At 65.5% G+C, this 56,070-nt stretch carries 56 protein-coding genes (2 of these 56 only partly in view); 12 read left to right on the plus strand and 44 right to left on the minus strand.

Annotated features, from left to right (window positions below; genetic code table 11):
* On the plus strand, positions 1-795 hold the 3' portion of the coding sequence (locus tag KW836_RS25770; RefSeq protein ID WP_175124697.1) for a DegQ family serine endoprotease. It extends 651 nt beyond the left edge of the window; 795 of the gene's 1,446 nt are visible here — the last part of the coding sequence; its start codon lies off the left edge, out of view; the stop codon is at positions 793-795.
* A gap of 11 nt (positions 796-806) precedes the next feature.
* Here the strand turns inward: KW836_RS25770 and maiA are convergent, their stop codons facing one another.
* From maiA to KW836_RS25785, 3 genes are read right to left on the minus strand one after another with little or no spacing between them, the layout of a single operon-like run.
* Positions 807-1,451, minus strand: coding sequence for a maleylacetoacetate isomerase (gene maiA, locus KW836_RS25775; protein WP_218345127.1), 645 nt, complete (start codon positions 1,449-1,451; stop codon positions 807-809).
* 49 nt (positions 1,452-1,500) lie between these two features.
* A complete protein-coding gene (ispH, locus tag KW836_RS25780) occupies positions 1,501-2,478 on the minus strand; it encodes a 4-hydroxy-3-methylbut-2-enyl diphosphate reductase (RefSeq protein ID WP_175124699.1) in 978 nt (325 codons plus the stop codon).
* Positions 2,478-2,954 (minus strand): peptidylprolyl isomerase, encoded by a 477-nt coding sequence (locus KW836_RS25785; RefSeq protein ID WP_175184333.1) that lies wholly within the window; start codon positions 2,952-2,954, stop codon positions 2,478-2,480. The genes ispH and KW836_RS25785 overlap by 1 nt, the downstream gene beginning before the upstream one ends.
* A gap of 50 nt (positions 2,955-3,004) precedes the next feature.
* Here KW836_RS25785 and radC point away from each other — a divergent pair, with 50 nt between their 5' ends.
* The 6 genes from radC to KW836_RS25815 all read left to right on the plus strand — a co-directional run bounded on the left by radC (position 3,005) and on the right by KW836_RS25815 (position 9,134).
* Positions 3,005-3,682: a DNA repair protein RadC gene (gene radC / locus KW836_RS25790; RefSeq protein WP_175124701.1), complete on the plus strand. Its 678-nt coding sequence runs from the start codon at positions 3,005-3,007 to the stop codon at positions 3,680-3,682.
* A gap of 92 nt (positions 3,683-3,774) precedes the next feature.
* Complete coding sequence (gene kynB, locus KW836_RS25795) at positions 3,775-4,401, plus strand: arylformamidase (protein ID WP_175184432.1); 627 nt, start codon at positions 3,775-3,777, stop codon at positions 4,399-4,401.
* A 144-nt stretch (positions 4,402-4,545) separates the two neighbouring features.
* Complete coding sequence (kynA, locus tag KW836_RS25800) at positions 4,546-5,394, plus strand: tryptophan 2,3-dioxygenase (protein WP_056567541.1); 849 nt, start codon at positions 4,546-4,548, stop codon at positions 5,392-5,394.
* Positions 5,395-5,615: 221 nt separating this feature from the next.
* On the plus strand, positions 5,616-5,882 hold the full coding sequence (locus KW836_RS25805; protein ID WP_008164119.1) for a type B 50S ribosomal protein L31: 267 nt from the start codon (positions 5,616-5,618) through the stop codon (positions 5,880-5,882).
* A gap of 124 nt (positions 5,883-6,006) precedes the next feature.
* On the plus strand, positions 6,007-7,737 hold the full coding sequence (locus tag KW836_RS25810) for a glycosyltransferase family 39 protein (protein WP_175184332.1): 1,731 nt from the start codon (positions 6,007-6,009) through the stop codon (positions 7,735-7,737).
* A complete protein-coding gene (locus KW836_RS25815) occupies positions 7,734-9,134 on the plus strand; it encodes an MATE family efflux transporter (protein WP_218345128.1) in 1,401 nt (466 codons plus the stop codon). Before KW836_RS25810 ends, KW836_RS25815 begins: the two co-directional genes overlap by 4 nt.
* 59 nt (positions 9,135-9,193) lie before the next feature.
* Here KW836_RS25815 and paaK read toward each other — a convergent pair whose 3' ends face one another.
* The 9 genes from paaK to paaA form a co-directional block, all read right to left on the minus strand.
* Complete coding sequence (paaK, locus tag KW836_RS25820) at positions 9,194-10,507, minus strand: phenylacetate--CoA ligase PaaK (RefSeq protein WP_175124704.1); 1,314 nt, start codon at positions 10,505-10,507, stop codon at positions 9,194-9,196.
* Between the two features lie 36 nt (positions 10,508-10,543).
* Positions 10,544-11,014 carry a hydroxyphenylacetyl-CoA thioesterase PaaI gene (gene paaI, locus KW836_RS25825; RefSeq protein ID WP_056569414.1) on the minus strand — a complete coding sequence of 157 codons (471 nt, stop codon included), beginning with the start codon at positions 11,012-11,014 and terminating at the stop codon, positions 10,544-10,546.
* Complete coding sequence (paaG, locus tag KW836_RS25830; protein WP_175124705.1) at positions 11,014-11,802, minus strand: 2-(1,2-epoxy-1,2-dihydrophenyl)acetyl-CoA isomerase PaaG; 789 nt, start codon at positions 11,800-11,802, stop codon at positions 11,014-11,016. The genes paaI and paaG overlap by 1 nt, the downstream gene beginning before the upstream one ends.
* A gap of 15 nt (positions 11,803-11,817) precedes the next feature.
* Complete coding sequence (gene paaN / locus KW836_RS25835) at positions 11,818-13,482, minus strand: phenylacetic acid degradation protein PaaN (protein ID WP_218345129.1); 1,665 nt, start codon at positions 13,480-13,482, stop codon at positions 11,818-11,820.
* Between the two features lie 47 nt (positions 13,483-13,529).
* The gene (gene paaE, locus KW836_RS25840; RefSeq protein WP_175124707.1) at positions 13,530-14,618 is read right to left on the minus strand and encodes a 1,2-phenylacetyl-CoA epoxidase subunit PaaE; all 1,089 of its coding nucleotides are present in this window, start codon (positions 14,616-14,618) and stop codon (positions 13,530-13,532) included.
* Between the two features lie 14 nt (positions 14,619-14,632).
* The gene (gene paaD / locus KW836_RS25845; protein ID WP_218345130.1) at positions 14,633-15,139 is read right to left on the minus strand and encodes a 1,2-phenylacetyl-CoA epoxidase subunit PaaD; all 507 of its coding nucleotides are present in this window, start codon (positions 15,137-15,139) and stop codon (positions 14,633-14,635) included.
* Positions 15,136-15,900, minus strand: coding sequence for a 1,2-phenylacetyl-CoA epoxidase subunit PaaC (paaC, locus tag KW836_RS25850; RefSeq protein ID WP_218345131.1), 765 nt, complete (start codon positions 15,898-15,900; stop codon positions 15,136-15,138). The genes paaD and paaC overlap by 4 nt, the downstream gene beginning before the upstream one ends.
* A gap of 16 nt (positions 15,901-15,916) precedes the next feature.
* Positions 15,917-16,201 (minus strand): 1,2-phenylacetyl-CoA epoxidase subunit PaaB, encoded by a 285-nt coding sequence (gene paaB, locus KW836_RS25855; RefSeq protein WP_006388300.1) that lies wholly within the window; start codon positions 16,199-16,201, stop codon positions 15,917-15,919.
* Positions 16,202-16,388: 187 nt separating this feature from the next.
* Positions 16,389-17,378, minus strand: coding sequence for a 1,2-phenylacetyl-CoA epoxidase subunit PaaA (gene paaA, locus KW836_RS25860; RefSeq protein WP_218345132.1), 990 nt, complete (start codon positions 17,376-17,378; stop codon positions 16,389-16,391).
* Between the two features lie 172 nt (positions 17,379-17,550).
* On the opposite strand from paaA, the gene paaX reads away from it, so the two are divergent.
* Complete coding sequence (paaX, locus tag KW836_RS25865) at positions 17,551-18,480, plus strand: phenylacetic acid degradation operon negative regulatory protein PaaX (RefSeq protein ID WP_218345133.1); 930 nt, start codon at positions 17,551-17,553, stop codon at positions 18,478-18,480.
* Positions 18,481-18,499: 19 nt separating this feature from the next.
* Here the strand turns inward: paaX and KW836_RS25870 are convergent, their stop codons facing one another.
* Both KW836_RS25870 and orn read right to left on the minus strand, forming a co-directional pair.
* Entirely contained in the window at positions 18,500-19,114 is a 615-nt protein-coding gene (locus tag KW836_RS25870) for an NAD(P)H-hydrate epimerase (protein WP_218345134.1), read from the minus strand.
* A 52-nt stretch (positions 19,115-19,166) separates the two neighbouring features.
* A complete protein-coding gene (gene orn / locus KW836_RS25875; RefSeq protein ID WP_105237948.1) occupies positions 19,167-19,712 on the minus strand; it encodes an oligoribonuclease in 546 nt (181 codons plus the stop codon).
* 61 nt (positions 19,713-19,773) lie between these two features.
* On the opposite strand from orn, the gene KW836_RS25880 reads away from it, so the two are divergent.
* Together KW836_RS25880 and rsgA are read left to right on the plus strand one after the other, a co-directional pair.
* Positions 19,774-21,024, plus strand: coding sequence for a M48 family metallopeptidase (locus KW836_RS25880; protein ID WP_218345135.1), 1,251 nt, complete (start codon positions 19,774-19,776; stop codon positions 21,022-21,024).
* Positions 21,021-21,923, plus strand: coding sequence for a ribosome small subunit-dependent GTPase A (rsgA, locus tag KW836_RS25885; RefSeq protein ID WP_218345136.1), 903 nt, complete (start codon positions 21,021-21,023; stop codon positions 21,921-21,923). The genes KW836_RS25880 and rsgA overlap by 4 nt, the downstream gene beginning before the upstream one ends.
* A gap of 96 nt (positions 21,924-22,019) precedes the next feature.
* Here the strand turns inward: rsgA and KW836_RS25890 are convergent, their stop codons facing one another.
* Together KW836_RS25890 and rplS are read right to left on the minus strand one after the other, a co-directional pair.
* A complete protein-coding gene (locus KW836_RS25890; RefSeq protein WP_175137478.1) occupies positions 22,020-22,751 on the minus strand; it encodes a CoA pyrophosphatase in 732 nt (243 codons plus the stop codon).
* A 123-nt stretch (positions 22,752-22,874) separates the two neighbouring features.
* Positions 22,875-23,255 carry a 50S ribosomal protein L19 gene (gene rplS, locus KW836_RS25895; RefSeq protein WP_175124715.1) on the minus strand — a complete coding sequence of 127 codons (381 nt, stop codon included), beginning with the start codon at positions 23,253-23,255 and terminating at the stop codon, positions 22,875-22,877.
* A 361-nt stretch (positions 23,256-23,616) separates the two neighbouring features.
* On the opposite strand from rplS, the gene KW836_RS25900 reads away from it, so the two are divergent.
* Positions 23,617-24,489, plus strand: a complete 873-nt coding sequence (locus KW836_RS25900) for a DMT family transporter (protein WP_218345137.1) — start codon at positions 23,617-23,619, stop codon at positions 24,487-24,489.
* A gap of 33 nt (positions 24,490-24,522) precedes the next feature.
* Here the strand turns inward: KW836_RS25900 and KW836_RS25905 are convergent, their stop codons facing one another.
* From KW836_RS25905 to KW836_RS25975, 16 genes are all read right to left on the minus strand, one after another.
* A complete protein-coding gene (locus KW836_RS25905) occupies positions 24,523-25,029 on the minus strand; it encodes a hypothetical protein (protein ID WP_218345138.1) in 507 nt (168 codons plus the stop codon).
* Between the two features lie 76 nt (positions 25,030-25,105).
* Positions 25,106-26,644 carry a PA0069 family radical SAM protein gene (locus KW836_RS25910; RefSeq protein ID WP_304505135.1) on the minus strand — a complete coding sequence of 513 codons (1,539 nt, stop codon included), beginning with the start codon at positions 26,642-26,644 and terminating at the stop codon, positions 25,106-25,108.
* Between the two features lie 212 nt (positions 26,645-26,856).
* Positions 26,857-28,155 (minus strand): sulfate adenylyltransferase subunit 1, encoded by a 1,299-nt coding sequence (locus tag KW836_RS25915; protein ID WP_218345139.1) that lies wholly within the window; start codon positions 28,153-28,155, stop codon positions 26,857-26,859.
* Positions 28,156-28,197: 42 nt separating this feature from the next.
* Entirely contained in the window at positions 28,198-29,106 is a 909-nt protein-coding gene (cysD, locus tag KW836_RS28020; protein WP_175137476.1) for a sulfate adenylyltransferase subunit CysD, read from the minus strand.
* Between the two features lie 39 nt (positions 29,107-29,145).
* Positions 29,146-29,889, minus strand: a complete 744-nt coding sequence (locus KW836_RS28025) for a phosphoadenylyl-sulfate reductase (protein WP_175137475.1) — start codon at positions 29,887-29,889, stop codon at positions 29,146-29,148.
* Positions 29,886-30,950, minus strand: a complete 1,065-nt coding sequence (locus KW836_RS25925; RefSeq protein ID WP_175124718.1) for a sulfate/molybdate ABC transporter ATP-binding protein — start codon at positions 30,948-30,950, stop codon at positions 29,886-29,888. The genes KW836_RS28025 and KW836_RS25925 overlap by 4 nt, the downstream gene beginning before the upstream one ends.
* A 27-nt stretch (positions 30,951-30,977) precedes the next feature.
* Positions 30,978-31,877, minus strand: a complete 900-nt coding sequence (cysW, locus tag KW836_RS25930; RefSeq protein ID WP_218345140.1) for a sulfate ABC transporter permease subunit CysW — start codon at positions 31,875-31,877, stop codon at positions 30,978-30,980.
* Positions 31,874-32,764, minus strand: a complete 891-nt coding sequence (gene cysT / locus KW836_RS25935) for a sulfate ABC transporter permease subunit CysT (RefSeq protein ID WP_218345141.1) — start codon at positions 32,762-32,764, stop codon at positions 31,874-31,876. The genes cysW and cysT overlap by 4 nt, the downstream gene beginning before the upstream one ends.
* A gap of 24 nt (positions 32,765-32,788) precedes the next feature.
* Complete coding sequence (locus KW836_RS25940) at positions 32,789-33,817, minus strand: sulfate ABC transporter substrate-binding protein (protein ID WP_175184322.1); 1,029 nt, start codon at positions 33,815-33,817, stop codon at positions 32,789-32,791.
* 213 nt (positions 33,818-34,030) lie between these two features.
* Positions 34,031-34,672, minus strand: coding sequence for a peroxiredoxin (locus KW836_RS25945; RefSeq protein ID WP_175124722.1), 642 nt, complete (start codon positions 34,670-34,672; stop codon positions 34,031-34,033).
* A gap of 220 nt (positions 34,673-34,892) precedes the next feature.
* On the minus strand, positions 34,893-36,593 hold the full coding sequence (aspT, locus tag KW836_RS25950) for an aspartate-alanine antiporter (RefSeq protein ID WP_175124723.1): 1,701 nt from the start codon (positions 36,591-36,593) through the stop codon (positions 34,893-34,895).
* A gap of 130 nt (positions 36,594-36,723) precedes the next feature.
* Positions 36,724-38,544 (minus strand): bifunctional aspartate transaminase/aspartate 4-decarboxylase, encoded by a 1,821-nt coding sequence (locus tag KW836_RS25955; RefSeq protein ID WP_218345142.1) that lies wholly within the window; start codon positions 38,542-38,544, stop codon positions 36,724-36,726.
* 108 nt (positions 38,545-38,652) lie between these two features.
* A complete protein-coding gene (gene aspT, locus KW836_RS25960) occupies positions 38,653-40,344 on the minus strand; it encodes an aspartate-alanine antiporter (protein WP_218345143.1) in 1,692 nt (563 codons plus the stop codon).
* A gap of 181 nt (positions 40,345-40,525) precedes the next feature.
* A complete protein-coding gene (locus KW836_RS25965; protein WP_056567625.1) occupies positions 40,526-41,455 on the minus strand; it encodes an electron transfer flavoprotein subunit alpha/FixB family protein in 930 nt (309 codons plus the stop codon).
* Between the two features lie 2 nt (positions 41,456-41,457).
* On the minus strand, positions 41,458-42,207 hold the full coding sequence (locus KW836_RS25970; RefSeq protein WP_056322273.1) for an electron transfer flavoprotein subunit beta/FixA family protein: 750 nt from the start codon (positions 42,205-42,207) through the stop codon (positions 41,458-41,460).
* Between the two features lie 72 nt (positions 42,208-42,279).
* Complete coding sequence (locus tag KW836_RS25975) at positions 42,280-43,203, minus strand: histone deacetylase family protein (protein ID WP_175124735.1); 924 nt, start codon at positions 43,201-43,203, stop codon at positions 42,280-42,282.
* Between the two features lie 10 nt (positions 43,204-43,213).
* Here KW836_RS25975 and mltB point away from each other — a divergent pair, with 10 nt between their 5' ends.
* Positions 43,214-44,374 (plus strand): lytic murein transglycosylase B, encoded by a 1,161-nt coding sequence (mltB, locus tag KW836_RS25980; protein ID WP_218345144.1) that lies wholly within the window; start codon positions 43,214-43,216, stop codon positions 44,372-44,374.
* 107 nt (positions 44,375-44,481) lie between these two features.
* On the opposite strand, the gene cysM is transcribed toward mltB, so the two are convergent.
* The 12 genes from cysM to hisC form a co-directional block, all read right to left on the minus strand.
* Positions 44,482-45,390, minus strand: coding sequence for a cysteine synthase CysM (gene cysM, locus KW836_RS25985; protein ID WP_056569425.1), 909 nt, complete (start codon positions 45,388-45,390; stop codon positions 44,482-44,484).
* A gap of 76 nt (positions 45,391-45,466) precedes the next feature.
* Positions 45,467-45,976 carry a helix-hairpin-helix domain-containing protein gene (locus KW836_RS25990; protein WP_218345145.1) on the minus strand — a complete coding sequence of 170 codons (510 nt, stop codon included), beginning with the start codon at positions 45,974-45,976 and terminating at the stop codon, positions 45,467-45,469.
* Positions 45,977-46,199: 223 nt separating this feature from the next.
* On the minus strand, positions 46,200-47,189 hold the full coding sequence (gene rfaD, locus KW836_RS25995) for an ADP-glyceromanno-heptose 6-epimerase (protein ID WP_056567633.1): 990 nt from the start codon (positions 47,187-47,189) through the stop codon (positions 46,200-46,202).
* Positions 47,186-48,127 carry a D-glycero-beta-D-manno-heptose-7-phosphate kinase gene (gene rfaE1, locus KW836_RS26000; protein ID WP_175122830.1) on the minus strand — a complete coding sequence of 314 codons (942 nt, stop codon included), beginning with the start codon at positions 48,125-48,127 and terminating at the stop codon, positions 47,186-47,188. Before rfaE1 ends, rfaD begins: the two co-directional genes overlap by 4 nt.
* Positions 48,124-49,338, minus strand: coding sequence for a lipopolysaccharide assembly protein LapB (gene lapB / locus KW836_RS26005; protein WP_175122831.1), 1,215 nt, complete (start codon positions 49,336-49,338; stop codon positions 48,124-48,126). Before lapB ends, rfaE1 begins: the two co-directional genes overlap by 4 nt.
* Before the next feature lie 45 nt (positions 49,339-49,383).
* Positions 49,384-49,698, minus strand: coding sequence for a lipopolysaccharide assembly LapA domain-containing protein (locus KW836_RS26010; protein WP_062838607.1), 315 nt, complete (start codon positions 49,696-49,698; stop codon positions 49,384-49,386).
* A gap of 209 nt (positions 49,699-49,907) precedes the next feature.
* On the minus strand, positions 49,908-50,270 hold the full coding sequence (locus KW836_RS26015) for an integration host factor subunit beta (protein WP_056322254.1): 363 nt from the start codon (positions 50,268-50,270) through the stop codon (positions 49,908-49,910).
* Between the two features lie 3 nt (positions 50,271-50,273).
* The gene (gene rpsA, locus KW836_RS26020; protein WP_175122832.1) at positions 50,274-51,986 is read right to left on the minus strand and encodes a 30S ribosomal protein S1; all 1,713 of its coding nucleotides are present in this window, start codon (positions 51,984-51,986) and stop codon (positions 50,274-50,276) included.
* Between the two features lie 233 nt (positions 51,987-52,219).
* Entirely contained in the window at positions 52,220-52,900 is a 681-nt protein-coding gene (gene cmk, locus KW836_RS26025) for a (d)CMP kinase (protein WP_370633081.1), read from the minus strand.
* Positions 52,901-52,921: 21 nt separating this feature from the next.
* Positions 52,922-54,244 carry a 3-phosphoshikimate 1-carboxyvinyltransferase gene (gene aroA / locus KW836_RS26030; protein ID WP_218345146.1) on the minus strand — a complete coding sequence of 441 codons (1,323 nt, stop codon included), beginning with the start codon at positions 54,242-54,244 and terminating at the stop codon, positions 52,922-52,924.
* Positions 54,245-54,248: 4 nt separating this feature from the next.
* The gene (locus KW836_RS26035) at positions 54,249-55,151 is read right to left on the minus strand and encodes a prephenate dehydrogenase/arogenate dehydrogenase family protein (RefSeq protein ID WP_218345147.1); all 903 of its coding nucleotides are present in this window, start codon (positions 55,149-55,151) and stop codon (positions 54,249-54,251) included.
* Positions 55,148-56,070, minus strand: partial view of a histidinol-phosphate transaminase gene (gene hisC, locus KW836_RS26040; protein WP_175137462.1) — the 3' portion only. Its footprint extends 199 nt past the window's final position; only the last 923 of its 1,122 coding nucleotides appear in the window; the start codon falls outside the window, past its right edge; the stop codon is at positions 55,148-55,150. Before hisC ends, KW836_RS26035 begins: the two co-directional genes overlap by 4 nt.

Below are 56,070 nucleotides of genomic sequence, written 5' to 3' on the forward strand. Positions count from 1 at the left end.
GTGCCGTTCATCCAGACCGACGTGGCCGTGAACCCCGGCAACTCGGGCGGCCCGCTGTTCAACGACCGCGGCGAAGTTGTGGGCATCAACTCGCAGATCTATAGCCGCACCGGCGGCTTCCAGGGGCTGTCGTTCTCGATTCCCATCGACCTGGCCTACAAGATCAAGGACCAGATCCTTGAGCACGGCAAGGTGCAGCATGCGCGCCTGGGCGTGACGGTGCAGGAAGTGAATCAGGATCTGGCCGACTCGTTCAAGCTGGATTCGCCGTCGGGCGCACTGGTGTCGAGCGTCGAAAAGGGCAGCGCCGCCGAAAAGGCCGGCCTGCAGCCGGGCGACGTTGTGCGCAAGATCGACGGCAAGACCATCGTGTCTTCCGGCGACCTGGCTTCGACGATCACCATGGCCGCCCCCGGCGAGAAGATCAAGCTGGACGTATGGCGCAACGGCGGGCAGAAGGAGATGGTCGCAACGTTGGGTGGCGTGCCCAAGGACAAGACCCAGGCGTCGGCCGACGGCCAGGAAGTGCAGCGCGGCCAGCTTGGCCTGGCGTTGCGCCCCCTGAGCCCGCAGGAGCAGCAGGAGTCGGGTGCGGAAGGCCTGCTCATCGAGCGTTCTGCAGGCCCCGCCGCCAAGGCTGGCATTCAGCCCGGCGACGTGCTGCTGTCCCTCAATGGGGTGCCGGTGCACAACGTCGGCCAGGTGAAGGCCGAGTTGTCGAAGGCGGGCAAGACCGTAGCCTTGCTGGTGCAGCGCGGCGAAGACAAGATCTTCGTGCCGGTGCAGATCGGCTGATCAGCCGGGCATCACTCCGCGTCGGGCTGCTTGCCCGGCGCGGCCGCCTCAAATGCCGGCAATGCCCGGCACGCCGCGTCGATGCGCAGGACATTGGGCATGGCCGACAGGTCACACTCGAAGCGCTGCGCATTCGCCACTTGCGGCACCAGGCACAGGTCCGCGATGGTCGGCGTGTCGCCGTGGCAGAACTGACCCGTGGCGCGGGAAGCAGCCAGTTGGGCTTCCAACGCTTCAAGACCCTGATGCACCCAGTGCTTGTACCAGGCCGTCTTGGCCGCTTCATCCACGCCCAGCGTGTGCTTCAGATACTTCAGCACGCGCAGGTTGTTCAGCGGATGCGTATCGCAGGCGATGCCCAGCGCCAGATCGCGCACACGCGCACGGCCGATGGCGTCGGCAGGAAGCAGCGGCGTTTCCGGGTGCGTTTCTTCCAGGTATTCGATGATCGCCAACGATTGGCCGATGACCGCATCGCCATCGACCAGCGTGGGAACCAGCGCGGTCGGGTTCACCTTGCGGTAGCCGGCCGACAGTTGCTGGCCGCCATCCTTCAGAAGATGAACCGGCACGGTCTCGTACGGCAGGCCCTTCAGGTTCAGGGCAATGCGTACGCGATACGCGGCCGAGCTGCGGAAGTAGCTGTAAAGCTGCATGGTGTCTCCTCGGTATTCTTGTGGCGCCGCCCGCGTGGGCGGCGCTTGTTCATTCCAGCGATTCGGTCTGGGCCGCCTTGCGCGACAAGCCCTTGGGCAGCGGAAACGCGACGTTTTCTTCCAGCCCCGGCATCTTGCGCACCGAGACGGCGCCAAGTTCCTTGACGCGCGCGATCACCTGCTGCACCAGCACTTCCGGCGCCGAGGCGCCCGCGGTCACGCCGATGCGCTTGCGGCCGACGAGCCAGGCGGGGTCGATGGATTCCGCGCCGTCGATAAGATAGGACGCGACGCCCTTGCGCTCGGCCACTTCGCGCAGGCGATTGGAGTTCGAGCTGTTGGGGCTGCCCACGACCAGCACCAGATCGCATTCCGGCGCCAGGATCTTGACCGCATCCTGCCGGTTCTGCGTGGCGTAGCAGATGTCGCTTTTCTTGGGCTCGGCGATGCTGGGAAAGCGCGCCTTCAGCGCTTGCGACACCGCGGCCGCGTCATCGACCGACAGCGTGGTCTGCGTGACGTAGGCCAGGTTTTCGGGATCGGTGACTTCGAGGCTGGCGACGTCTTCGACGGTTTCGACGAGGTACATGCCGCCCTGCGCCTGGCCCAGGGTGCCTTCGACCTCGGGATGCCCCTTGTGGCCGATCATGATGATCTCGCGGCCGGCGGCGCGCATGCGCGCGACTTCGATGTGAACCTTGGTGACCAGCGGGCAGGTGGCGTCAAAGACCTGCAGCCCGCGCGCTTCCGCTTCAGCGCGCACGGCCTTGGAGACGCCATGCGCCGAAAACACCACGATGGCGCCCGCGGGCGCATCGTCGAGCTCGTCGATGAAGATGGCGCCCTTGGCGCGCAGGTCTTCCACGACGTAGCGGTTGTGAACGATCTCGTGACGCACGTAGATGGGCGCGCCGTGCAGTTCGATGGCCCGTTCGACGATATCGATGGCGCGATCCACGCCTGCACAGAAGCCGCGCGGCTGCGCCAGCAGGACTTCGGCGTCGGAGGCGGTGACAGCCTGGCTCATCAAAGCACTCCCAGCAGCGCCACGTCCACTTTCAGGCTGATGCCTGCCAGCGGGTGGTTGAAATCGAATAGCGCGGATTCGTCGTTGATTTCCTTGAGGACGCCCGAATAGCGGCCGCCATTGGGCGCGGTGAATTCAACCAGGTCGCCGGGCTCGAACGTGGCGTCCTCGCCGGCGTGCTGCGCCAGCATGGCGCGCGTCACGCGCTGGATCAGTTCGGGATTGCGGTCGCCGTAGGCGTCTGCCGGCTCGATGGTGACGCTGAACTTGTCGCCCTCGGCGCGGCCGACCAACGCGGCCTCCAGGCCAGGCGCCCACTGCCCGCCGCCCATTTGCAACGTGCCGGGACGGCCGTCGAAGGTGTCGGTGAACACGGAACCCGCCCCCGGGCCCGAGGCCAGGGTGATGCGGTAATGCAGCGTCAGGTAGGAATCCGGACGGACCAAAACGTTCACTTCATTAGAGGCGATGCTCACGATCTGCCACCGTATGGGTATTTGAGTAAACCCTGATTTTAGAGCCTCTTATGAAATTGTCCGTCCGGCTGCCAAAACAAGACCGTCCCCGAGAGCGTCTGCTCCGTCACGGGGCCGCATCGATCCAGGATGCCGAGCTGCTGGCCGTCGCGCTGCGCACGGGGATTCCAGGGCTGAATGTAGTGGATCTGTGCCGTCAATTGCTGGACCGGTTCGGCGGGCTGCGCGGGTTGCTGAGCACCTCGCCCCAGGACCTGATGTCCATCGCCGGATTGGGGGCGTCCAAAGCCTGCACCCTGGCGGCGCTGCTGGAACTGGCCCGCCGCGCCATGGAAGAAGACCTGGTTCGGGACACCGCCATGAACCACCCCACCCGAGTGAAACAATATTGCAAGGCGGCGCTCGGCCATCTGCAAGTGGAGCACTGCATCGCCCTGTACCTGGACGCCCAGCTGCGCCTGATCGCCACGGGCGAACTGGCGCGGGGCACGCTCTCGCAGGCGGCGGTCTACCCGCGGGAGGTCGTGCGCGAGGCCTTGCGCCACCACGCGGCGGCCCTCATCGTGGCGCACAACCACCCGTCTGGCGTGGCGTCGCCCAGCGCGGCAGACCACGGCTTCACGCGGCACCTGAAGGAAGCCCTGGCGCTCGTGGACATCAAACTGATCGACCACCTGATCGTCGCGGGAGGCTCGGCGGTGTCGCTGGCTGAACTGGGCTGCCTCTGACCGCAACAAGCGCCGGAATTCCGTTAGACTACCGCCCGATATTGTTTTAGGCTTAACCTAATTCCGGCCCTCGCGACCTTTCCTTGCCCGCCATGAAACGCCTGTGGGACATTTCCCCGCCCGTCTCGACGGCATCTCCCGTCTTTCCGGGCGACACGCCGTACCGCCAGCAATGGAAGTGGACGGTTACGCCCGGCTGTCCGGTCAACGTCAGCGAAATCACGATGTCGCCGCACATCGGCGCGCATGCCGACGCCCCGCTGCACTACCAGAACGGGGCCGCAGCCATCGGCGCGGTTTCGCTTGAACCCTTCCTGGGCCCTTGCCGCGTGATCCATGCGATCGACTGCGGCGACCTCATCACGATCGACCATCTAGCCCATGCGGCGCACAACCTGCCGCCCCGCGTGCTGGTGCGCACCGCCAAGCACGCCGCGCAGGACTGGTGGACGGATGACTTCTCCGCCTACGCGCCCCAGACCATCGAATGGCTGGCCGAACGCGGCGTCATGCTGATCGGTCTGGACACCGCCAGCATCGACCCCGCTTCCAGCAAGACCCTGGACAGCCACCATACGATCTTGCGGCACGACATGCGGGTACTGGAGAACCTGGTGCTCGACGACGTGCCGGAAGGCGATTACGAGTTGATCGCCTTGCCGTTGGCGCTGATCCAGGCCGATGCCAGCCCGGTCCGCGCGGTCCTGCGCGAACTGTAGGCTGATTTGCCGGCCCGGGCGCGGCTGCCCGACAGCAGCCGCCCCGCTTGGAGAATCGACCATGCAATTCCTATTCGCGCCCCACTGGCGCGCCCTGCCCGCATCCGCCCGCCGCGCCGCGCCGCCCTGCCACGGAGGCCGCGCATGAGCCAGAACGAACGCCCCGAAGACATCGTCCACCAGGAAAAGGCGCAACTCGATTTCGCGCGCGACATGACCTACGGCGATTACCTGCATCTTGATGAACTGCTTGGCGCCCAGCACCCGATGTCGCCCGAGCACAACGAGATGCTGTTCATCATCCAGCACCAGACCAGCGAGCTCTGGATGAAGCTGATGCTGCACGAGCTGCGGGCCGCGATCGCCAGCGTCGCAGAGGACCGCCTGCAGCCGGCCTTCAAGATGCTGGCGCGCGTCAGCAAGATCATGGAGCAGCTCGTCCACGCCTGGGACGTGCTGGCAACCATGACGCCGCCTGAATACTCTGCGCTGCGTCCCTATCTGGCGCGCTCCAGCGGATTCCAGAGCTACCAGTACCGCCAGGTCGAATTCCTGCTGGGCAACAAGAATGCGGCCATGCTCAAGCCGCATTCGCACCGCGCCGACCTGCTGGCCCAGGTGCAGAGCGCTTACGAGGCCCCGTCGCTGTATGACGAGGCGCTGCGCCTGCTGGCGCGCAACGGCCTGGATATTCCGGCCGATCACCTGGAACGCGACTGGACCCAGCCGTATCAGGCGTCGGCGGCGGTCGAAGCCGCCTGGCTGACGGTCTACCGCGACACGGACCGCTATTGGGCGCTCTACCAGCTTGGTGAAAAGCTGACCGATCTGGAAGACGCCTTCCGGTTGTGGCGATTCCGCCACGTTACGACGGTCGAACGCGTCATCGGCTTCAAGCGGGGCACGGGCGGCACGTCTGGCGTGGATTACCTGCGGCGCATGCTGGAAGTGGTGCTGTTTCCGGAAATCTGGAAACTGCGCACGGATCTCTGACATTTGCGTCGCGCTGAAACCCGGGCTGCATGACAGCCCGGGCGCCCATTTGCGGCTGGCCGCAGGCAGCATCGCGTGCTAGAATGCGGGGTTACTTTTTGGATACGTGGCTAGCGCCTGTCGCGCCAAGATTTGGTAGCGAACCGCGGCAGCGGAACCAGGCAGCTGTAGCTGGCGACCCTAACTCTTGAAAAAGACTCGACCGAGTCTAGGAAAGCACCATGAAAGAAGGCATTCACCCCGAATACCGCGAAGTCGTCTTCGCCGACCTGCAAACGGGCAACAAGTTCATCACCCGTTCGACCGTCCAAACGCGCGAAACCGTTGAACTCGACGGCAAGACGTACCCGCTCTTCAAGTGCGACGTGACCTCCGAATCGCACCCGTTCTACACTGGCGCCCAGACCCGCATCGTCGAAACCGGCCGCGTGGAAAAGTTCCGCGCCCGCTTCGCCCGCACGGCTGGCACGGTCAAGTCCGCTTCCTGATCCTGTTGCTCCTACGGGAGTCACAGCAAAAAGGCAGCCTTCGGGCTGCTTTTTTTTCCCCCCTCGACGCCAGAAGGCCGGTCAGGGGGTGGCGCATCCCGACCACTCGGTTACATTAACGCCCGTGTCCCCACTTTCCATTTCCACGCCGGCCCGGCTTACGTCGGTAGCCACCGCAAAACTGCCCCGCCTTATCCTGCTGGGCCTGTCCCTGGCCTACATCGTGGCCGGGCTGTTCATGCGCGACCCGTGGAAAACCGACGACGCCGTTGGACTGGCGACGATGATCACCGCGATCCGCGAAGGCGGCCTGACCTGGCTGCTGCCGCAGGTGGGGCACCTGGCCCACGCCGAGGAAGGTCCGCTGATCACCTGGGTGGGCGCCATCAGCATCTGGCTGTTCGGGCCGTTCATCGGGGACATCACTGCCGGCCGCCTGCCCAATCTGCTGTGGTTCGGCATCACGGCCTCGAGCGTCTGGTACGGCACGTATCTGCTCGGCCGCCGGGCCGAAGCCCAGCCGCTGGCGCTGCCCTTTGGCGGGGAACCCGAACCGCGCGACTACGGCCGCATGCTGGCCGACGCCGCCCTCCTTTTGCTGCTTGCCACGGTCGGCATCCTGCAGCGCACCCACGAAACCACCGTCATCCCCGCCATCATGGCATGCCAGGCGCTTGCGTTCTATTCGCTGGCGCGCACGGTGGATCGTCCCGTCACCGGCTCGACCACGCTGGGCATTGCGCTGGCTGCCAGCTTCCTGACGCGCGGTTGGGTGGGCGCCCTGCCCATCATGGTCGGCGTGGCGCTGGCCTTCTATCCGCGCAGCCAGCTCTGGAAGTGCAAGCGCTGGATGCTGTGGGCCGCGGTGCTGGCAACCGGTCTGATCCTTGCCTGGTGGATTCCCGCCAGCCAGGGCAGCGAGTACTGGATCCGCAACTGGAAGACCTGGAATCTGTCGTCCTTCGCCATCCCTGGCCTGCACGACGCCGCCCGCACGCTACGCGACCTGCCGTGGTACCTGTGGCCGACCTGGCCGCTGGCGCTGCTGGCGATCTGGCGGTGGCGCGCCTGGATCTACGCGCCGCACATCTGGGTGCCGCTGATGCTGCTGGTGTGTTCGGCGGTGATCCTGTTCTTCGTGGATGAGGCCAGCGATTCCGAATTCGTGCTGCTGGCCGTGCCGTGCGCGGTGCTGGGCGCGTTCTCGCTGCCCACGCTGCGCCGCGGCGTGGTGAACACGCTGGACTGGTTTGCCGTCATGTGTTTTTCGCTGACGGTGGCCACCGCCTGGCTCGGCTGGGTGGCCCTGCACTTCCAGTGGCCGGCGCAGATTTCTCGCAACATCGCCCGCCAGACCACCGGTTATGAACCCGTGATCTCGTGGGTCGCCTTTGCGCTGGCGCTGCTCTTCACCCTGGGGTGGATCGTCCTGGTCGTCTGGCGGCTGCGCGTGCGTCCCCAGGCGCTGTGGCGCGGCACCGTGCTGTCGGCCGGCGGCCTGACCGTAACGTGGATCCTGCTCGTGCTGTTGTGGCAACCTGCCGTGGACTACGCACGCAGCTATCGCACGGTGTCCGGCCAACTGGCCCAGGCCATCGCGCAGCACAAGCGCCCGGGCGAGTGCATCCGGGGGCTCAGCCTGGGCAGCGGCCAGCGTGCCTCGTTCCTGATCTTCAACAACCTGTCGTTCCCGTTCGACACGCGCTGCACGCTGGTCCTGCAACAGACCACCAACCAGAGCCTGCGCGACGGCACGGCCGCGTACAGCGAAGGCGCCGAAGTCCTCTGGCAAGGCGGCCGCCGCGCCGACCGTTCCGAAGTCTTCCGCCTGCTGCGAACCGGCGTCAAGCCATGACCGCCGCGATCGGGGCGCCGATGACCTTCGGCGCCACCCTGCGCGGCATCGCCAGGCAGGCCTGGCCCGTCCTCATCAGCCAGTGGGCCAGCATCTCTTTCGGGGTGCTGGACACCGCCATGACGGGACACTCCAGCCCCGACGATCTGGCGGCAATGGCGCTTTCCGCTTCCATCTACATCACCGTCTTCGTCGGCCTGATGGGTGTCGTGCACGCCCTGATCCCGATCCTGGCGCAGCAGTTCGGCGCCGGCAACAACGCGGAAGTCGGAAAGAGCTGGGGCCAGGGCGTGTGGCTGGCGCTCGGCCTGTCGGTCGTGGGCGCCGCGCTGATGCTGTTTCCGGACATGTGGCTCTTCATGTCGGGGGACGTCGCCCCGGGCGTGCGCGACCGCATCGCGTCGTACCTGCAGGCACTGGTGCTGGCCCTGCCCGCCGCGCTGGTGTTCCGCACCATCTACGCGCTGGGCACAGCGGTGTCGCGGCCCAAGCTCGTCATGGCCATCAACCTGTCCATCATCGGCTTCAAGGCGCTGTTCAACTGGCTCTTCATCTACGGCAAGCTGGGCCTGCCGGCGATGGGCGCGGCCGGCGCGGGGCTGGCGACAGCCGTGGTGTCGTGGATGAGCCTGGGCCTGGGTCTGTGGGTGATCACGCACGATCGGTATTACCGCCGCTTCCAGCTTCGCATCGGCAAGCCGGACTGGAAGGCGCTCAAGGAACTGCTGCGCCTGGGCATCCCGATGGGCGGCTCGTACCTGGTCGAGGTCTCAGCGTTCACGTTCATGGCGCTGCTGGTGGCGCGCGAGGGCACCTTCGTGACCGGCGGGCATCAGATCATGTCGAACCTGGCCGCGCTCTGCTACATGATGCCGATGGCGCTGGGCGTGGCGACCGCCGCGCTGACGGCGCAGGCCATCGGCGCGGGCAATTATGCGCACGCCCATCGCACCGGCATGGCCGGTCTGGCGCTGGGTCTGATCGGCGCGCTGCTGACGGCTGCGGTGCTGCTGATCGGCCGTCCGCTGATCCTGGCCGCGTACACGGACGACGGCGCGGTTGCCGCCGTCGCAACCACGCTGCTTGCCGTGCTGCCGCTCTTTCACCTGTTCGATTCGATGCAGTGCATCAACTCGTACCTGCTGCGCGCGTACAAGATCGCGGTCGTGCCGCTGATCCTGCAGACGGTCGCGCTGGCGGGCGTGGGGCTGGTTGGGGGCTGGTGGTTTGGGTTTGGTCCCGGCCGGGGCGGCATCGACGGTCTGCGCGAAGTGCTGGTGCCGGGCTCGCCGCAGGGGGCCGGCAGCATGTGGCTGATGGCCATGTTCGGGCTGGCTTTGTCGGCGGTCCTGCTGCACCTCTGGTATCGGCGCATACTGCGGACGGTGGGGCGATAAAGGTCGCGAAATGAAGAAAGGCAGCCGGTTGGCTGCCTTTTTGCGTAGGGACGCGCCCTCTACTTCGGACGCTTGTCGATCACCCGGCGTGCCTTGCCGGTCAAGGTGCGTTCGACATGCCCGGCATCCGACACCTGGATCCGCGCGCTCACGCCGATGTGCGTCTTCACGGCATGCTGCAGCTGCTTGCCCAGATTGGCGCGTTCGGCGTCGGACAGGCCCGAGAACTCCGCGCGCACTTCTGTCAGGATTTCCAGTTCGTCCATGTTGCCCGAACGGGACAGCACCAGCTGATAGTGCGGCGCAAGCTGCGCGATCTTCAGGACCAGTTCTTCCACCTGCGTGGGGAACATGTTCACCCCACGCACGATCAGCATGTCGTCGCTGCGGCCGGTGATCTTGCCGATGCGGCGCATGCTGCGCGCGGTGGGCGGCAACAGGCGGGTCAGGTCGCGCGTGCGGTAGCGCACGATCGGCATCGCTTCCTTGGTCAGCGACGTGAACACCAGTTCGCCCGGTTCGCCGTCGGCCACCGGTTCGCCGGTATCCGGGTTGATGATCTCGGCGTAGAAGTGATCCTCCCAGACCACCGGACCGTCCTTGGTCTCGACGCATTCGCTCGCCACGCCCGGGCCCATCACTTCAGACAGCCCATAGATATCGACCGCGTCGATGCCCGCTTCGGCTTCGATGTCGGCACGCATCTGGCCGGTCCACGGCTCGGCGCCGAAGATGCCGATGCGCAGCGAGCTTTGACGCGGGTCGATGCCCTGGCGGCGCTGCTCTTCCAGGATGTTGCAGAAATAGGAAGGCGTGACCATGATGATGTCCGGACGGAAATCATTGATCAGCTGCACCTGCTTTTCGGTCTGCCCGCCGGACATCGGAATGACCGTGCAACCCAGGCGCTCGGCGCCGTAGTGCGCGCCCAGGCCGCCGGTGAACAGCCCGTACCCATAGGCCACGTGCACGGTATCGCCGGGCTTGCCGCCTGCGGCGCGGATGGAGCGCGCCACCAGGTTGGCCCAGTTGTCCAGGTCGCCCTGGGTGTAGCCGACCACGGTCGGCTTGCCGGTCGTGCCGCTGGACGCATGAATGCGCGAGATGCGCTCGCGCGGCACGGCGAACATGCCGAACGGATAGTTCTCGCGCAGTTCCTTCTTGGTCGTGAACGGGAACTTCGAAATATCCGACAACTGCTTCAGGTCGTCGGGATGCACGCCGGCTTCGTCGAACGCCTTCTTGTAGTGCGGGACGTTTTCGTACGCATGCTTGAGGGTCCACTTCAAGCGATCGAGCTGCAGGGCCCGCAGCTCGTCCTGGCTGGCATGCTCGATAGGATCCAGTCCCGGCTTGCTCATGGTGTTGGGCATGATGATGTCTCTCTTCTCTTTGGTACGGTGCAGCAGTCAGGCGTCCGTGGGCGTCCCGACGATCTGGCCCTTGATGCGGTAGGAACGCCCCCTGAACAAGGCCACGTTGCGTCCATCCTGATTGGTGACGGTGACGTCATAGACGCCGGTGCGGCCGGCCAGCGAACGCTCCTGGGCGACGGCGGTCAGCAGGTCGCCTTCGAATCCCGGCGCCAGATAGTCGATCGTGCAGCCCGACGCCACCGTGCTGACGTTGCGCGAATTGCATGAAAACGCGAACGCGCTGTCGGCCAGGGCGAAGATGAAACCGCCGTGGCAGGTCTTGTGGCCGTTCAGCATGTCGGGCCGAACGCGCATGGTCAGCCGCGCATAGCCCGGCGCCATTTCCTCGATCTTCATGTCCAGGCCTTGCGTGGCCGCATCGCCGGCATACATCACCGAGCCCACGGCCTGCGCCAGCGCCTGCGGGTCGGTCGGCACTTCAACGGGGGGAACGTGCACGCTCATCATTGCCCCTTGAACTGCGGTTCACGCTTGCCAAGGAACGCGGCGACGCCTTCGGCGTAGTCCGCGCTTTGGCCCAGTTCGCGCATCATGTCGCGTTCCAGGTCGAGCTGCGTGGACAGGTCATTGCCCAAACTGGCCTGCAGCGCGCGCTTGGTGAACGCCAGGCCCTTGGTGGGCGCGGCCGCGAAGTGCGTGGCCAGGCGGTCCAGCGTGGCATCGAATTCCTCGTCCGCCACGCACTGCCAGATCAGGCCCCACTCTTCTGCCTGCTTGGCGCTGAGCTTGTCGCCCAGCATCGCCAGGCCCATGGCCCGCGCGCGGCCCACCAGACGCGGCAGCACGAACGTGCCGCCCGTGTCGGGGATGAGGCCCAGGCGGCAGAACGACTGGATGAAGCTGGCCGAGGCCTTGGCGATGACGATGTCGCCCGCGAAGGCCAGATTGGCGCCCGCGCCTGCCGCGACGCCATTGACGCCCACCACGACGGGCATGGGCAAGGCGTTGAGGCGGCGCACCAGCGGGCCATAGAACTTGTCGACGGTCTCACCCAGGTCGGGCGGCGTGCCGTCCGGTGCGGGCTTGCGCTCGCTCAGGTCCTGGCCGGCGCAGAAGCCGCGGCCCGCGCCGGTCAGCACCAGCACGCGCGCGCCTTCGGTTTCGACGCGGGTCAGCGCGTCGGCCACTTCGGCGTGCATGTTGGCCGTGAAGCTGTTCAGCTTGTCCGGGCGGTTCAGCGTCAGGCGCGCAACGCCGCCGGACAGGTCGAATTGAATATCCTGATAGCTCATCTGCGATCGCCCGGCTTAGATGTGACGGCGGGTTTGCACCACGCGGAAGCGGTTCGAGACAAACGCCGTGTCCGACAGCGCGGCGTTGGCCGCCGGATTGGCGCCGGTGCCGTGGAAGTCGCTGAAGGCGGCGGTCTGGTTGACGAACACCGCGCCCGTCAGGTTCAGCGAAAGCGACACGCCCGAGACTTCGGCGGCGTCCTGCACCTGCTCGGCCACGCGATCATCCGTCGTGTAGGCCGACAGCGACAGCGCGCCGTGCTTGATGACGCTGTCGCGCGCCAGCTGGATGCTGTGAGCGGTGGAATCCGTGGCGACGACAAACGCGATGGGGCCGAACCACTCTTGGCCCAGCGCCGCATTGCCGGCCTCGGTGCGCAGCAGCAGCGGCGTGCGCACGCGGGCGTTTTCGAACTGGGGATGCGCCAGCGTCTTGCTGTCCGCCACAACGGGCAGACCCAGCGCGCGAGCCTTCTCGATGCGTTCGACGATGCCTTCGTTCTGGATGGCGCCCGTCAGCTCGACGGCCTTGGCGGCGTCGGCGCCCACCTTTTCCAGCGCCACGCCCAGCGCGGCGGCCACGTCGTCGAAGCTGACACGGCCTTCCGGCGTGTTGATGCCGTCGCGCGGCACGTAGATGTTCTGCGGCGCGGTGCACATCTGGCCGGAATACAGGGCCAGCGAGAACGCCAGGTTGCGGGCCACGCCCTTCAGGTCGTTCGTCGAATCGATGATGACCTGGTTCACGCCGGCCTTCTCGGTGTAGACCTGAGCCTGGCGCGCATTGTTTTCGAGCCAGTCGCCGTTGGCGGTGCTGCCGGTGAAGTCAACGATCTTGACGGCCGGGTCCAGCGCCAGCTTCTGCGCAGTGTCGTCACCTGCCTCGTGCGCGGCCAGTTGCACGACGTCGGGATCGAAGCCCGCTTCCTGCAGCACTTCGCGCGCCACCTTCACGGTGATGGCCAGCGGCAGGATCGCGCCCGGGTGCGGCTTGACGATGACGGTGTTGCCCGTCGCCAGGCTGGCGAAGAGGCCCGGGTAGCCGTTCCACGTCGGGAAGGTCGAGCAGCCGATCACCAGCGCGACGCCGCGCGGCACGACGGTGAACTGCTTTTCCATGCGAATGGGATCGTTCTTGCCCTGCGGCTTTTCCCAGACGGCGATGCCCGGGATGCGCGACATTTCCTGCCAGGCGTAGGTCACGGCTTCAAAGCCGCGGTCCTGCGCGTGGGGGCCACCGGCCTGGAAGGCCATCATGAAGCCCTGGCCCGTGGTGTGCTGGACCGCGTAGGCGATCTGGAAGCTGAGCTTGTTCAGGCGCGCCAGGATTTCCAGCGACACGCCCACCCAGGCGTGGGGACCGGCGCGGCGCCAGTCTTCCAGCGCGCGTTTGGAGGCGGCGATCAGCTTGTCCGCCGGCACGCGGGGATACGTGATGCCCAGGTCGAAACCATAGGGAGATTTTTCGCCGCCCACGACGCCGTCGGCATCATGCAGGTTCAGCGGAAAGGGCTTGCCCTGAAGCGCTTCGAAGGCGACGCGGCCTTCGTCGTTGGCGGTCTCGCCGTAGTTGCGCGGACTGGGCGACTCGGCAAACGGGCTCCAGTAACCGCGCAGCGCGGCGGCAGCCAGGGATTGTTCCAGCAGGGGCTGGTGACGTTCGAAGAATTTCTGGGACACGCTCGTCTCTCCAATAAGTTTTGAATGCTTGCCTGGCGCGCGCCGGGTCAGGTTTCCTGGTCGAAGTCGATGACCAGCCGGTCGCTGACCGGGAAGCTCTGGCAGCTCAGGATGAACCCGCGCGCGACTTCATAATCTTCAAGGGCGAAGTTGGCGTCCATGTCCACCTCGCCTTCAATCACCTTGCAACGGCAGGTGGAACACACCCCGCCCTTGCACGAATACGGCAGTTCAATGCCCTGCGCCAGCGCCGAATCCAGCACGCTGTCCTTGTTCTTGTCGATGACGAACATGCGGCTGTGTCCGTCCTGCACCACGGTGACTTCGCACTGCCCCTTGCCGGGCGCCTGCGGGGCGTCCTGGCCAGTGCGCAGCGCGCGCGGCCCCTTGGGTGCGCCGAAGAGTTCGAACTTGATGTTCGACTTGGGGATGCCGCGCGCCTGCAACCGTTCGACCACGCTCTCGGTCATGGTCTGCGGACCGCACACAAAAGCGTAATCGATATCCTCGGGGCTCATCCAGGCCGACATCAGCTGGTCGACCTTGTCGCCATCCAGGCGGCCATTGAAGAGCTCGATGTCCTGCGTTTCGCGGCTCATCACGTAGACCAGCGAGAAGCGGTCCATGTACAGGTTCTTCAGGTCCTCGATTTCCTCGCGGAACAGCACCGCGGACGACGCGCGGTTGCCGAAAAACAGCGTGAACTTGCTGCGCGGCTCGGTCGACAGCGCCGTCTTGACCAGCGAAAACACGGGGGTGATGCCGCTGCCCACGGCAAACGCCACATAGTGGCGCTGGTTCTCGGGCGAGAAGTCCACCGTGAAGTTGCCCGCCGGCGCCATGACCTCCAGGGTCTGGCCGGGCTGCAATTCGTGATTGGCCCAGCTCGAGAACACGCCCTCGTCGACCTTCTTGATCGCCACGCGCAAGAGCTTGTCGTGCGGCGCCGAACAGATCGAATACGAACGGCGCAGTTCTTCGCCATTGAGCTGGGTGCGCAGCGTCAGGTATTGGCCGGGCAGGAAGGCGAACTCGTTCGTCAGCGTGTCGGGCAGATCAAAGGTCACGACCACGGCATCGCGCGTATTGCGCGCCACGGACGCCACCTTCAAAGCATGGAATTGGTTCTGGCTCATCTCGAAACCACTCTTTAGTGAGTCTTGAAATAATCGAAGGGCTCGCGGCACGAAACGCAGCGATACAGCGCCTTGCACGACGTCGACCCGAAATTGCTGACCAGCCGCGTGTCGCGCGAGCCGCAGCGCGGGCAGGCGATGGCCGGGGCCGCCGTGCGGCGGCTGATGCCCGAAATGTCGATGGCGCGTTCGGCGGGCGCGGCGATGCCGTAGCCCTTGAGCGCCTCGCGCCCTTTTTCGCTCATCCAGTCGGTCGTCCAGGCGGGCGCAAGACGCGTCTCCACCCGGACCTCGGACACGCCGTGGCGTTCGAGCGTCTGGCGGATGTCCTGCGTGATCTCGCGCATGGCCGGGCAGCCCGAATAGGTGGGCGTGATGACGACGACGCATGCATCGCCGTCCCACGACACGTCACGCACCACGCCCAGGTCCACCACGGACAGCACGGGGATCTCGGGGTCCGGGACCTCCTGCAGCCAGGCATAGACCTGGTCGGCGGAAATGGGCGCCAGCGCGTTCACCACGTGGCTCCCGGGTAGGCGCGGTGCAGATGCTGCATCTCGGCCAGCACGTAGCCCAGCGCCTCGGTGTGCTTGCCCTGGCGGCCGCCGCGATGCGCGGCGTGGTTGCCGGCGGCTTCGTCGGGAACGGTCAGCGTGGCTTCTTCCAGCACGTCCCGCACGTGTGCAAGCCACGGCTGGCGCAGCGCGGACAGGGCACAGCCGATACCGCGCGCCGCGACGTCCTGGTCGATGGCGTCGTCGGTGAAGAGCTCGCCCGTGAAACGCCAGGCGTCATCGATGGCGGCCTGCATCTTGGCGTGGCTTTCCGCCGTGCCATCGCCCAGGCGCACCACCATGTCCGAGGAGCGGCGCACGTGATAGGTCACTTCCTTGAGCGACTTGGCCGCGATGGCCGCGACGCGCTCATCCGTGGACGCCTCCAGGCGCTGCAGAAGGAAGTAGTGCCAGACGTCGAACAGGAACTGCCGCGCCATCGTGTCGGCGTAGTTGCCGTTGTCGCGCTCGACCAGCAGCGCGTTGCGGAACTCGTGCGTGTCGCGCAGATAGGCCAGCGCGTCCTCGTCGCGGCCCGCGCCTTCGACCTCGCCGGCCAGCGTCAGCCACATGCGAGCCTGGCCCAGCAGATCGAGCGCGGTATTGGTCAGCGCCAGGTCCTCTTCCAGGATGGGACCGTGGCCCGTCCAGGCGCCCAGCCGCTGCGACAGGATGAGCGACGTGTCGCCCAGGCGCAGCAGGTATTCAAACAATGCTTTGTCCATGTCTCCCCCACCCGCCTTACATATGCTTGATTTCTTCGGGCATCGGGAAGAAGGTCGGATGCCGGTAGACCTTGCTGTTGGCCGGCTCGAACAGCGGATCCTTGTCGCCCGGGCTGCTGGCCGAAATATCCGACGCACGCACCACCCAGATGCTCAGACCCTCGTTGCGGCGCGTGTACACGTCGCGGGCGTGATTGATCGCCATTTCCGCATCCGGCGCGTGCAGGCTGCCCACGTGCTTGTGCGCCAGGCCGTGCTGGCTGCGGATGAAGACTTCCCACAGAGGCCAGTCTTTGCTCATGATGGATTTCCTCTAGTGCCGGGTGCGCATTGCACGGCCGGTCTGCAATAAATAAAAAGAAGGTGTCCAGAAAGTCACGCATCCCGAAGCGCCAGCGAGGGCCAGCGGGGCCGCGCGGATCCGGGCTCCGCCGGTCCGCTGCGGCGCCCCCCTGGGGGGGAAGCGCGCAGCGCTCCGGGGGGGGACCTCAAGCGGCTTTACGGGCAGACTGCTTGTCGGCGTAGGCGACTAGCGCGTCGCGCACCCAGGCGCCGTCCTCATGCGCCTTCACGCGCGCGGCAAGCCGTTCGCGGTTGCACGGACCATTGCCCTTGAGCACGGCGTAGAACTCCGTCCAGTCGATTTCGCCGAAGTCGTAGTGACCGCGCTCCGCGTTCCACTTCAGATCGGGGTCCGGCACGGTCAGGCCCAGGTACTCGGCCTGCGGCACGGTCTGGTCCACCATCTTCTGGCGCAGTTCGTCGTTGGAAAAGAGCTTTATCTTCCAGGCCATCGACTGGGCGCTGTTGGGCGAATCCGCATCCGACGGACCGAACATCATCAGCGCGGGCCACCACCAGCGGTTGAGCGAGTCCTGCACCATCGCCTTCTGTTCGGGCGTGCCGTGCAGGCACATCTGCATGAGCAGGTCGTAACCCTGGCGCTGATGGAAGGACTCTTCCTTACAGACGCGCACCATGGCGCGCGCATACGGGCCGTAGGAACAGCGGCACAGCGGGATCTGGTTGATGATCGCCGAGCCGTCGACCAGCCAGCCGATCATGCCGATGTCGGCCCAGCTCAGCGTGGGGTAATTGAAGATGCTGGAGTACTTGGCGCGGCCGGCGTGCAGGTCGTCGATCAGGTCGTCGCGCGACACGCCGAGGGTTTCGGCGGCGCTGTACAGATAGAGCCCGTGGCCCGCCTCGTCCTGCACCTTGGCCAGAAGGATGGCCTTGCGCTTGAGGGACGGCGCGCGGGTGATCCAGTTGCCTTCCGGCAGCATGCCCACGATTTCCGAGTGCGCGTGCTGCGAAATCTGCCGCACCAGCGTCTTGCGGTAGGCCTCGGGCATCCAGTCCTTGGCCTCGATGCGGACGCCGTCGTCGATGCGCCGCTGGAACGTCTGTTCCTGGCCTTCAAGCTGGTCCGCGGTCTTGACCTGCTTGACGCCGGTTTCGACGAGTTGAGCGTACATAGTTGTCTCCTTGAGACGGTTTGCGAAAACGCAAAGCAAACGCTGCGCAGTGCCGTCATGTCATGAGACGATTATTTAATACAAAAAAATCATTGTCAAACTCAAATCTGTATCACATTGGATTTATGTATCATATCCGGCATCCCGATATCGGCCGTCCGCGGCCCTCCTCATGGCAAACCCTCAGTCGACCCTGGAACGCGCTCTGTCCCGCTTATTGAAAAGCGATCCGCCCCGCGCGAAATCGCTCTGCGTCAGCGTGCTGGGCGATGCATTGGCGCCGCACGGCGGCGCCATCTGGCTGGGCAGCCTGATCGAGCTTCTGGCCCCGCTCGGGATCAACGAACGCCTGCTGCGCACCAGCGTCTTTCGTCTGGTGGCGCAAAACTGGCTGCAATCCGAACGCCATGGCCGGCGCAGCCTCTACCTGATCTCCGAGCAGGGTTTGCGCCACACGTCGCACGCGTCGCAGCGCATTTATGTGGGCGGCGCCAAGGAATGGAACGGGGAATGGACGCTGGTCGCGCTGCCGCGCACAGGCAACGGACTGGCAGAACGCGCCGAGCTGCGCCGCGAATTGACGTGGGAAGGCTTCGGCATGATCGCGCCGGGGCTGTTTGCGCATCCGCACACCGAGGCGCGCGCCGCGCACGACATTCTTGAAAAGCTGGGTATCCCGGACCGGGCGCTGGTGCTGTCGGCCCGCGACCTGGCCGGCGCCGGCGGGCTGCCGATCGCCAGCCTGGCCACGCAATGCTGGAACCTGGACGACGTGGCCGAGCAATACCGCCAGTTCTCGCGCAACTTTGGCCCGTTGGAAAAGCTGCTGGACGAGGCGCCCTCGCCCGCCGAGGCGTTCACCGTCCGCGTCATGGTGCTGCACAACTGGCGCCGGATCGTGCTGCACGATCCGCAACTGCCTGCCCCCATGCTGCCCGACAACTGGCCGGGCCACGCCGCGCGGGAATTGTGCGGACGGCTCTACTGGAAGGTGTTCGATCCCTCCGAAACCCACCTGAATGCCCTGGCCGGGCAGGACAACGAACGCTACCGCCCCCTGTCGTCCGAAGTCGAATCGCGCTTTGGCGGCCGGCCAGCCTGACGGCCGGCACGTTGCGGGCTTAGCGGCCCGAGCTGTCCTCGCCGGCCATGACGACGCCCAGCGTGTCGACGTGGCATTCTCCCGCCGCCTCGCGTCCTGCGCCCGCCAACGTGAGTCCACGGCATGATGCAATGAACGACAACGTCCATCGCGCCCGGATCGGGCGGCCCAGCGCCACGCCGGTGTCGGCATCAATGCCGCTGGGCACATCCAGCGCCAGCACCGGAACCTGCCACGCATTGACCGTGTCGATCAGGGATTGCCACGCGGCATCCAGCGGACGGTTCAAGCCGATGCCGAACAGCCCGTCGATGACCAGCCCCTGAAACCGCCGGGTCGGCAACACGGCGTGCGTCCGGGGTGCTCCGCCCGCGGCCAGCCAGCGGCCCCAGGCGCGCGCTGCATCAGCAGGCAGCCTGTCTGGCCCGGAAGGCAGCACCACGAGGACATCCAGGCCGCGCGCCAGCAATAGCGCAGCAGCTTCCAATGCGTCCCCGCCGTTGTTGCCGGGCCCGGCCAGCGCCAGAATCGACGTGCCGGCCGCCGCCGCACCGGCCAGCGGCATCAGCGCACGCCCCGTTGCCAGGGCGCGCTGTTCGGCTTGGCGGATCTGCGCGACGGAGTAGGACGGCATGACAGTCGGGTGCGGCCAAAGTCCGTGGGAACCGGGCGGTCCCCCGACGGTCTCAGACCTTCAGGAAATGCTCGCGGTAATACTTGAGCTCGTCGATGGACTCGTAGATGTCGGCCAGCGCTTCGTGGCGGCTCTTTTTCTCGAATCCCTTGTAGACGGCGGGGGCCCAGCGGCGCGCCAGCTCCTTGAGCGTGCTGACGTCCAGGTTGCGGTAATGGAAGAACTGTTCCAGGCGCGGCATGTAGGCAAACATGAAGCGGCGGTCCTGGCTGATGGTGTTGCCGCACATGGGCGATTTGCCCGCCGGCACATGCTGCGCCAGAAACGCCAACAGCGTATCCTCTGCCTCTGCCTCGGTCACCGTGGACGCCTTGACCTTGTCGATCAGCCCGCTCTTGCCGTGGGTCGACTTGTTCCAGTTGTCCATCGCGTCGAGCAGGCTGTCGGACTGGTGCACCACGATCACCGGACCTTCGGCCACGACCGTCAGGTCCGGTTCGGTCACCACGACGGCGACTTCGATAATGCGTTCTTTCTCGGGGTCCAACCCCGTCATTTCCATGTCGAGCCAGATCAGGCGGTTTTCGTTCGCAGCCATATAATTTGCCTTTAAAACGCGCGATTTTCGCACATCCCTTCTTGAGCAAAGCGCTTTGCCCATGTTCACACTGCTGTTCGTTGCCTTCCTGCTGACCGATATTGCCGTGCGCATGTGGCTGGCGTCACGCCAGATCCGCCACGTCGCCCGCAATCGCGACCAGGTGCCCGCGGAATTCTCCCATCGCATCGGGTTGACCAGCCATCAGCGGGCGGCGGATTACACCGTGGCGCGGGTTCGGCTGGGCATGCTCGAGCGCACCTATGACGCCCTGGTGCTGGTCGCCCTGACGCTGCTGGGCGGCCTGCAGTTCATCGACCTGATGGTCAGCCAGCTTACCAGCAACGACTTCGTGCGGCAGATGCTGCTGCTGGTGGTGGTTGCGCTGGTGCTGGGCCTGCTCGGTCTGCCCTTCACGCTTTGGCGGCAGTTCAAGCTGGAAGCACGTTTTGGTTTCAACCGCATGACGCCGGGGCTGTTCGTCGCCGACGCCGCCAAGGGTCTCCTTGTTGCGGCGGTATTGGGCCTGCCGCTGGCCGCCGCGGTGCTGTGGCTGATGGGCAGCGCCGGCGCCTACTGGTGGATCTGGGCCTGGGCGCTATGGACCGTGTTCAACCTGGCCCTGCTGATCATCTACCCGATGTTCATCGCCCCGCTCTTCAACAAGTTCACGCCGCTGTCCGATCCTGAACTGGCCGGCCGCATCCAGCGTCTGGCGCAGCGCTGCGGCTTTGCCCTGAATGGCCTGTTCGTCATGGACGGCTCGCGCCGCTCGGCCCACGGCAATGCGTATTTCACAGGTTTCGGAAAATCCCGCCGCATCGTGTTCTTCGATACCTTGCTGGCCCGCCTGAACGCCGACGAAATCGAGGCCGTGCTGGCGCACGAGCTGGGGCATTTTGCCAAGCGCCACATCATCAAGCGCGTGATCTTCAGCTTTGCCGCCGCGCTGGTGTTCTTTGCCATCCTCGGCTGGATCGCGCAGCAGCCGTGGTTCTATGTGGGCCTGGGCGTGATGCCGCAATTGGGCGGCCGCAACGACGCGATGGCGCTGCTGCTGTTCTTCCTGGTCATTCCTGTATTCACCTTCATGCTGACGCCGCTGGCCAGCTGGTACTCGCGCCGCGACGAATTCGAAGCGGACCGCTATGCCGCCGAGCAAAGCTCGCCGGACCGTCTGGTCTCGGCGCTGGTCAAGCTGTACGACGACAACGCTGCAACTCTGACGCCCGACCCTGTGCATTCCGCCTTTTACGACAGTCACCCTCCTGCCGCCGTGCGCATCCGCCACCTGATGGCGGCCGCCGCATGAGCGCGCCGATGGAAGGCCGCATCATCGCCGCGCATGGCCGCCACTACACCGTGGAATTGGCCAATGGGGCCCTACGCAAGTGCTTCCCGCGCGGCAAGAAGACCGGCGCCGCAGTGGGCGATCGGGTCAAGATCACGCCGCAAGGCAAGGACGAAGGCGCCATCGACGCCATCCTGCCCCGCAGCAACCTGCTCTATCGTTCCGACGAAATGCGATCCAAGCAGTTTGCATCCAACGTCGACCAGTTGCTGATCGTCGTGGCTGTCCGGCCCACCTTTTCGGACGACCTAACCGGCCGCGCGCTGGCGGGCGCATGGAGCGCCGGCATCGCGCCTCTCATCATCCTGAACAAGACGGACCTGACCGACGAGCTGCCGGCCGCGCGCGCGCGGCTCGCGCCCATCGCGGCGCTGGGCGTGGACATCATCGAACTGAGCGCGCTGGTGCCCGAGAAAGTCCACACGTTGCTGGCGCCGCGCCTGGCCGGCCGCACGAACCTGCTGCTGGGACAGAGCGGCATGGGCAAATCCACGCTGCTCAACGCGCTGGTGCCGGATGCCGCCGCAGCGACGCGCGAGCACTCCACCGCGCTGGACATGGGCAAGCACACGACCACCAGCACCCGGCTCTACCATTTGCCGGCGCCGGGGGGCGACCTGATCGATTCACCGGGGTTCCAGGCTTTCGGTCTGCATCACCTGACGCGGGATGACATCATTCGCGGGTTTCCGGAGTTCACGCAGCCCATCGAGGAATGCCGCTTCTACAACTGCACGCACCGCCACGAACCCGGGTGCGGGGTGGTGGCGGCGCTGCAGAGCGGCAGGATCGATCCGGCGCGCTACGCGCTGTACGAACGCATCCTTGAAGAAAACCTGGCGGGCCAGCAGCGCTACTGACGCTTGCCGCGCCCCCTATTGAAAACGGCCCCATCGGGGCCGTTTGCTTGTGCGGGCCTGCACGCCCGATCGTTCCGAAGCGGACTCAAAGGCCAATCAGCGCGGCGTGAATCCGTGGCGCAGCAAGTGATAGAGGTTGCGCAGCATGCCCGCAGTGGCGCCCCAGATGAAGTGCTTGCCGTACGGCATGCCGTAATACTGGCGCACCCGTCCGTCATCGAGCCGGGCTTCATAAAGGCGATGATTGGCCGGGTCCATCAGGAACGACAACGGCACCTCGAACACCTCGGCCACTTCGAACGCGTCGGGCGCCAGTTCAAAACCCGGCCGCACCAGCGACACCACGGGAATGATCGAAAAGCCGGTCGCCGTCAGGTACGGCGGCATGCTGCCCAGGACTTCGACATGATTGGCCGGCAGGCCCGTTTCTTCTTGGGCTTCGCGTAGCGCCGCGTCCACCGGCGTGGCGTCGCTGGTCTCGATGCGACCGCCGGGAAAGCTGATCTGGCCCGCGTGGTCGTGCAGATGCGCCGCGCGCTGCGTCAGCATGATGTTCACGCCCTCGTCGCGCGTCACCAGCGGGATCAGCACGGCAGCGGGCACAGGCGTGCCCTCGCGGCCGGGATAGCGAAGATCGTTGTCGCGCGACAGCTCCAGCGTCCAGGTGGACGGCTGGCTCAGCGTGCCGCGCAGGGAATCCGGCGTCAGCAGGCGGGTGGGCACGGGCGGCAGCGATTCGTTGGCCACCACCCACGGTTGCGTCGCCGGATCGAATCCGGGGCGCGCCAGCGGCCGTCGAGGCCGCGCGGAGGACGAGGTTTCAGACATACGCTCAGAAGTAAGAAAAAAGGCACCCTCGCAGGTGCCTTTTTAACCCGGAAAACCGTGCCGGACGGAAACGCGGATTGGCGTGAACGTCCGACACTGTCAGGGCCGTGTACCGATAAGCGATCAAGCCGCGGGGGCTTGCTTGCTGACCAGCTTTTCCTTGATGCGAGCCGACTTGCCCGAGCGCGAGCGCAGGTAGTACAGCTTGGCGCGGCGCACGTCGCCGCGGCGCTTCACTTCGATGCTGGCGATTTGCGGCGAGTACAGCTGGAACGTACGTTCCACGGCTTCACCCGACGAAATCTTGCGCACGGTGAACGCGGAGTTCAGGCCGCGATTGCGCTTGGCGATAACAACGCCTTCGAAAGCCTGCACGCGCTTGCGGGTGCCTTCAACGACGTTGACGCTCACGATGACGGTGTCACCAGGAGCAAATTCAGGCTTGGCTTGACCGCCGGTCAGACGGGCAATTTCTTCCTGTTCCAGGATAGCGATGAGGTTCATGTGAACTCCTAGATCATCATGTCTTTGCGGACTAAAACTTTTGCCGATCGATGTTGTTCACGCCCGGCTTTCGCGTGGCCCAGGATTCCAGACTGAAGAATCAAGATTGCGGCCACATCCGGCCTGGTGCGTGTGCATGGCAACCTGTCCGCTAGGTAAGCCGCAATGCGTAAGCCGCAATGCGGTTTTCCTGTTGGCGTGTATTGCGATGCTATGCCGCAAGCAGAGGATGAGTTTTGGCAAACCGATGATTCTACACCAAAAATTCCCCAGAGCCTCGGGTAACATGTGCGCCTTGAGCACGGTTTGCGGTACCCTTTCAACTCCCTGTAACAAACACGTCATCTGACGCTGTTCCCTCATGTCGTACTCGTCCCTGATATTGGTCGTCCTGGCGGCGATGGCCCACGCCACGTGGAACCTCCTTGCCAAGCGCGCGGCCATGGTGGGCGCGCCGTTCGTCTTTGCCTACGGCTTGTGCGCGACGGTGCTGTATGCGCCGTGGGTGATCTGGGTGCTGATGCACGACGGCATGAACTGGACCTGGCCCGTCGTCGGCGCCATCCTGACATCCAGCCTGTTGCATCTGGGCTACAGCCTGTGCCTGCAGCGCGGCTATCAGGTGGCCGACCTGTCCGTGGTGTATCCGATTGCGCGGGGCACCGGCCCCCTGCTGTCGACGACAGGCGCTTTCCTGCTGCTGGGCGAACCCGCCACCAGCACCGGCATCACCGGCATGCTGTGCGTCGTGGCCGGCGTGCTGCTGATCGCCACCCAGGGTCGGCTCGCCATCTTCAAGCAGGCGCAGGCGTGGATCGGCGTGCGTTGGGGCGTGGTGATCGGCCTGTTCATCGCGGCCTATACGGTGGTGGACGCGTACGGCGTGAAAGTGCTGCTGATCAGTCCGGTGCTGTTCGACTGGTTTACCTGTGTGACCCGCACCGCCATGATGACCCCGCATATGCTGCGCCGCCCCACCCAATCGTGGGAATCCATGCGCGGCCATTGGCATCTGGCACTGGCCGTGGGGTTTCTGTCGCCGCTGGGGTACATCCTGGTGCTGTATGCGCTGCGCAACGGCGCGCCGCTAAGCCTGGTGGCGCCTGCCCGGGAAATGTCCATGATGCTCGGCACCCTGGCCGGCATGTTCCTGCTGCGCGAAAAAGTGGGCGTGGGCCGTCTGGCTGGTTGCGTGTCCATTCTGGCGGGCGTGATCCTGCTGGGATCGAGCTGACCGCCGCCGCGGGTCGTCAGAAGCCAGCGGCCATCAGAAGCCGCCAGCCACGCCCAACCACATCAGGCCGGGGATCATCGCGCCCCAGGCCAGCACCAGCACTACGTCCGTAATCATGGCTTTCATCGTGAGCTGATGGGCCACCGGCTGCGCCTTGGCGTCTCCGATGCTGTGATTGCGCGCCGCAGCGGCGGGCGCGGCCGGCGTGGAAGTGGCGGCGTCGGCGACGGGCAGACCCGCCAGTACGCCGGCCGCCGGAAGGCCGGCCGCCGGGACGCCAACCGCTGGAGCACTGGCCACCGGCGCGACGGCCTCCCCTGCCGCGCCCGAGACTTCCTCGGGGGTGGGCGCCGGGGGGAACGGCCAGCGGACGGGCATGCGCGTCGACCGTGCCGGCTGGCCGGACATCGTGCCGCTCCAGGGCATGGCCATGCCGGTCAGCCGGGCGCAGAAGGTGCGCGCGCGGTTGGCGCCGCGGCGCAGCGGATTCAGGGAAACGACAAGCTCATCCGGCAGGACGGAAAAATCAGCGGTGTTCATGGGAACTCCTTGGATAAACGTTCCAGCGCCGAGGCAAATCGCCCTGGCATGCACCCGAGGCAACAGCAGCCTGCGGTCAATCGAACAAAGACAATTGGCCGGCCGCCATGGCGCGCAACTGGCGCGCACCGCGCCCGTACGCGCCGCTGACCGCGGGCAAACCACCAGGAAAAGGGACCCCTGAAGACGCTTTCGCACCAACCGGGGATTGAAAATCGGTAGCGGCATTGGCGGAGCCGGCCGCGTTGCCGGCGCCAGCCGAGCGGGCATCGCCAGCAACGCTGGTTGATCCCGACGGCGTTGCGGCTACGCCGGTTGCAGCACCCGCTGCGTCAACCCCTGCAGCTCCGGACGCCGCGCCATCGAATAGCGACGCTGAGGCACCGGGCCCCGCGGGCGGCACGAACCGGCTGCAATCGAGCGACAGGCGCGTACGGTTGAGTCCCAGCTTGCGCGTGGCGACCGCAAAGCGCTGGCGCAGCAGGTCGGCCCAGATGCCTGTGCCACGCATGCGCGATCCGAAGTTGGGATCGTTGCGGCGGCCGTTGCGCAGGTCTTCGATGCGGTGCAGGACGCGTTGGGCGCGGTCCGGGTAGTGGGCGTTGAGCCAGTCCTCGAACAGGGTCTTGACCTCCCAGGGCAGGCGCAGGACCGTGTAGCTGGCGTAATGGGCGCCGGCCGCCTTGGCCTCCTGGAGGATGTGCTCCATGGATTCGTCGTTGATGAACGGGATGACCGGGGCCACCAGCACGCCCACCGGCACGCCGGCGTCGGTGAGGCTGCGCACCGCTTCCAGGCGGCGCCACGGCGCGGCGGCGCGCGGTTCCAGCGTGCGGGCCATGCCGGCATCCAGCGTGGTGATGCTGATGTAGACCACCACGAGATTCTGCTGCGCCAGAGCCGCCAGCAGGTCCAGGTCGCGGGCAACCAGCGCGTTCTTGGTGACGATGGTGACCGGGTGACGGGTTTCAAGCGCCAGTTCGAGCATGCCGCGCGTCAGGCGCCAGTCGCGCTCGATGGGCTGGTAGGCGTCGGTGGCCGAGCCGATATTGATGGGCGACGGCTTGTAGCCGGGGCGGGCCAGTTCGGCGCGCAGGGCCTCGACCGCATTGGCCTTGGCGACCAGCCGGGTTTCGAAGTCCAGCCCGGGTGAATAACCCAGGTAGGAGTGCGTGGGCCGGGCATAGCAGTACACGCAACCGTGCTCGCAACCGCGGTACGGATTGGCAGCCACTTCAAACGGAATGTCAGGGGAATCGTTGCGCGACAGGATCTTGCGCGCCTCTTCTGCAGTGACCGTGGTTTTAGGGGCGGCCGGCGTGGAGCGCGTGTCGGGCAGGATGGGGATGACCGTGGCGCGGGCAGCAGCGCCTGCAGTCTGTTCAACCGCAGCGGCTTGACCGGCAAACGATGAAATATCGGGAAAGGAATCGGGGACAGAATCGACGAAGTCGGCAGGCAGACCGGAAGCGGACCAGCCGTCGTCGACCTGCACGCGGTCATCGCGCTGAAAGCGATGCCGAACATTAGTAACCGCACCCCGACCGCGCAAGGCGGCGGGGGCGGCAGCCGGGGACCCAGAACCGGCGGGAAAAGAATGATCGGTGCGTGCCATAAAAACTACTGTACAAAAACACAGTGGTTTTGACAAGCACCAAAAGCCTTTTCGTAAGACAGCCCAACTTTACCGCAAGAAGAAGACATCGTCTGAACAATTCGATTTCATCTTGCGATATGGCCCGGAAACCCGCGCCAGCATTGGGTTTGGACGAAAAACAACACGAAAAAACGGGCCGCGCGGGCCCGCCTTTCGTCCAAAATTGCGGTTTACCGCAGCATGCCCGCCGCGGCCGTCTGATGTGTGGCTTCGTCGATCAGAATGAACGCGCCGGTCACCGCCACATCGTCATAACGATCAACCGCCAGCGACTCGCGCGTCGTCAACGTCACGCGTCCGATGTCGTTCATGCGCAAGGTGCCTTCTGTGTTCTCGACCTCCTGCAATTCATGGATGTCCCGATGCGACAACACCGCGCGCACCTTCGCCGACGTCAGCCGCGTGCCCGACTTCAGCAGATACTTGCGCGCAGGATTCAACGCCTGCGCATCGAGCCAGCACAGTTCGGCCTCGAACTCGCGCGAGACCTGCGCCGGCGCGGCGGTGTGCACGATCACGTCACCGCGCGACACGTCGACGTCGCGGTCCAGCACCAGCGTGATCGAATCGCCAGCCACCGCTTCATCCAGCGTACGATCAAACGCACGCACTTCCTGCACCACCGCCGTCACGCCCGACGGCTGCACCGTCACTTCGTCGCCGGGGCGCAGCACGCCGCTGGCGACGCGGCCGGCATAGCCGCGGAAATCATCCGCGCGATCGCCGCCATGACGCGACACCCACTGCACCGGAAAGCGCAGCGGCAAGGTGCGGCCGTCGCCCGACAGATCCAGCGATTCCAATAGGGCGAGCAGCGGTTGCCCTTCGTACCAAGGCGTCTTGGCAGACAACGTGACGACGTTGTCGCCGCTCAGCGCCGACAGCGGCAGCGCGTCGAAGTGCGGGATGCCCAGCTTGACCGCCAGGTCCGCATAGGCATCGCGGATGCGTTCGAATACCGCGCGGTCCCAGTCCACCAGGTCCATCTTGTTGACCGCCACGACGATGTGGCGGATGCCCAAGAGACGCGCGATGGTGCTGTGCCGCTTGGTCTGCGGCAGCAGCTTGCCGTCGGCGGCGCGGGTCGCGTCGATCAGGATCACGGCAACGTCCGCGGTCGACGCGCCGGTCACCATGTTGCGCGTGTACTGCTCGTGGCCGGGCGCGTCGGCGATGATGAACTTGCGCGTGGGCGTCGAGAAGTAGCGGTAGGCGACGTCGATGGTGATGCCCTGCTCCCGTTCGGCTTCCAGGCCGTCGGTCAGCAGCGAAAAGTCGATGCCGTCGCCCGCCACCCGCTTGTGCTTGGCGCGCGAGATTGCGTCGAGCTGGTCGGCGAAGACGCCCTTGCTGTCGTACAGCAGGCGGCCAATCAGCGTGGATTTGCCGTCATCGACGGAGCCCGCCGTGATCAGCCGCAGCACGCCGGTGTCGGCGCCGGAAAGAAAGGAATCGTTCAGTGCATTCATGTGGTTCCCCAGGCGCCGGCTTGCGCCGGCGCGTCAGCTCATTCAGAAATAGCCTTCCTTCTTGCGGCGCTCCATAGAGGCCTCGGAAGTCTGGTCGTCCATGCGCGTGGCGCCGCGCTCGGTGATGTCGGTCACGGCGGTCTCGGCGATGATGGCCATGGTGTCGGCGGCGTCGGAGGCGACCGGGCAGGTACACGAGATGTCGCCCACCGTGCGGAACCGGACTGACAGGCGCTCAACCTGTTCGCCTTCCGCCGGCGGCGTCAGGCGGGTAACGGGCACCAGCAGGCCCTTGCGGCGCACCACCTCGCGCTCGTGCGCGTAGTAGATCGGCGGCAGCGCCAACTGTTCGCGCTGGATGTACTGCCAGACATCCAGCTCGGTCCAGTTCGAGATCGGAAAGACGCGCATGTTCTCGCCGCGATGCACGCGGGTGTTGAACAGGTTCCAGAGTTCGGGGCGCTGAGCCTTGGGATCCCACTGCCCGAACTCGTCTCGGAACGAAAAGATGCGTTCCTTGGCGCGCGCCTTTTCCTCGTCGCGACGCGCGCCGCCGATGCAGGCGTCGAACCCGAACTCCTCGATGGCTTCCAGCAGCGTCACCGCCTGCGCCGCGTTGCGCGAATCGGTCTCGCGGCGCAGCACGACGCTGCCGCGCTTGATCGAGTCTTCGACGCTGCGCACGATCAGGGTTTCGCCCAGCTCGGCCGCGCGGGCATCGCGAAAGGCGATCACCTCGTCGAAGTTGTGGGCGGTGTCGATGTGCATCAGCGGGAACGGAAAGCGTCCCGGCCGGAAAGCCTTTTCGGCCAGGCGCAGCAGCACGACGGAGTCCTTGCCGCCCGAAAAGAGCAGGACGGGCTTTTCGCATTCGGCGGCGACTTCGCGCAGGATGAAGATCGCTTCCGATTCCAGCCAATCCAGGTGGCTGCGTTGGATCACGGCAGACATAGATATTCCCCTAAAACAATTTTGAATTCATGGCCGCGCTCAATCTGCGCGCGCCGCAATGGTGATGACCCGGTTGCCCGCATGCAGGCCGCATTCCTTCGAGTCGGACGACTCCCACCACCAGCGCCCTGCCCGCAGGTCTTCGCCGGGGCGGATGGCGCGCGTACAGGGTTCGCAACCGATGGACGGGTAGCCCTGGTCGTGCAGCGGGTTGTACGGAATGCCGAGCGCGCGGATGGCGGACCAGATGTCGTCCTCGCTCCACTCGGCCAGCGGGTTGAACTTGTAGAGGCCGAAGGTCGCGTCGTCCTCTTCCAGCAGCAGCTCGCCGCGCGTCGTGGACTGGGCGCGCCGTTGCCCCGTGATCCAGGCGCCGCGGCCGGCCAGCGCGCGCTTCAAGGGCTCGACCTTGCGGATCTGGCAACAGGCCTTGCGCAGATCGACGCTTTCGTAAAAGGCATAAGCGCCGTGCGCCGCGACGTGCTCGTCGACCGCCGCCTGAACGGGCCGGTACACGGTGACCTCTCGGCCATAGCGCTCCCGCACCGCGTCCAGCACGCCCAGCGTCTCGGCGTGCAGGCGGCCGGTGTCCAGCGTGAACACTTCCAGGTCCAGGCCGCCGTCGTAGATGGCGTGGGTCAGCACCATGTCTTCGGCCGCCAGCGACGACGCCAGCGCGGCGTCCGGATAACGGCGCTGGATGTCCGCCAGGCGCTCGGTCAGATCGCGCCAGCGCGCCGCCAGCGCCGGGGTCAGTTCAACGGAGGTATCGGTCGTCGTCATGGCTGCACCGCAAAGATGCGCGCCCGGCGGGGACGCGCGAGCAGGATTTCGCCGTCCCGCAGATTCAGCTCCTGATACAGCGACTCGGGCACCTCGGCTTCGATGATCGCGTCCGTGTCCTGGCGGGCCAATTCCAGATACGCGCTGGGACCGGCCAGATAGGCGTGCGACAGACGCACCGGAATGCCATCCGCGCCAGCGCGATAACGCTCGACCTCGAACTCGTGCGGGCGCACGTACGCGGTGGCGCGCTGCGCATCAGCCTGCGCCAGCTCGGGCGCGGGCAGCGACAGGCCGGCGCCTTCAAACACGCCACGCGTGGCGGTGCCCTGGAGCTGGTTCACGTCGCCCAGGAAGCCGTAGACGAACGGGGTGGCCGGACCTTCCCAGACTTCGCGGGGCGTGCCCACCTGCTCAATGCGGCCGGCGTTCATCAGCACCACGCGGTCCGAGACTTCCAGCGCCTCTTCCTGATCGTGCGTGACGAACACGCTGGCCACGTGCAACTCGTCGTGCAGCCGCCGCAGCCAACGGCGCAATTCCTTACGGACCTTGGCGTCCAGGGCGCCGAAAGGTTCGTCCAGCAGCAGCACGCGCGGCTCGACCGCCAGCGCACGCGCCAGGGCAATGCGTTGACGTTGTCCGCCCGACAATTGCGCCGGATAGCGGTCGGCCAGCCAGTCCAGTTGCACCAGGCCCAGCAGGTCGTGCACCTTGCGCTTGATCTGGTCCTCGGACGGGCGCTGCGAACGGTGCTTGACGCGCAGGCCGAACGCCACGTTCTCGAACACCGTCATGTGCTTGAACAGCGCGTAGTGCTGGAAAACGAATCCCACCTGGCGCTGGCGCACGTCCACCGCGGTGGCGTCCTCGCCGGCGAACAGCACGCTGCCCGAATCGGCCGATTCCAGCCCGGCGATGATGCGCAGCAGCGTCGTCTTGCCGCAGCCCGACGGGCCCAGCAGCGCCACGAGCTCGCCGGTTTCGATGTGCAGCGACACGTCGTTCAGCGCGCGGAACTGTCCGAACCGCTTGGATAGATTGCGTACTTCGATACTCATGCCTGTCTCCTTGTCCGGCCGGCCACGTCAGGCAACCGCCGGCTTGATGGCTACCGCGGCGCCGGGATACTCCACCGGCTGGTCCGCGTTCTGCTGCATGCGCGCGTTGCGCCACTCGACCACGTTCTTTGCCACCAGCGTCACCAGCGCCAGCAGCGCGAGCAGCGAGGCAACGGCGAACGCCGCGGAATACTGATATTCGTTGTAGAGAATCTCGACATGCAGCGTCATCGTGTTGGTCAGCCCGCGGATCTGGCCCGACACCACCGACACCGCGCCGAACTCGCCCATGGCCCGCGCATTGCACAGGATCGCGCCGTACAGCAAGCCCCACTTGATGTTCGGCAGCGTCACCCGCCAGAAGATCTGCCAGCCGCTCGCACCCAGCGTCAGCGCCGCCTGCTCTTCCTCGCTGCCCTGCGCCTGCATCAGCGGGATGAGCTCGCGCGCGACGAACGGAAAGGTCACGAACAACGTCGCCAGAATGATGCCGGGCACCGCGTAGACGATCTTGATGTCGTGGGCCTGCAGCCATTCGCCAAACCAGCCCTGCGAGCCGAACAGCAGCACGAACACCAGGCCCGCCACCACCGGCGACACCGAGAACGGCAAGTCGATCAGCGTGATCAGGAACTGCTTTCCGCGGAACTGGAACTTGGTGATGGCCCACGCGGCGGCGACGCCGAACACCAGGTTCACCGGCAAGGCGATGGCCGCGACCAGCAACGTCAGCCGGATGGCCGCCCAGGCGTCCGGCTCGACGATCGCTTCAAGATAAAGCGCCCATCCCTTGCGGAAGGCCTCGGCAAACACGGCCGCCAGCGGCACCAGCAGAAACAGCGCCAGAAATCCCAGCGCGATGAACAGCAAAACGCCGCGCACCCAGCGCGGCTCGGTCAAATGCGCGGGACGATCCGGTGCGCTCATGACTGCCTCCCCAGGCCGCGGCGCGCCTGCCAGCCCTGCAACAGGTTGATGATGAGGAGCAGCACGAACGACAGCACCAGCATCACGGTCGCGATGGCGGCCGCGCCGGCGTAGTCGAACTGCTCCAGCTTGGAAATGATCAGCAGCGGCGTGATCTCGGACACCATCGGCATGTTGCCGGCGATGAACACCACCGACCCGTACTCGCCCACCGCGCGCGCGAACGCCAGCGCAAAGCCCGTCATCAGGGCCGGCATGATCGTCGGCAGCAGCACGCGCCGGAAGGTCTGCCAGCGATCCGCGCCCAGGCTGGCGGCGGCCTCTTCGATTTCGCGCTCCACGTCTTCGAGCACCGGCTGCACCGTGCGCACGACGAACGGCACCCCGATGAAGATGAGCGCGATGACGATACCCAGCGGCGTGAACGCCACCTTCAGGCCGAACCAGTCGGACAGCGGCCCGCCCAGCCAGCCCTTCTGCGAATACAGCGCGGTCAGCGCGATGCCTGCCACGGCCGTCGGCAGCGCGAACGGCAGGTCGACCAGCGCATCCAGGATCTTCTTGCCGGGAAAGCGATAGCGCACCAGCACCCAGGCGACGACCGTGCCGAACACCAGGTTCACCAGCGCGGCGATGAACGACGCGCCGAAAGTCAGCTTGTACGAGGCCATCACGCGCGGCGCGGTCACCGCGTCCCAGAAACCCTGCCATCCCAGGCCGGCGCTCTTGATGGGCAAGGCGGCCAGCGGGATCAGCACGAGCACGCTGAGATACAGCACCGCGTAGCCCATGGAAATGCCGAATCCGGGCAGTACGCCCGGGCTGTTGCGCCGAACGGCAAAAGGCGCTTGCGCGCCGATTGCCGCCGGGTTCGAGGCTGAAGTCATGGCCGTCGTCCGAACGTTATGCAGTTACTTCTTCTGCGGCTGGTAGATCTGGTCGAAGGTGCCGCCGTCGCTGAAGTGATCCTTCTGCGCCTTGCGCCAGCCGCCGAAGATCTTGTCGTCGATGGTGACGAGCTTGACCTTCGGGAACTTGGCTTCGTATTTGGCGGCGACCGTCTTGTCCAGCGGCCGGTAGTAGTTCTTGGCGATGATTTCCTGCGCGGCCGGGGTGTACAGGAATTCCAGATAGGCCTGCGCGGCGGCGCGGGTGCCCTTCTTGTCCACGACCTTGTCAACGACTGCCACCGGCGGCTCGGCCAGGATGGACAGCGACGGCACAACGATGTCGAACTTGTCCGGACCCAGTTCTTCCAACGCCAGGAAGGCCTCGTTCTCCCACGCCAGCAGCACGTCGCCCACGCCGCGTTCCACGAACGTCGTGGTGGCGCCGCGCGCCCCGGTATCCAGCACCGGCACGTGCTTGAGCAGATCGCCAACGAAGGCGCGTGCCTTGTCCTCGCTGCCGCCGTTCTTCTCCAGCGCATACGCCCAGGCGGCCAGATAGTTCCAGCGGGCGCCGCCCGAGGTCTTGGGATTGGGCGTGATGACCTGCACACCGTCCTTGAGCAGATCGTCCCAGTCCTTGATCTGCTTGGGGTTGCCCTTGCGCACCAGGAACACGATGGTGGACGTGTACGGCGAGCTGTTCTGCGGCAGGCGGGCCTGCCAGTTCTCGGGCAAGAGACCGCGGTCGGCGATGGCGTCGATGTCGTAGGCCAGCGCCAGCGTCACCACGTCGGCTTCCAGCCCGTCGATCACCGAGCGCGCCTGGCGGCCGGAACCGCCGTGCGACTGGCGGATCGTCAGATCGACGTTCGCCTTTTCCTTGTACTGCTTGATGAAGGCGTCATCGATCGCGCGGTAGAGCTCGCGCGTCGGATCGTAGGACACGTTCAGCAGCGTCTGCTTCTGCTGCGCCTGCGCCGGCGCGATCGCGGCAAATGAAACCGTCACTGCGGCCAAGGCGGCCAACCAACCGGCTTTCCTGAAAGACATCCCTTGCTCCCTGTGATCTGCAATGTGGAGGCAAGTTTGCGTGTTGGCCGATCTGAACGGAACGAATCATTATTTGGTTGCTCATCGCCAAGAGGCATATAGGACAGGCATCCCAACAACGAAAAACCGCCGCGATCCTCTATGAAGATCGCGGCGGTTCAGGCGGCGCGGGACCGCGTTCAAGCCGGGGGGCCAACCCCCCATTTTTCGAATTTACTTATTCGGTTGCGGCGTGATGCGCAGGTACGGACGCACGGCCTTGTAGCCCTTCGGGAATTTTTCCTTGATCACCGCTTCGTCCTGCAGGGACGGAACGATGATGACGTCGTCGCCGTCTTCCCAATTGACCGGCGTGGCCACGCTGTGGCTGTCGGTCAGCTGCAGCGAATCGATGACGCGCAGGATTTCATTGAAGTTGCGGCCCGTGCTGGCGGGATACGTGATGGTCAGGCGGACCTTCTTGTTCGGATCGATGACGAACACCGAACGCACGGTCGCCGTGGCGCTGGCATTCGGGTGGATCATGTCGTAAAGCTCGGAAACCTTGCGATCCTTGTCGGCGATGATCGGGAAGTTGACCGTCGTCGATTGCGTGTCGTTGATGTCTTCGATCCACTTGGCGTGCGAATCGGCGCCATCGACCGACAGGGCCAGGACCTTCACGTTGCGCTTGGCGAACTCGTCGGCCAGTTTGGCCGTGTAGCCCAGTTCGGTCGTGCAAACCGGCGTGAAATCGGCCGGATGCGAGAACAGCACACCCCAGCTGTTGCCCAGGTACTCGTGGAAGCGGATCTTGCCAGCCGAGGATTCCTGCTCGAAATCGGGGGCGACGTCGCCCAGGCGTAGTTGACTCATGATGTCTCCTGTACGGGATTCAGTTGTAGGGACCGGCTGACGGTCCGGCATGGACTGCAGCGGGCAATCGCGTTTCGTGGCGGAGGTTGCCGTGTGACGTTACCGCGTGTGAAACGATTCTTCCATCAAACCTTTAGGCGAGGAAATACGCAAGTCATATAACCTTATGCAATATTCGCAGCCGTCTTAACGGCGAGCGCTGGCGGCCCCTGCCACCGGGTCAGCTCAAGTGATAGGCCAGCGACACGATGATCGGTCCCAGCACGGGCAGCAGCACGTTGGCGATCGCGTATGTCACCGTGTAGCCCAGCAGCGGCACGGAGCTGCCGCTGGCGGTCAGGATGGCGCTGATGGCCGGGGTGCTGACATGCTGCCCGGCAATGGCGCCCACCAGCAGCGGCCCCTCGATCTTCAACAGCTTGTGTCCCACCCACAGCGACAGGCACGCGGGCCCCAGCGACACCAGCAGGCCGATCAGCGGCAGCACCGCCCCATGCTCGCGGATCAGCGACAGCGCATCCGGTCCGGCGGACAAGCCCACGCAGGCCACGAAGATCGCCAGACCCAGGTCCTTGAGCAATTGCACCGCATGGGCCGGCATGTGCCCGATCGACGGCCGCTTGGCGTTGATCCAGCCGCACACCAGACCGCTGACCAGCGCCCCGCCCCCGCTGCCCAGCGAGACCGGAATCCCCCACAGTCTTGCCCCCAGGCTGCCGATCATCAGCCCGGCAAGAATGCCAAACGCCAGAAACACCAGGTCCGTCACGCCGCTGCGGCGCAATTCGGAACCCAGCGCGGCGCCCGCCTCGGACAGCTCGGGCTCCGCCCCCACCAGGGTGACCAGATCGCCGAACTGCACCACGGTCGCCGGCGTCAGGGGCAGCACGTGGCCGGAGCGCGAGATGGATTGCAGGAACACGCCTCGCGCGCGTCGTGCATTGGGCCGCAAAGCCAGCTCGCCCACCGTGTGGCCGTTCACGGTCTTCTTGCTGACGATGACCTGCAGCTCGCTCAATTGCAGGTCGTCCGCGTGCGCTTCGGGCAACTGGATCTCCGGACCGATCACCGATCCGGCGCGCAGCGCAAAGCGGCGTAATCCCAGCACCACCACGATGTCGCCCGTCGCAAGCACGTAGTCGGGCGTGGCGTCGACGGCCTCGCCGTTGCGCAGGACGCGGCTGATCACGGTGCGCCCGCCCAGTTGCGCCTCCACGTCGCCCACCCGCTTGCCGTCCACGTCCTTGACCACGTGGGCGCGTCCCACCAGACGCGGCAGCGTCGGCAGGCTGGCCTCGTCGTTATCGCCGGGCGCCGCACCCAGCTTGGCCTCCAGCGCCTTGGACGCTTCGCGCAAATTGATGCGCAGCAACGCGGGCGCCACCTGGCTGGTGAAGAACACTATGCTGATGAGGCCCACCAGATAGGTCAGCGTGTAGGCCGTGGCGATGTTGGCCTCCATGCGCTGCACTTCCGCGTCCGGCAGGCCCAGGTGCTTGAGCGCCTCGGCGGCGGTGCCCACCACGGCCGATTCGGTCGCAGCGCCCGCCGCCAGGCCCGCGGCGGTACCGGCATCCAGCCCGAACAGTGGGACGGCCGCCAACACGATCGTCAGCACCAGCACCGCCTCGATCAGCGGCAGGACGACATAGCGCAGGCTGGACCGGTTTAGGTTCGCGAAGAACTGCGGGCCACCGGAGTAGCCCATGGCGAAGATGAACAGCGCAAACGCGACCTCCTTCAGGTCGCCGCGCATCTGGCAGCCCGTCTGGCCGATCAGCAGTGCGACGATGAGCGTGCCGCACACGCCGCCTAGCTGTATCGGCCCGACCTTCAGCTTGCCGATCAGGTATCCCAAACCCACCGTGACGAACAGCACCGCGATGGGAACGCTATTGAAAAACCCGACCGAACACGTCATGAGTCCACGCCGCCCTGTTGTTGCCTGCTCTGCGGTTGCCTGCTTTGCGGTTGCTTGGCCTGTGGCAGCCCGCGTCGCCCCCAACCGACTGCACGGTTGCCGGCGTCGCGGTTGCCTGTCTCTCGGTGGCCTACTTTGCGGTCGCCTTCTTGGCCGACTTGGCTGCCGTGTCTGCCTTTTTCACGGCCTTCTTCACGGCCTTCTTGGCCGCAGTCTTGCCGGCAGCCGCGCCCTTCTTGGCTGCCGATGCCTTGACCGTCTGGCCCTTGCCCGCGGTCGGGCCGGAGCGCACCAGCTCGGACGCCTTCCACGCTTCGACGTACTCGGTCGCGGATTCGACCATGTACTTGCCGATCTTGGCGTAGTCCGCATCGTCCAGGTTCGCCAGCGAGATCCGGATCGACCACGGCGGCCCGCCAAACCCGCCGCCGTCCATCAGCACCACGCCCGTCTTCTCCGCCAGGCGGAACAGGAAGTCCACCGGCTCGTAGTTGTCGATCATGTACTTGCAGAACGCATCGCCGTACATGATCTTGGCCCAGACCATGAAGTCCAGTTCGACGTAATACCAGCCGCGCATCGGATCTTCCGGCGGCATCGGGATGCCCAGCCCGCGCCACAACGCGTCGCGTCGGCTGCGCACGATCTGCATGGTCAGGTGCTTGTAGGCGTCCTTCAGGTCCAGCAGGTGCGACAGCGCAAAAAAGCCCATCTGCACCTGCTGCGGCAAGGACAGCCCCGCCGTATGATTCAGCGCCACCTCGCGGCTGTCGGCAACCAGGCGGTCGATGAACTTCAGCTTTTCGGGCTCCATCGTCATGGCGCCGTAGCGCTTGTCCAGGCGCTTTTTCCAGGACGCGGGCAGCTCGGCGATGCGCCGGTCCATCGTGTTGTTTTCGTGCGTGGCGATGACGCCCAGGCGCCAGCCGGTGCAGCCGAAGTTCTTTGAGAACGAGTACACGCAGATGGTGTTCTGCGGCACCTCCGCCATGAGCGAGCGGAAGTTCGGCACGAAGGTGCCGTACACGTCGTCGGTCACCAGCACCAGGTCGGGATTCTTGCGGATGATGCGCACGATCTGCTTCATCTCGGCAGGGCTGAACGCCACCGACGGCGGGTTGCTGGGGTTCACCGTGACCGCCAGCTTGATCTTGGGATCTTCCAGTTTGGCGATTTCCGAGGCCGGATAATGCCAATCGTGCGTGCCGTCGGCGCGCAGGCTGCTGGCGTTGATGCCGACGATATTGAACTGGAAGCGCTCCAGGTGCGCGATCTCGATGTAGGGCGTGAACGTCGGCAGGAACAGCGCAATGGTGTCGCCCTGCTTCAAAAGGCCGTTGACCATCAGCGAATCGAAGATGTAGCACATGGCGGCTGTGCCGCCTTCCACAGGGAAGAGGTCGAACTTGCCCTTGGGCGGGCGGCCGTCGCACATTTCCTTGATCAGGTAGTCGTGGATGATCTGCTCGGTGTGCACCAGCGCGCGCGGCGGCACGGGATAGTGGTCGCCGATGATGCTGTCGGTCAGTTCATGGATCCACTCGTCCGGATCGAACCCCTTGATCTTGACGCCGTATTCCAGCACCCCGACCAGAAAATCGTAGCCGTCCTCGCTCTTGTGCTTGGACAGAAACTTGCGCAGCCGGTCGGCGCATCCCTTCTTGGCCGGCATGCCCGCCAGGATGCCCTCGTCGCGCACCCGGCGCGCCTCTTTCATGGCGAACCGGCCCATCAGGAAGAAGGCGTCCCGCGGCTCCGTGGCGATCCAGTTGGGATTGCCTCGGCCCGCATTCAACATGGACGCCGCAGCAGACTGCTGGCTGTCCTTGGCCAACGTGATCAGGTAGTCCTTCAGTTCGAACGGTGAGAGTTGCTCCAGGTCGCGTTGGTGGGAACGCGTGGTCTTCAGGGCCGAGGCCAGGCTGACGGTGACAGGCGCAGTGGAAGCCATTTTGTGTACTCCTGGTGTGCGTGTTGACAGGCGCCATCAAGTCGAGCGCCGTTACGATTGCCGCGCTTCTATCCAGCACCCGCAAGCCGGCGCTTGCGGGCAGTCCTGCTAAGCCATGAGCATGACGATGACAATGCCCCAGATGATGAGCAGGGTATTGCCGATGGCGTAAGGCACCGTGTAGCCAAGCGCCGGGACCTGGCTTTTCGCCGTCTCGGTGATCTGGCCGATCGCCGCGGTGGTGGTCCGCGCCCCTGCGCACACGCCTAATGAGATGGCAGGGTGGAACTTGAAGACATAGCGGGCAATGAGCACGCCCAGAATCATCGGAATGCTGGTGGCGATGACGCCCGCGATGAACAGCTTTGCGCCCAGCTGCTGGAAGCCCTGCACAAAGCCCGGTCCCGACACGATACCCACCACCGCGACGAATGCGGTCAGGCCCACCGATGTCAGGAACCAATGCACCGGCTCGGGCACGCGCCCGAACGTTGGATGCACCGACCGCAGATAGCCGAAGATGAGGCCCGAGATCAGCGCGCCGCCCGAGGTGGAGAGCGTGATCGGAATGCCGCCCACCGTCAGCACCAGCGTGCCGAACAGGCCGCCCAGCAAGATGCCAAAGCCCACGAACACCATGTCGGTCTGGTTGGTGGCGCGGTCCACGTAGCCCAGCTTGCTGACCACGCGTTCGACGTCGCGTGTGGCGCCCAGGATGAAGAGGCGGTCGCCGCGGTCCAGTTTCAGGCCCCAGTTGACCGGCATCTCGTGGCCGCCGCGCACGACCTTGCGCAGGAACACGCCGCGGCCCAGTTGGCGCACGGTCTCGTTTTCGGCAAGTTCCTTGAGCGTCTTGCCGGCCACGTTCTTGTTGGTCAGCACGACTTCGACGATCTCCGCCGGCAGGTTGATGACGTCGCGGTCCTCGACCTCGGTGCCGATGAGGCCCGAGGCCTGCAGCACCAGCGCGTCATGGCGGCCCGTCACGCCGAGCACGTCGCCGGCCTGCAACGCGGTGCTGGAGTCGGCATCGATGATCTGGTCGCCGCGGCGGATACGCTCGACAAAGACACGGGCATCCACGAACTTCGCTTCCAGTTCACCCACCGTCTTGCCCACATATTCCGTATGGTCCAGCCGGTAGGCCCGCGCGGTGAACTTGCGGTAGCCCGACAGCTCCATCGAATCGGCCCCGCCGGACATCTTGGCCTCGTAGTCCTTGCATTCCTTCACGATGTCCACGCGCATCAGCTTGGGACCGAGGGACGCCAGCAGCCAGGCGCTGCCAACCGTGCCGAAGATGTAGCAGACCGCGTACGCGACGGGAATGTTGTCGATCCACTGCTTCTTGGTCGCCGCGTCAATGGACAGGCCGTTGATCGTGTCGGTCGCCACGCCCATGACCGCCGATATCGTCTGCGCGCCGGACAGCAGCCCCGCGCCGGTCCCGGCATCAAAGCCGAATCCGATGGCGGTCACCCAGGTAACCAGCAGGCAGAGCACGCAGATGATGACGGCAAATATGACCTGGGGCAGGCCATCGCTTTTCATGCCGCGGAAGAATTGCGGTCCGACGCCGTAGCCAAGACCAAAAAGAAAAAGCAGGAAGAACACCTGCTTGAGAATGGGAGCAATCGAAATGTTGAGCTGGCCGACCAGCACGCCCACCAATAATGTCCCGGTCACTGCGCCCAGATTGAATCCGAAGATTTTCTTGGACCCGATCCAATAACCCAGGCCCAGGGTCAAGAAAATCGCCAGCTCTGGGAACTTACGTAGCGTGTCAAAGAACCATTCCATCACGAATCTCCTTCGTTCTGTACAGGTCAAGCACAATCGCAAACGGTGAGTAGCGCGAAGTACGTTATCAGAGTCTTTCAGAAAATCAAAGATTTTCGAATATCTGAAATAAATGCGTGGCGCGTCCGCAAAAAAAACCGCGGACCCGAAGGCCCGCGGTTTTGATCGAACCGGCTGAAACTTACAGCGCGTTCGTCAGCTCGGGAACGACCGTGAACAGGTCGCCCACCAGGCCGTAATCGGCGACGCCGAAAATCGGCGCTTCGGCGTCCTTGTTGATCGCAACGATGACCTTCGAATCCTTCATGCCGGCCAGATGCTGGATGGCGCCCGAGATGCCGACGGCCACGTACAGCTGCGGCGCGACGATCTTGCCGGTCTGGCCAACCTGCCAGTCGTTCGGCGCGTAGCCCGCGTCGACCGCGGCGCGCGAAGCGCCTAGTGCGGCGCCCAGCTTGTCGGCCAGCGGATCCAGGATCTTGAAGTTTTCGGCGCTGCCCAGACCACGGCCGCCCGAGACCACGACGCGCGCGCCGGCCAGTTCGGGACGATCGCTCTTGGCGACTTCGCGGCCCACGAACGTGGACAGGCCGGAATCGGCCACGGCAGCGGCGTCTTCGACCGAGGCGGAACCGCCTTGGGCAGCGACGGCGTCAAAGCCGGTCGTGCGCACGGTGATGACCTTGACGGCGTCGGCCGATTGCACGGTGGCAATGGCGTTGCCAGCGTAGATCGGGCGCTGGAACGTGTCGGCGGATTCGACACCGATGATGTCGGAGATCTGGGCCACGTCCAGCTTGGCGGCAACGCGCGGCGCCACGTTCTTGCCCGACGCGGTGGCCGGGAACAGGATGTGGCTGTAGTTCGAGGCCACGGCCAGCACCTGCGCCGCGACGTTTTCGGCCAGACCGTCCGCCAGATGCGGGGCATCGGCCAACAGCACCTTCGCCACGCCAGCGGCTTGGGCAGCCTGGTCGGCCACGGCGCGCGCGTTGGCGCCGGCGACCAGCACGTGCACGTCGCCTCCGATCTTGGCGGCGGCGGCGATGGCGTTCAGGGTTGCGCCCTTGAGTTGGGCGTTATCGTGTTCGGCAATAACCAGCGTCGTCATGATCAGACCACCTTCGCTTCGTTCTTGAGTTTGTCCACCAGCGCCGCGACGTCGGCAACCTTGATGCCGGCCTTGCGGGCGGGCGGCTCGCTGACCTTCAGCGTCTTCAGGCGGGGCGCGGGATCAACGCCCAGGTCCTGCGGCGTGACGGTGTCCAACTGCTTTTTCTTGGCCTTCATGATGTTCGGCAGCGTGACGTAGCGCGGCTCGTTCAGGCGCAGGTCGGTGGTCACGATGGCGGGCAGCTTGAGCGACAAGGTTTCCAGGCCGCCGTCGACTTCACGCGTCACGGTGACCTTGCCGTCGGCCAGTTCGACCTTGCTGGCGAACGTGGCTTGCGGCCAGTCCAGCAACGCGGCGAGCATCTGGCCGGTCTGGTTGGCGTCGTCGTCGATGGCCTGCTTGCCCAGGATCACGAGCTGGGGCTGTTCCTTGTCGACCAGCGCCTTGAGCAGCTTGGCGACAGCCAGCGGTTGCAGTTCGGCATCGGTCTGGACCAGCACGCCGCGATCGGCGCCGATGGCCATGGCGGTGCGCAGTGTCTCCTGGCATTGCGCAACGCCGCAAGAAACCGCCACGACTTCAGCGACCGCGCCCTTTTCCTTCAGGCGGGTGGCTTCTTCGACGGCGATTTCGTCAAAGGGGTTCATGGACATCTTCACGTTGGCGATATCCACGCCGGTCTGATCAGACTTGACGCGCACCTTGACGTTGTAGTCAACGACGCGCTTGACAGGTACCAACACCTTCATCCCGCTGCCTCCAATTGGAAAATAATGACCCGGCTTTGCGCCGGGATCGCATTGCACAATTTTTTCCTGATTCTACAGCTTCGCCAGCGCCCGTATGTGCGCGACCACGCTGCGGCCCAGGGCCGACAAGTTGTAACCGCCCTCGAGCGTGCTCACGATCCGGCCCTGACAGTGGCGGTCAGCCACGTCGACAAGCTGCTCGGTGATCCAGGCATAGTCCGCCTCGACCAGCCCCATCTGCCCCATGTCGTCCTCGCGGTGGGCGTCAAAGCCCGCAGACACGAGGATCAGTTCGGGGCGGTGCGCTTCCAGCCGCGGCAGCCACGTGTCCGTGACGATAGTCCGGACCGCGGCGCCCGCCGTGTAGGCAGGCACGGGCACATTCAGCATGTTGGCGGCCGGGTGATTCGCGCCGCTGTTGGGGAAGAACGGATGCTGGAAAAAGCTGCACATCAGCACCCGATCATCGCCGGCGAAGACGTCTTCCGTGCCGTTGCCATGGTGAACGTCAAAATCGACAATCGCCACGCGCGTCAGGCCGTGGAAGTCCATGGCGTGCTGCGCCGCAATGGCGACGTTATTGAAAAAGCAGAATCCCATGGCCTGCGATCGGCAGGCGTGGTGCCCCGGCGGACGCACCGCGCAGAAGGCCGTACGCGCCTCGCCGCCCAGCACCGCGTCGACCGCGGCCACCCCGGCGCCCGCGGCATGCAGCGCGGCTTCGTAGGTGTGCGGGTTCATGAGGGTGTCGGGATCGATAGGGTAATACCCTTGGTCCGGCGTATGTTTCTGCAAACTGTCCAGGTACTGGACAGTGTGCACGCGCAAGAGGTCATTGCGGGACGCCTGCGGCGCCTGCCGGTCATCCAGATAAGGCATCAATCCGCTTGCGAGCAACTGATCGGAGATGGCGTCCAGCCTCTGGGGGCTTTCCGGATGCCAGCTTCCCATTTCATGCAAGCGGCATGCCGGGTGGGTAAGATACATGGTCTCCATAAGGAAGATTATGTTCATCTGTCGGCGAATACTGCAACTCGGCGCGCTTTCCGCCCTGCTGGCGGGGTGCTCCACCACCACTCCCACCGCAGCACCCTCCACGTCCCTCGCTCCCCAAACGGCCCAGGCTTCAGGGACAACCCCCATCCGCATCGGGCCCAGCACGCCGACGCTCGGCCCCGAACTGGCGGACGACGCGCCCGCCACGCTGACGCCGTCGGGCGCGCTGCGCCCCGAGGTCCGCACCTTCGTCGAGAACCTGGCCGCCGAACGGCAACTGCCGCTGGCGCCGATGGTGTCCGCCTTGGAAAGCTCGCGCTACAACGCGACGGTCGCGCGGCTGATTGCGCCCTCCCCGCCGGGCAAAAAGGTCTGGCGCAGCTGGCTGACCTACCGGTCGCGCTTCGTCGAGCCCAAGCGCATCGCCTGGGGCGTCGAGTTCTACAACGAAAACCGCGACCTGCTGAATCAGGCCGCGCAACGGTTCGGCGTGCCCGCGCCCATCATTGCCTCCATCATCGGCGTCGAAACGCTGTATGGCCGCAACATGGGCAACTTTCGCGTCCTGGACGCGCTGGCCACGCTGGCCTTTGACTACCCCGACCCCGCCAAGCCCGAGCGCGCCACCATGTTCCGCACCCAATTGGCGGACTTCCTGACGCTGGTCATGAACGACAAGCTCGAGCTGGAAACGCAGGGCTCCTATGCCGGCGCCATCGGCATGCCGCAATTCATGCCGACCAGCGTGATGCACTACGCCGTGGACGGCGACGGCAACGGCCATATCGACCTGACCAACAACACGCAGGACGCGATCATGTCCGTGGGCAGCTTCCTGGCGCAGCACGGCTGGCAGCGCGGCCTGCCGGTGTTCGCACCCGTGGTGCTGCCCGCCGATCCCACCGCGCTGGTGGACGGCGGCCTGGAGCCCAAGCAAAGCTGGACCACGCTGTCGGCGGCCGGCTCGCAGCTCAAGCCCGGCGCGACCAGCGATGGCTGGAGCAGCCAGCCGCTGGGCGTGGTGGATCTGGTCGAAGAAATGCGCGGCACGGCGCAGTATCGCGTGGGCACGCCCAACTTCTTTGCACTGACCAAGTACAACCGCAGTTACTTCTATGCGACGTCGGTGGCGGATCTGGCAACGGAGATCGAGGCCCGCGTCGCGCGGTGAGCGACCTCGTGCGGACACGTCCGCGCCGAAAGACAAACGCCCTGGCAGGTTCAACCGCCAGGGCGTTTTTCATTTGGGTGCCCTACTGGCCGGGGGGGCCCTGCGTGTCAGTTGAACACGCCCGTCGACAGATAGCGATCACCGCGGTCGCACACGATGAACACGATGGTCGCATCGTTGACGCGTTCGGCAACCCGCAGCGCCGCGACCAGCGCACCGGCCGACGAAATGCCGCCGAAAATGCCTTCCTCGGCAGCCAGCCGCCGTGCCATCACTTCGGCCTCGGATTGCTGGATGGACTCGTAGGCGTCCACGCGGCTGCGGTCAAAGATCTTGGGCAGGTAGGCCTCGGGCCACTTGCGGATGCCGGGAATCTGCGATCCTTCGGCCGGCTGCGCGCCCACCACCTGCACGGCGGGATTGCGAGACTTCAGGTAGGTGGACACGCCCATGATCGTGCCCGTGGTGCCCATCGCGCTGACGAAGTGAGTGATGCGTCCTTCCGTCTGATTCCAGAGTTCCGGGCCCGTCGTTTCGATGTGTGCGCGCGGATTGTCGGGATTGGCGAACTGGTCCAGCACCACGCCACGGCCATCGGCCTGCATCTCGGTGGCCAGGTCGCGGGCGTATTCCATGCCGCCCTTGTCGGCCGGTGTCAGGATCAGCTCAGCGCCGTAGGCGGCCATGGCTGCGCGCCGCTCGACGGACAGATTGTCCGGCATGATCAGGATCATGCGGTAACCCTTCATGGCGGCCGCCATGGCCAGCGCAATGCCGGTGTTGCCGCTGGTGGCCTCGATGAGGGTGTCGCCGGGCTTGATGTCGCCGCGCTCTTCCGCGCGCTGGATCATCGACAAGGCGGGACGATCCTTGACGGACCCCGCCGGGTTGTTGCCTTCCAGCTTGGCCAGGATGACATTGCCGCGCGCGTCGCCCGCCGCCCCAGGAATGCGCTGCAGGCGCACCAGGGGCGTGTTGCCGACGGTCTGCTCGATAGTGGGGTAGGTAGTAGTCATGCGGTCGATCATAACTCCGCCCGGCGCCGCGCGGCCGCAAAAGCCGCGCACCCGCCAGGGTTAGCCAGAACCCGACTCAGGGCTTTGCGCGGACCTGTGCCGGCGCACTGGCGGCAGGCGGCGCCGGCTTTGGCGCAGCGGCCTTGCCGGGCGCGGGCCGGGCTCCGGGCGCCGCGCCGGACGCGCCTGCCGACGGCTTGGCGGCCGCACCCGCCGCGCCGATTGTCAGCCCCGCCGCCTGCAGCGCCTGAGCCTTTTTCTGGCCGATGCCCCGCACGCGCTCGGTCAAGTCGTCCAGCGACTCAAAGCCGCCGCCACGCTCGCGTTCACGGACGATGATTTCAGCGGTGCGAGGGCCGATGCCTCGCACGCCCTCTAGCTGGGCTGCAGTGGCCTGGTTGATGTCCACCGCATGCGCGGGCGGCGCGGCCACGCCCAGGCCAGCGGACAGCAGCAACGCGCCGAGCGCCCGCCGCAGGATGCGGTGCCGCTCTCGGGGGCATGCAGTCATGGCAGCGGGACGCGCGCGGCGCCACGAGGCCAGAGGCAGGTTGCGGGCAACGGTGGGATGGACGAAGGGATTCATGGGGTTCTCCTGACAGTTACGGACGCGACGGTTGCCGCGCCCCGTTGCCATCATCGGGGCGGGCGGCTCGCAGCGCCGGTCCGGTGAACCAAAACATCCACCCCGGCAACTACGCGTGCAGATACCCCGGCGATGTCCCCGGCCAATGGCAGGCAACGTCGCGGGCAAAAAAAAAGCCACCGCGTCGCGGTGGCCTTCGTTGTCGCCTTGCCTGCGCGGCGGATTACTTCCGGGCGCGCCAGTAGCGCACGTACTCGGCCACGCCCGTCTGCACATCGCGCATCGGCGCAGCAAAACCGGCGGCCCGAAGCTGCGTGACGTCCGCCTGCGTATAGCTTTGGTAGCGCCCCTTGAGGTCGTCCGGGAACGGGATGTAGCGGATCAGATCCAGCTCGGCCAACTGAGCCAGCGTCAGCTCGGCCTCGCCCCGCTCGGCGCGCAGCGTGTTCACCACCGCGGCCGCCACGTCGTTGAACGGCTGCGCCTTGCCGGTGCCGCAATTGAAGATGCCCGATTGCTCGGGGTGATCCAGGAAATGCAGATTCACCGCCACCACATCCTCGACCGAGATGAAGTCACGGCTCTGGCCGCCATCCACGTAGCCGTCCCAGCCCGCAAAGAGGCGCACGTGCCCGTGCTCCAGGAACTGGTTCATGTTGTGGAACGCCACCGAGGCCATGCGGCCCTTGTGCTGCTCGTGCGGACCGTACACGTTGAAGTACCGCAGACCGACGACCTGCGCCGTCAGGCTGTCCATGCGCTTGCGCAGCACCTGGTCGAACAGCAGCTTGGAATAGCCGTAGACGTTCAGCGGGCCTTCGTTGTCGGGATGCTCGACGTAGGTCGTCGAACCGCCGTACACGGCCGCCGAGGACGCATACAGGAACGGCACGCGGCGCGCCTGGCAGAACTCGAAGAGCTCCAGCGTGACGCGGTAGTTGTTGTCCAGCATGTAGCGGCCGTTGCGCTCGGTCGTGTCCGAGCACGCCCCCTGGTGCAGCACCGCGCGGATTTCGGGCAGGCTGCCATCGGCGACGCGCCGGCGGAAGTCGTCCTTGTCCATGTAGTCGGCGATCTTGCAGTCGACCAGATTGACGAACTTGTCGCCTTCGGTCAGGTCATCGACGGCAATGATGTCTTCGATGCCGCGGCGGTTGAGTCCGCGAACCAGGTTGCTGCCAATGAAGCCCGCGGCTCCGGTAACGACGATCATGAGGATTCTCCTGCCAATTCCGCAGCCGTGACGACGGACGTGCCCAGCTTGCCCACGGCGATGCCGCCGGCCTTGTTGGCCCAGCCCATGGCTTCGGCCCACGGCAAACCGATGGCGCGCGTAACCGCCAGCGTGGCCAGCACGGTGTCGCCCGCACCGGACACATCGAACACCTCATGCGCTTGCGCGTCGGTGTGGTCGCGTCCCGCGTCGGAAAACAAAGTCATGCCCTGCTCGGACCGCGTCACGAGCAAGGCTTCAAGGTCCAGATCGGCGCGCAGGCGCTGCGCACGATCGGTCAATTCGGCTTCGGACGTCCAGCGGCCAACTGCCTGCTGCATTTCCGAGCGGTTGGGCGTGACCAGCGTCGCGCCGCGATAACGCGAATAGTCGTCGCCCTTGGGGTCCACCAGCACCGGGATGCCCGCGCTGCGCGCCAGCGCAATCAGCGATTCGACCCGGGTCAGCACGCCTTTGGCATAGTCCGACAGAACGACGATGTCGTGGTTGGCCAGATGCCGGGCCAGCGCGGCGTCCACCGCGTCAAGCGATGGCTGGGTGGGATGCTGTTCGAAGTCCACACGCAGCAGCTGTTGCTGGCGGCCCAGCACGCGCATCTTGAGGGTGGTGTGCAGTTCGTTGTCGGCGATCAGGTCGCCCTGGATGCCGGCCTCGGTGGCCAGGCGCCGGACGCTGTCGCCGGCTTCGTCCTGGCCCAGCACGCCGACCAGGGTCACGTGGCCACCCAGGGCCGCGACGTTGCGCGCCACGTTGGCGGCGCCGCCCAGGCGGTCTTCGCGTCGCGCGACCCGCACGACCGGCACGGGCGCTTCGGGCGAGATACGTTCGACTTCTCCGAACCAGTAGCGGTCCAGCATGACGTCGCCAACCACGAGCACGCGGCTACGCGAAATGGCTTCGGCGGGAAAAGAGTTCATTCAAGTTCTTCCAGACGGCGCGGCGCATAGGTTTCCCAGGCGTTGCAGCCGGGACATTGCCAGTAAAAACGACGCGCTTGAAAACCGCAATTGCGGCATGCGTAGCGATCGAGCCGTTGCGTGTGCTTGTGAATCAGGCTGCGCAGCAGCGTCAGATCGGCGCCCGGCACCGGACCGTGATCGCCGTCGCTGTCGCCATTGGCGAGTTCGGCTTCCAGCAGGCGATCCAGCCCCAACAGCGAAGGATGGCTGCGCAGCGCGCCACGGGCAAAGGCCCATGCGGTCGCGGCGCCCTGCTGCACCCGCAGCTCCCGGAACACCACATTGAAAAGGTCCAGGGACGCATGGCGGCCATACTGCTTTTGCAGGAAATCCAAGCCCTCCGCCACCTGATTGGCATTGCGGTAATTGGCCAGCAACTGTTCGGCCACCAGCCCGGCGTATTCGGACGCGTCGGTCATGACCGACTCGAGATACAGCCGTTCGCGCTTCGGATCCTGTTCGATCAGCGCCAGGCGCGCCCGCAGCATGGCGGTGCGCACCTTGGCGCCCTTGCTCGAGGCGGCTTCGGTGGTGGACAGCGCATGGTCCGCCGCGTCCAGCGCCTTGTGCGCGGCCTCGACGTCGGCGGGCTTGGCCGCCAACGCGGTCTGGGCCTGTTCGCAGTAGTAATGCACGATTTGCGGGACGGGCTCGTCGACCAGGCCCTGCAGGGTCTTCACGGCCTCGATCGCACGCGGCCAATCGTGCTCGGATTCATAAATGCGGATCAGCGAGCGCAGCGCGGGCAAGGCGTAGCGCGTGTCCTTGAGCTGCTCGAAACCGCTTTCGGCGCGATCCAGCATCCCGGCCTTCAGGAAGTCCTGGGCCAGCTCGTGCTGCGCGTGTTCGCGTTCGGCCTGCGGCAGGTCGGAACGGTTCAGCAGGCTTTGGTGCACCCGGATGGCGCGTTCCATTTCGCCGCGGCGGCGGAACAGACTGCCCAACGCAAAGTGCAGCTCCGTGGTTTCCGGGTCCAGCTTGGCGACTTCGACGAAGGCGTCGATGGCGCGATCAGGCTCTTCATTGAGCAGAAAATTAAGCCCGCGGAAATAGGAGTCGGGCAGGCTGCGCGTTTCCCGCAGCATCTGCCGGATGTCGAATCGCGCGGCCAGCCAGCCCAGCGCGAACAGCACCGGGACGAATATCAACCACCAAGGTTCAAAATCCACTATTCGGACTCATGCGGTAATTCGGTGCAAAAAGGCGGCGCGGTGTCACAGCGGCGACATGGGAGCGACGGCTTCGGGGGGCACGACGGGCGTCGTGCCATTGGCGGCGGCCTGGATGCGATCCAGTTCGCGGCGCAGGCGGATGGCCTCGCGGCGGCGGCGCAGCGCGGCGGGCACCGTCAGCAGCAGGCCGAACAGCGCGCCAAGCACGAACACGACCAGCATGACGACGATCAGCGGGACATCCTGGATGACGTAGTCGGCGTAGAACTTCACGGCGACGGGGTCGGTGTTCTTCAAGGCGAACATCAACACCGCAACAAAGACGAGCAATCGCAGGGCCCAGACGAGATAGCGCATGGCGCATGCTCCAGATGATTCGAGACCGTCAATTGTAAGCGACGTCTTCATGACGAGAGAAAAAAAAGCCCCACGGCGGAGCACGGCCCGCCCTTGCGCAAGCCGGGCGCCCGCATGAACCGGCGCCACAAAAACAAAGCCCCTTGATTTCTCAAGGGGCTTTGCTCGCGGTCCGATCTGCCCGAAGGCAGCCCTGCCTGGCCGACGCGTCAGTGCATGGCGTGCAAACCTGCCATGGAAGACGGCATCGACTCGCTCGACCCAGAGGATTGAGCGTCCTCGTCATTGCCGCCGACCAGGTCCACCCGCTCGCGCAATTCCTTGCCTGCCTTGAAGTGCGGCACCTGTTTACCAGGCACCAGCACCTGCTCGCCGGATTTGGGATTGCGACCGATACGGGGTGACCGTTGCGACAACGAGAAGCTGCCAAAACCGCGGATCTCGATGCGCTGACCCGAGGCCAGGGCCTGAGTCATTGCATCCAGTACGGTCTTGACCGCGTAATCGGTGTCGCGGGCGGCCAGCTGAGGATAGCGGGCCGCCAAGGCGGCGATCAGCTCCGACTTGGTCACGAATTAACCGTCGTTGCGCTGTTGGTCCAGCTTGGCCTTCAGCAGCGCGCCGAGGTTGGTGGTGCCGGACGAAGCGCTGGCATCGGACATGCGCTGGATCGTGTCGGCGGTTTCGGCGTTGTCACGGGCCTTGATCGACAGTTGGATCGAACGCGTCTTGCGGTCGATGTTGACGATCATGGCTTCGATGTTTTCGCCGGCGGACAGCACGGTGGTGGCATCTTCGACGCGGCCCGAGGAGATCTCGGAAGCGCGCAGGTAGCCTTCGACGTCCACGGACAGCGTCACGACGGCGCCCTTGGCTTCGACGGACTTGATGGTGCCCGGAACGACGGCGCCCTTGTCAAACGTGGCGACGAAGTTGTTGAAGGGGTCGCCTTCCAGCTGCTTGATGCCCAGCGAGATGCGTTCCTTGTCGGTGTCGATGCCCAGAACCACGGCTTCGATTTCGTCACCCTTCTTGAAGTTGCGCACGGCTTCTTCACCAGATTCCGCCCACGACAGGTCGGACAGGTGAACCAGGCCGTCGATGCCGCCGGGCAGGCCGACGAACACGCCGAAGTCGGTGATCGACTTGATGGCGCCGCGGACCTTGTCACCACGCTTGAAGTTCGTGGCGAACTCTTCCCACGGGTTCTGGCGGCACTGCTTCATGCCCAGCGAAATACGGCGACGGTCTTCGTCGATTTCCAGGACCATGACTTCGACTTCTTCGCCCAGGGTCACAACCTTGCGCGGGTCGACGTTCTTGTTGGTCCAGTCCATTTCGGACACGTGGACCAGACCTTCGATGCCGGCTTCGACTTCAACGAACGCGCCATAGTCGGTCAGGTTCGTGACCTTGCCGAACAGGCGGGTGCCTTGCGGGTAGCGGCGAGCCAGGCCCACCCACGGATCTTCGCCAAGCTGCTTGACGCCCAGGGAGACGCGGCTCTTTTCCTGGTCGAACTTGAGGACCTTGGCTTCGACTTCCTGACCCACTTGCAGGACTTCGGAGGGGTGACGCACACGGCGCCAGGCCATGTCGGTGATGTGCAGCAGACCATCGATGCCGCCCAGGTCGACGAACGCGCCGTAGTCGGTGATGTTCTTGACCACGCCCTTGACCACGGCACCTTCGTGCAGGGTTTCGAGCAGCTTTTGACGCTCTTCGCCCATGCTGGCTTCCAGCACCTGGCGACGCGACAGCACAACGTTGTTGCGCTTGCGGTCGAGCTTGATGACCTTGAATTCGAGGGTCTTGCCTTCGTACGGGGTGGTGTCCTTGACCGGACGCAGGTCCACCAGCGAACCCGGCAGGAACGCGCGGATGCCGTTGGTCATGACGGTCAGGCCGCCCTTCACCTTGCCGGTGATGGTGCCGGTAACCAGTTCGCCGTTCTCCAGGGCCTTTTCCAGTTGCAGCCAGGCCGACAGGCGCTTGGCGCGGTCACGCGACAGGATGGTGTCGCCGTAGCCGTTTTCCAGGGAATCGATGGCCACCGAGACGAAATCGCCAGGTTGCACTTCGAGCTCGCCCTGGTCGTTCAGGAACTCTTCCAGGGGGATCAGCGCTTCGGACTTCAGGCCGGCGTTGACGACGACGAAATTGTGGTCGACGCGCACGACTTCGGCGCTGATGACCTCGCCGGACTTCATGTCCTGGCTCTTGAGGCTTTGTGCGAAAAGGTCGGCGAAGCTTTCGCCGCCGGTGGCGGTAGTGGAAACGGAAGACATGGGGTTGAAATCCATTGGGCCGAAATGGCCGTTAAGAACACACCGCAGCGGATTGCCCGCCACAGTGGAGTCAAAATACCTGCCGGCTGGCTGACCCTTGCGGGGTGGCCCGTGGGGGAGTCGCCTGGCTTGAGCAGGGCCTAATCAAAAAATGCTAAAAACTGCCGGTAGCAATACTGCCTGTAGCAACACTGCCCGTAAATTCAGTTAACTTCACTTCACTTCACTTAACTTCACGGGTTGGCTTGCTGCCAGAAATCCAGGATTGCCTGCACCGTTTCCGCGATCGTCAGATTGGACGAATCCAGCACGTGTGCATCTGCTGCGGGAGCCAGCGGCGCAGTGGCGCGCCCGGTGTCGCGCGCATCACGCTCGCGCATATCCCGCAAAAGGTCGTCTAGATTAGCAGAAATTCCCTTTTCGATCAACTGCTTACGCCGCCTCTCCGCCCGGGCGACCACGTCGGCGACCAGGAAGACCTTCAGCGACGCGTCCGGGAACACGACGGTGCCCATGTCGCGGCCGTCCGCAACCAGGCCGGGCGGCAGCCGGAAGGCGCGCTGGCGCTCGAGCAATGCCTGCCGCACCCCCGGGAAAGCCGCCACGCGCGATGCGAAATTGCCCACTTCCTCGCGGCGGATGTCATGGCCGGCATCGGCCCCCTCGAGGTAAACGTGCGGTCCGTCGAACCTTACATCCAGCGTCTCGGCCACGCGCGCCACGGCGGGCTCGTCGTCGGCGGCAACGCCGCGGTTGATGGCAGCCAGCGCAGTCAGCCGGTAGAGGGCGCCGCTGTCCAGCACCGCCCAGCCCAGCGCCTTGGCGACGCGATGAGCCACGGTGCCCTTGCCGGACGCGGTGGGACCGTCGATCGTGATGACCGGGGCCAGGGAGGCGGAAGTTGAAGCAGTCAAAGTCATGGATGCGATGCAGCGCTAGGCCGAAACCAGGCCGGCGTAGACGTCAAAGTAACCCGGGAACGTCTTGCTGACACATCCGGGATCAAGAATGCGGACCGCCGCCGGTCCGAATGCCGCCAGCGAAAAGCACATCGCCATGCGGTGGTCGTCCCAGGTGCCGATGTGGGCATCGCGCCAGGCGTCCTGCGCCGGCGGCGTCACGCGCAGCCAATCGGGGCCGGACTCCACCTGCGCGCCCAGCTTTTCCAGCTCGGTCTGCATGGCATGGATGCGGTCCGTCTCCTTGACGCGCCAGCTGCCGATGTTGCGCAGCCGGCAAGGACCGTCGGCGTACAGGGCCAGCGCCGCGGCTGTCATCGCCGCGTCGGGGATCAGGTTGAAATCGGTATCAAAGGCCTTGAGGCGCTCGCCGTCGGCAACCTGCACCCCCGACACCTCGATCCAGTCCGGACCGTAGGTAACCTTGGCGCCCATGTCGGCCAGGGTGCTCGCGAATCCCACATCGCCCTGGATGCTGTCGGCGCCGACGCCGGTCACGCGCACCGGGCCGCCGCCAATGGCGCCCAGCGCCAGGAAATACGACGCCGTCGATGCGTCCCCTTCCACGGCGATCTGCCCCGGACTGCGATAGGCGGCGCCCGCGTCCACAACGAATCGGCTCCAGCCGTCCCGCTGCACCAGCACGCCAAAGCGCGCCATCAGGTTCAGCGTGATCTCGATGTAGGGCTTGGAAATGAGCTCTCCCACGACCTCGATCGTGACGGGCTTGCCGCTGCGAGCAGCCTGCAAAGGCGCGGCCAGCAGCAAGGCGGTCAGGAACTGGCTGGAGACCGAACCCTGCACGCGGGTCACGGCGTTTTCAGCGATGTCGCCGCGGCCGATGTGCAGCGGCGGATAACCCGGCTGGCCCAGATAGTCGATACGCGCGCCCAGCGCGTTCAGGGCATCGACCAGGTCGCCGATCGGGCGCTCGTGCATGCGCGGCACGCCGGACAGGCGGTAGTCGCCGCCCATGAGGGCCAGTGCCGCCGTCAACGGACGGATTGCGGTGCCCGCATTACCCATGAAGAGGTCGGCGCTTTCGACCGGAAAACGGCGCACGCCCTGCACCGTGACGCGCCCGGCGTCCAGGTCGGACACCTGCACGCCCAGCTGACGCAATGCCGCCAGCATGACGCGAGTGTCGTCGGAGTCCAGCAGGCCGGTGATGACCGTCGAGCCTTCGGCGATGGCCGACAGCAACAGCACGCGGTTGGAAATGCTCTTGGATCCCGGCAAGGCCATCGCGCCCTGCGCACGCCGCACGCGCGGCAGATCGAGGTAAGACAAAGCGCCCATTGAACTACTCCTTGCGCCAGCCGCGGCGCGCACGCGCCGCCGTGTCCAGCAGCGTCAGCAAAGCTTCGCCGTCGCCATCGGCAATGGCGCGCTCGGCCCGGTCCAGCACGCCGCGCACAGCGGCCAGCTCGGCCAGCATGGCGTCGCGATTGGACAAAAAAATGTCGCGCCACATCTCGGGCGATCCGGCGGCAATACGGGTGAAATCACGAAAGCCGCTGCCCGCCAGTTCCAGCCGGGTCGCGGCGTCGGCGGCCGTGGCCACCTGTTCCATATACACCGACGACAGCAGATGCGGAAGATGGCTGACCGACGCGAGCACGCGATCGTGCGCGCCGGCGTCCATGTCGATCACGTGCGCGCCGCAAGCCTGCCAAGCCTGGCGCACGAGCGCCATAGCCGCCGCGCCGTTTTCAGGCACGGGCGTGAGAATGACGGTGCGTCCGCGGTAGAGATCCGCATCCGCGGCTTCCGGCCCGGTGCGCTCGGCGCCCGCGATGGGATGGCCCGGCACGAACTGCCCGATGCGATCGCCCAGCGCATCGCGCGCCGCCTCGACCACTTCAGCCTTGGTGCTGCCGCCGTCGGTCAGCACGGCGTGCGGCGAGAGGTGCGTCCGCATCTGCGACAGCACGTTTGTCAGGCCGCCGACCGGCGTGGCCAGCATGATGAGATCCGCCCGGGCCGCTGCGGCTTCGGCCGTCACGGCCTCGTCGATGAGGCCCAGCGCCACAGCGCGTTCCAACGACTGCGCATTGCGCCCCACGCCCAGCACCTTGCCCACCTGCCCTGCCTGCCGCAAGGCCGCCGCGAACGATCCGCCGATCAAGCCGACGCCAACCACTGCCAATACAGGAATCAGGGGGCCCGCGGCCCCCTGATCTGAAGAAGGTAACGCGTCGTTCATGCGGTCAGGATGGCAGTCAAGGCGTCGATGAATCGGGCGTTCTCTTGAGGCAGTCCGATGGACACGCGGAGCCACTCCGGCAGACCGTCGCCCGCAACGGGACGCACGATGACGCCGCGCTTGAGGAGTTCAAGATTGATGCGCGGCGCGTCGCCCACGTGAACCAGCACGAAGTTGCCATAGCTGGGCACGTAACGCAGATTCAGCTTGTCGAACGCGGCGCACAATTGGGCCTTGCCTGCCTTGTTGGAAGCGTAGGCTTGCTCGAGGTATTCGGCATCGCCGAGCGCTGCGATGGCCGCGGCTTGGGCCAGCGTATTGACGTTGAACGGCTGGCGCACGCGGTTGAGCAGGTCGGTCAGGCCGGGCTGCGCCACCGAGAAACCGACGCGCAGGCCCGCCAGGCCGTAAGCCTTGGAGAACGTGCGCGACACGATCAGGTTCGGGTACTGGCGCGCCAGCGCGGTGCTGTCAAAGCGCAGCTCCGGATCGAGGTATTCGTTGTAGGCCTCGTCCAGCACGACCGTGACGCGGTCGCCATGCGCGGCATGCACGCGTTCCAGGAAGTCCGCGACCTTGTCGCCCGGCACGAAAGTGCCGGTGGGGTTGTTCGGGTTGGCGATGAACACCAGGCGCGTGTCGTCGGCGATCGCGTCGAACATCGCATCCAGGTCGTGGCCGTGGTCCACGGCCGGCACCACGATGTGGCGCGCGCCACGCGCCTGCGTGGCCAGGCGGTAGACCGCGAACGAGTGCTGCGCGTACACCGCGGAAGCGCCCGGCTCCAGCAGCGCCAGCGCGGCGATTTCCAGGATGTCGTTCGAGCCGTTGCCGAGCGTGATCCAGTTCATCGGCACGCCGTAGCGTTCAGCCAGCGCCGCCTTCAGGTCAAAGCCGTTGGGGTCCGGGTAGCGTGCCA

Origin of the sequence: Achromobacter sp. ACM05 (assembly GCF_019218915.1) — a bacterium.
Taxonomy (GTDB): Bacteria; Pseudomonadota; Gammaproteobacteria; order Burkholderiales; family Burkholderiaceae_B; genus Achromobacter; species Achromobacter animicus.

Coding starts and splice junctions, on each gene's coding strand:
- maiA (WP_218345127.1), bottom strand. CDS start 1,451: ATGCAGCTTTACAGCTACTTCCGCAGCTCGGCCGCGTATCGCGTACGC.
- ispH (WP_175124699.1), bottom strand. CDS start 2,478: ATGAGCCAGGCTGTCACCGCCTCCGACGCCGAAGTCCTGCTGGCGCAG.
- radC (WP_175124701.1), top strand. CDS start 3,005: ATGAAATTGTCCGTCCGGCTGCCAAAACAAGACCGTCCCCGAGAGCGT.
- kynB (WP_175184432.1), top strand. CDS start 3,775: ATGAAACGCCTGTGGGACATTTCCCCGCCCGTCTCGACGGCATCTCCC.
- kynA (WP_056567541.1), top strand. CDS start 4,546: ATGAGCCAGAACGAACGCCCCGAAGACATCGTCCACCAGGAAAAGGCG.
- KW836_RS25805 (WP_008164119.1), top strand. CDS start 5,616: ATGAAAGAAGGCATTCACCCCGAATACCGCGAAGTCGTCTTCGCCGAC.
- KW836_RS25815 (WP_218345128.1), top strand. CDS start 7,734: ATGACCGCCGCGATCGGGGCGCCGATGACCTTCGGCGCCACCCTGCGC.
- paaK (WP_175124704.1), bottom strand. CDS start 10,507: ATGCCCAACACCATGAGCAAGCCGGGACTGGATCCTATCGAGCATGCC.
- paaI (WP_056569414.1), bottom strand. CDS start 11,014: ATGAGCGTGCACGTTCCCCCCGTTGAAGTGCCGACCGACCCGCAGGCG.
- paaG (WP_175124705.1), bottom strand. CDS start 11,802: ATGAGCTATCAGGATATTCAATTCGACCTGTCCGGCGGCGTTGCGCGC.
- paaE (WP_175124707.1), bottom strand. CDS start 14,618: ATGAGCCAGAACCAATTCCATGCTTTGAAGGTGGCGTCCGTGGCGCGC.
- paaC (WP_218345131.1), bottom strand. CDS start 15,900: ATGGACAAAGCATTGTTTGAATACCTGCTGCGCCTGGGCGACACGTCG.
- paaB (WP_006388300.1), bottom strand. CDS start 16,201: ATGAGCAAAGACTGGCCTCTGTGGGAAGTCTTCATCCGCAGCCAGCAC.
- paaA (WP_218345132.1), bottom strand. CDS start 17,378: ATGTACGCTCAACTCGTCGAAACCGGCGTCAAGCAGGTCAAGACCGCG.
- paaX (WP_218345133.1), top strand. CDS start 17,551: ATGGCAAACCCTCAGTCGACCCTGGAACGCGCTCTGTCCCGCTTATTG.
- KW836_RS25870 (WP_218345134.1), bottom strand. CDS start 19,114: ATGCCGTCCTACTCCGTCGCGCAGATCCGCCAAGCCGAACAGCGCGCC.
- orn (WP_105237948.1), bottom strand. CDS start 19,712: ATGGCTGCGAACGAAAACCGCCTGATCTGGCTCGACATGGAAATGACG.
- KW836_RS25880 (WP_218345135.1), top strand. CDS start 19,774: ATGTTCACACTGCTGTTCGTTGCCTTCCTGCTGACCGATATTGCCGTG.
- rsgA (WP_218345136.1), top strand. CDS start 21,021: ATGAGCGCGCCGATGGAAGGCCGCATCATCGCCGCGCATGGCCGCCAC.
- KW836_RS25890 (WP_175137478.1), bottom strand. CDS start 22,751: ATGTCTGAAACCTCGTCCTCCGCGCGGCCTCGACGGCCGCTGGCGCGC.
- rplS (WP_175124715.1), bottom strand. CDS start 23,255: ATGAACCTCATCGCTATCCTGGAACAGGAAGAAATTGCCCGTCTGACC.
- KW836_RS25900 (WP_218345137.1), top strand. CDS start 23,617: ATGTCGTACTCGTCCCTGATATTGGTCGTCCTGGCGGCGATGGCCCAC.
- KW836_RS25905 (WP_218345138.1), bottom strand. CDS start 25,029: ATGAACACCGCTGATTTTTCCGTCCTGCCGGATGAGCTTGTCGTTTCC.
- KW836_RS25910 (WP_304505135.1), bottom strand. CDS start 26,644: ATGGCACGCACCGATCATTCTTTTCCCGCCGGTTCTGGGTCCCCGGCT.
- KW836_RS25915 (WP_218345139.1), bottom strand. CDS start 28,155: ATGAATGCACTGAACGATTCCTTTCTTTCCGGCGCCGACACCGGCGTG.
- cysD (WP_175137476.1), bottom strand. CDS start 29,106: ATGTCTGCCGTGATCCAACGCAGCCACCTGGATTGGCTGGAATCGGAA.
- KW836_RS28025 (WP_175137475.1), bottom strand. CDS start 29,889: ATGACGACGACCGATACCTCCGTTGAACTGACCCCGGCGCTGGCGGCG.
- KW836_RS25925 (WP_175124718.1), bottom strand. CDS start 30,950: ATGAGTATCGAAGTACGCAATCTATCCAAGCGGTTCGGACAGTTCCGC.
- cysW (WP_218345140.1), bottom strand. CDS start 31,877: ATGAGCGCACCGGATCGTCCCGCGCATTTGACCGAGCCGCGCTGGGTG.
- cysT (WP_218345141.1), bottom strand. CDS start 32,764: ATGACTTCAGCCTCGAACCCGGCGGCAATCGGCGCGCAAGCGCCTTTT.
- KW836_RS25940 (WP_175184322.1), bottom strand. CDS start 33,817: ATGTCTTTCAGGAAAGCCGGTTGGTTGGCCGCCTTGGCCGCAGTGACG.
- KW836_RS25945 (WP_175124722.1), bottom strand. CDS start 34,672: ATGAGTCAACTACGCCTGGGCGACGTCGCCCCCGATTTCGAGCAGGAA.
- aspT (WP_175124723.1), bottom strand. CDS start 36,593: ATGACGTGTTCGGTCGGGTTTTTCAATAGCGTTCCCATCGCGGTGCTG.
- KW836_RS25955 (WP_218345142.1), bottom strand. CDS start 38,544: ATGGCTTCCACTGCGCCTGTCACCGTCAGCCTGGCCTCGGCCCTGAAG.
- aspT (WP_218345143.1), bottom strand. CDS start 40,344: ATGGAATGGTTCTTTGACACGCTACGTAAGTTCCCAGAGCTGGCGATT.
- KW836_RS25965 (WP_056567625.1), bottom strand. CDS start 41,455: ATGACGACGCTGGTTATTGCCGAACACGATAACGCCCAACTCAAGGGC.
- KW836_RS25970 (WP_056322273.1), bottom strand. CDS start 42,207: ATGAAGGTGTTGGTACCTGTCAAGCGCGTCGTTGACTACAACGTCAAG.
- KW836_RS25975 (WP_175124735.1), bottom strand. CDS start 43,203: ATGGAGACCATGTATCTTACCCACCCGGCATGCCGCTTGCATGAAATG.
- mltB (WP_218345144.1), top strand. CDS start 43,214: ATGTTCATCTGTCGGCGAATACTGCAACTCGGCGCGCTTTCCGCCCTG.
- cysM (WP_056569425.1), bottom strand. CDS start 45,390: ATGACTACTACCTACCCCACTATCGAGCAGACCGTCGGCAACACGCCC.
- KW836_RS25990 (WP_218345145.1), bottom strand. CDS start 45,976: ATGAATCCCTTCGTCCATCCCACCGTTGCCCGCAACCTGCCTCTGGCC.
- rfaD (WP_056567633.1), bottom strand. CDS start 47,189: ATGATCGTCGTTACCGGAGCCGCGGGCTTCATTGGCAGCAACCTGGTT.
- rfaE1 (WP_175122830.1), bottom strand. CDS start 48,127: ATGAACTCTTTTCCCGCCGAAGCCATTTCGCGTAGCCGCGTGCTCGTG.
- KW836_RS26010 (WP_062838607.1), bottom strand. CDS start 49,698: ATGCGCTATCTCGTCTGGGCCCTGCGATTGCTCGTCTTTGTTGCGGTG.
- rpsA (WP_175122832.1), bottom strand. CDS start 51,986: ATGTCTTCCGTTTCCACTACCGCCACCGGCGGCGAAAGCTTCGCCGAC.
- aroA (WP_218345146.1), bottom strand. CDS start 54,244: ATGGGCGCTTTGTCTTACCTCGATCTGCCGCGCGTGCGGCGTGCGCAG.
- KW836_RS26035 (WP_218345147.1), bottom strand. CDS start 55,151: ATGAACGACGCGTTACCTTCTTCAGATCAGGGGGCCGCGGGCCCCCTG.